At 62.2% G+C, this 57,671-nt stretch carries 42 protein-coding genes, 1 tRNA gene and 1 pseudogene (2 of these 44 only partly in view); 26 read left to right on the top strand and 18 right to left on the bottom strand.

The genetic code is table 11. The features are described from left to right. Together BBSC_RS12255 and BBSC_RS12250 are read left to right on the top strand one after the other, a co-directional pair. A protein-coding gene (locus BBSC_RS12255; protein WP_033519085.1) for a GH32 C-terminal domain-containing protein crosses the window boundary here: on the top strand, positions 1 to 348 show its 3' end. It extends 1,050 nt beyond the left edge of the window; only the last 348 of its 1,398 coding nucleotides appear in the window; its start codon lies off the left edge, out of view; the stop codon is at positions 346 to 348. 185 nt (positions 349 to 533) lie between these two features. After that, positions 534 to 1,847, top strand: a complete 1,314-nt coding sequence (locus BBSC_RS12250; RefSeq protein WP_033519086.1) for an ABC transporter substrate-binding protein — start codon at positions 534 to 536, stop codon at positions 1,845 to 1,847. Positions 1,848 to 2,023: 176 nt separating this feature from the next. On the opposite strand, the gene BBSC_RS12245 is transcribed toward BBSC_RS12250, so the two are convergent. The 8 genes from BBSC_RS12245 to BBSC_RS12210 form a co-directional block, all read right to left on the bottom strand. Then, positions 2,024 to 4,546, bottom strand: a complete 2,523-nt coding sequence (locus tag BBSC_RS12245; RefSeq protein ID WP_051923306.1) for a glycoside hydrolase family 31 protein — start codon at positions 4,544 to 4,546, stop codon at positions 2,024 to 2,026. 68 nt (positions 4,547 to 4,614) lie between these two features. Then, positions 4,615 to 5,628: a LacI family DNA-binding transcriptional regulator gene (locus tag BBSC_RS12240; RefSeq protein ID WP_033519088.1), complete on the bottom strand. Its 1,014-nt coding sequence runs from the start codon at positions 5,626 to 5,628 to the stop codon at positions 4,615 to 4,617. 216 nt (positions 5,629 to 5,844) lie between these two features. Beyond that, complete coding sequence (malQ, locus tag BBSC_RS12235; protein ID WP_033519089.1) at positions 5,845 to 8,082, bottom strand: 4-alpha-glucanotransferase; 2,238 nt, start codon at positions 8,080 to 8,082, stop codon at positions 5,845 to 5,847. A 264-nt stretch (positions 8,083 to 8,346) separates the two neighbouring features. Further along, entirely contained in the window at positions 8,347 to 9,090 is a 744-nt protein-coding gene (locus BBSC_RS12230) for a TraX family protein (RefSeq protein ID WP_033519090.1), read from the bottom strand. Between the two features lie 68 nt (positions 9,091 to 9,158). Beyond that, positions 9,159 to 11,189: a type I pullulanase gene (pulA, locus tag BBSC_RS12225; protein ID WP_033519091.1), complete on the bottom strand. Its 2,031-nt coding sequence runs from the start codon at positions 11,187 to 11,189 to the stop codon at positions 9,159 to 9,161. A gap of 119 nt (positions 11,190 to 11,308) precedes the next feature. Beyond that, positions 11,309 to 12,229 carry a sugar ABC transporter permease gene (locus BBSC_RS12220; RefSeq protein ID WP_033519092.1) on the bottom strand — a complete coding sequence of 307 codons (921 nt, stop codon included), beginning with the start codon at positions 12,227 to 12,229 and terminating at the stop codon, positions 11,309 to 11,311. Beyond that, complete coding sequence (locus tag BBSC_RS12215) at positions 12,226 to 13,626, bottom strand: carbohydrate ABC transporter permease (protein WP_033519093.1); 1,401 nt, start codon at positions 13,624 to 13,626, stop codon at positions 12,226 to 12,228. The genes BBSC_RS12220 and BBSC_RS12215 overlap by 4 nt, the downstream gene beginning before the upstream one ends. 27 nt (positions 13,627 to 13,653) lie before the next feature. Next, positions 13,654 to 14,913 carry an extracellular solute-binding protein gene (locus BBSC_RS12210; RefSeq protein WP_046726043.1) on the bottom strand — a complete coding sequence of 420 codons (1,260 nt, stop codon included), beginning with the start codon at positions 14,911 to 14,913 and terminating at the stop codon, positions 13,654 to 13,656. Positions 14,914 to 15,178: 265 nt separating this feature from the next. Here BBSC_RS12210 and BBSC_RS12205 point away from each other — a divergent pair, with 265 nt between their 5' ends. Beyond that, the gene (locus BBSC_RS12205; protein ID WP_033519094.1) at positions 15,179 to 16,909 is read left to right on the top strand and encodes an alpha-amylase family glycosyl hydrolase; all 1,731 of its coding nucleotides are present in this window, start codon (positions 15,179 to 15,181) and stop codon (positions 16,907 to 16,909) included. Between the two features lie 45 nt (positions 16,910 to 16,954). On the opposite strand, the gene BBSC_RS12200 is transcribed toward BBSC_RS12205, so the two are convergent. Beyond that, complete coding sequence (locus tag BBSC_RS12200) at positions 16,955 to 17,980, bottom strand: LacI family DNA-binding transcriptional regulator (protein WP_033519095.1); 1,026 nt, start codon at positions 17,978 to 17,980, stop codon at positions 16,955 to 16,957. A 415-nt stretch (positions 17,981 to 18,395) separates the two neighbouring features. Here BBSC_RS12200 and BBSC_RS12195 point away from each other — a divergent pair, with 415 nt between their 5' ends. Next, positions 18,396 to 19,763 carry an ABC transporter substrate-binding protein gene (locus BBSC_RS12195; protein ID WP_033519096.1) on the top strand — a complete coding sequence of 456 codons (1,368 nt, stop codon included), beginning with the start codon at positions 18,396 to 18,398 and terminating at the stop codon, positions 19,761 to 19,763. A 154-nt stretch (positions 19,764 to 19,917) separates the two neighbouring features. On the opposite strand, the gene BBSC_RS12190 is transcribed toward BBSC_RS12195, so the two are convergent. After that, a complete protein-coding gene (locus BBSC_RS12190) occupies positions 19,918 to 20,934 on the bottom strand; it encodes a LacI family DNA-binding transcriptional regulator (protein WP_033519097.1) in 1,017 nt (338 codons plus the stop codon). A gap of 292 nt (positions 20,935 to 21,226) precedes the next feature. Here BBSC_RS12190 and BBSC_RS12185 point away from each other — a divergent pair, with 292 nt between their 5' ends. Next, entirely contained in the window at positions 21,227 to 22,585 is a 1,359-nt protein-coding gene (locus BBSC_RS12185) for an ABC transporter substrate-binding protein (RefSeq protein WP_033519098.1), read from the top strand. Between the two features lie 109 nt (positions 22,586 to 22,694). Here the strand turns inward: BBSC_RS12185 and BBSC_RS14420 are convergent, their stop codons facing one another. Both BBSC_RS14420 and BBSC_RS12180 read right to left on the bottom strand, forming a co-directional pair. After that, a complete protein-coding gene (locus BBSC_RS14420) occupies positions 22,695 to 23,066 on the bottom strand; it encodes a substrate-binding domain-containing protein (protein WP_308201340.1) in 372 nt (123 codons plus the stop codon). Beyond that, complete coding sequence (locus tag BBSC_RS12180) at positions 23,003 to 23,719, bottom strand: LacI family DNA-binding transcriptional regulator (protein WP_306558617.1); 717 nt, start codon at positions 23,717 to 23,719, stop codon at positions 23,003 to 23,005. The genes BBSC_RS14420 and BBSC_RS12180 overlap by 64 nt, the downstream gene beginning before the upstream one ends. 511 nt (positions 23,720 to 24,230) lie before the next feature. On the opposite strand from BBSC_RS12180, the pseudogene BBSC_RS13810 reads away from it, so the two are divergent. Continuing rightward, positions 24,231 to 24,383: pseudogene (locus BBSC_RS13810) on the top strand (IS3 family transposase); the annotation flags it as partial. Positions 24,384 to 24,423: 40 nt separating this feature from the next. On the opposite strand, the gene BBSC_RS12170 reads toward BBSC_RS13810, so the two are convergent. Together BBSC_RS12170 and BBSC_RS12165 are read right to left on the bottom strand one after the other, a co-directional pair. Then, on the bottom strand, positions 24,424 to 25,797 hold the full coding sequence (locus BBSC_RS12170; RefSeq protein ID WP_046726042.1) for an ABC transporter substrate-binding protein: 1,374 nt from the start codon (positions 25,795 to 25,797) through the stop codon (positions 24,424 to 24,426). 506 nt (positions 25,798 to 26,303) lie between these two features. Then, complete coding sequence (locus BBSC_RS12165) at positions 26,304 to 27,314, bottom strand: LacI family DNA-binding transcriptional regulator (protein WP_033519099.1); 1,011 nt, start codon at positions 27,312 to 27,314, stop codon at positions 26,304 to 26,306. A 635-nt stretch (positions 27,315 to 27,949) separates the two neighbouring features. Here BBSC_RS12165 and phoA point away from each other — a divergent pair. The 10 genes from phoA (at position 27,950) to BBSC_RS13515 (ending at position 40,479) form a co-directional block, all read left to right on the top strand. Next, the gene (gene phoA, locus BBSC_RS12160) at positions 27,950 to 30,088 is read left to right on the top strand and encodes an alkaline phosphatase (protein WP_046726041.1); all 2,139 of its coding nucleotides are present in this window, start codon (positions 27,950 to 27,952) and stop codon (positions 30,086 to 30,088) included. A gap of 352 nt (positions 30,089 to 30,440) precedes the next feature. Next, positions 30,441 to 32,324, top strand: a complete 1,884-nt coding sequence (dnaK, locus tag BBSC_RS12155) for a molecular chaperone DnaK (protein WP_033519101.1) — start codon at positions 30,441 to 30,443, stop codon at positions 32,322 to 32,324. Positions 32,325 to 32,326: 2 nt separating this feature from the next. Then, positions 32,327 to 33,010: a nucleotide exchange factor GrpE gene (grpE, locus tag BBSC_RS12150; protein WP_033519102.1), complete on the top strand. Its 684-nt coding sequence runs from the start codon at positions 32,327 to 32,329 to the stop codon at positions 33,008 to 33,010. An 84-nt stretch (positions 33,011 to 33,094) separates the two neighbouring features. Continuing rightward, positions 33,095 to 34,126, top strand: a complete 1,032-nt coding sequence (locus BBSC_RS12145; protein WP_033519103.1) for a DnaJ C-terminal domain-containing protein — start codon at positions 33,095 to 33,097, stop codon at positions 34,124 to 34,126. 170 nt (positions 34,127 to 34,296) lie between these two features. After that, positions 34,297 to 34,851 (top strand): heat shock protein transcriptional repressor HspR, encoded by a 555-nt coding sequence (locus tag BBSC_RS12140; RefSeq protein WP_046726040.1) that lies wholly within the window; start codon positions 34,297 to 34,299, stop codon positions 34,849 to 34,851. 236 nt (positions 34,852 to 35,087) lie between these two features. Next, positions 35,088 to 35,771: an HAD family hydrolase gene (locus BBSC_RS12135; protein ID WP_046726039.1), complete on the top strand. Its 684-nt coding sequence runs from the start codon at positions 35,088 to 35,090 to the stop codon at positions 35,769 to 35,771. 329 nt (positions 35,772 to 36,100) lie between these two features. Continuing rightward, positions 36,101 to 37,057 carry a carbohydrate ABC transporter permease gene (locus tag BBSC_RS12130; protein WP_197074428.1) on the top strand — a complete coding sequence of 319 codons (957 nt, stop codon included), beginning with the start codon at positions 36,101 to 36,103 and terminating at the stop codon, positions 37,055 to 37,057. Continuing rightward, complete coding sequence (locus tag BBSC_RS12125) at positions 37,054 to 37,950, top strand: carbohydrate ABC transporter permease (protein ID WP_231648985.1); 897 nt, start codon at positions 37,054 to 37,056, stop codon at positions 37,948 to 37,950. The genes BBSC_RS12130 and BBSC_RS12125 overlap by 4 nt, the downstream gene beginning before the upstream one ends. A gap of 169 nt (positions 37,951 to 38,119) precedes the next feature. Next, positions 38,120 to 39,388 carry an ABC transporter substrate-binding protein gene (locus BBSC_RS12120; RefSeq protein ID WP_033519106.1) on the top strand — a complete coding sequence of 423 codons (1,269 nt, stop codon included), beginning with the start codon at positions 38,120 to 38,122 and terminating at the stop codon, positions 39,386 to 39,388. Next, positions 39,388 to 40,479, top strand: a complete 1,092-nt coding sequence (locus BBSC_RS13515; RefSeq protein WP_081893127.1) for a glycoside hydrolase family 76 protein — start codon at positions 39,388 to 39,390, stop codon at positions 40,477 to 40,479. The genes BBSC_RS12120 and BBSC_RS13515 overlap by 1 nt, the downstream gene beginning before the upstream one ends. 46 nt (positions 40,480 to 40,525) lie before the next feature. Here the strand turns inward: BBSC_RS13515 and BBSC_RS12115 are convergent, their stop codons facing one another. Beyond that, on the bottom strand, positions 40,526 to 41,614 hold the full coding sequence (locus tag BBSC_RS12115; RefSeq protein WP_033519107.1) for a GntR family transcriptional regulator: 1,089 nt from the start codon (positions 41,612 to 41,614) through the stop codon (positions 40,526 to 40,528). A gap of 244 nt (positions 41,615 to 41,858) precedes the next feature. On the opposite strand from BBSC_RS12115, the gene BBSC_RS12110 reads away from it, so the two are divergent. From BBSC_RS12110 to BBSC_RS12085, 6 genes are all read left to right on the top strand, one after another. Next, complete coding sequence (locus tag BBSC_RS12110; RefSeq protein WP_033519108.1) at positions 41,859 to 42,878, top strand: LacI family DNA-binding transcriptional regulator; 1,020 nt, start codon at positions 41,859 to 41,861, stop codon at positions 42,876 to 42,878. A gap of 198 nt (positions 42,879 to 43,076) precedes the next feature. Next, a complete protein-coding gene (locus BBSC_RS12105) occupies positions 43,077 to 44,381 on the top strand; it encodes an ABC transporter substrate-binding protein (RefSeq protein WP_033519109.1) in 1,305 nt (434 codons plus the stop codon). Positions 44,382 to 44,495: 114 nt separating this feature from the next. Next, on the top strand, positions 44,496 to 45,449 hold the full coding sequence (locus tag BBSC_RS12100; RefSeq protein WP_046726037.1) for a carbohydrate ABC transporter permease: 954 nt from the start codon (positions 44,496 to 44,498) through the stop codon (positions 45,447 to 45,449). A 6-nt stretch (positions 45,450 to 45,455) separates the two neighbouring features. Beyond that, complete coding sequence (locus BBSC_RS12095; RefSeq protein ID WP_046726036.1) at positions 45,456 to 46,328, top strand: carbohydrate ABC transporter permease; 873 nt, start codon at positions 45,456 to 45,458, stop codon at positions 46,326 to 46,328. 114 nt (positions 46,329 to 46,442) lie between these two features. Continuing rightward, complete coding sequence (yicI, locus tag BBSC_RS12090; protein WP_033519110.1) at positions 46,443 to 48,863, top strand: alpha-xylosidase; 2,421 nt, start codon at positions 46,443 to 46,445, stop codon at positions 48,861 to 48,863. A 176-nt stretch (positions 48,864 to 49,039) separates the two neighbouring features. Further along, positions 49,040 to 51,103 carry a glycoside hydrolase family 31 protein gene (locus BBSC_RS12085; protein WP_034535554.1) on the top strand — a complete coding sequence of 688 codons (2,064 nt, stop codon included), beginning with the start codon at positions 49,040 to 49,042 and terminating at the stop codon, positions 51,101 to 51,103. A gap of 152 nt (positions 51,104 to 51,255) precedes the next feature. Here BBSC_RS12085 and BBSC_RS12080 read toward each other — a convergent pair. The 3 genes from BBSC_RS12080 to BBSC_RS12070 form a co-directional block, all read right to left on the bottom strand. Next, positions 51,256 to 51,328: transfer RNA gene (locus tag BBSC_RS12080), tRNA-Ala, on the bottom strand. Between the two features lie 160 nt (positions 51,329 to 51,488). Further along, on the bottom strand, positions 51,489 to 52,472 hold the full coding sequence (locus BBSC_RS12075; protein ID WP_033518498.1) for an aldo/keto reductase: 984 nt from the start codon (positions 52,470 to 52,472) through the stop codon (positions 51,489 to 51,491). A gap of 97 nt (positions 52,473 to 52,569) precedes the next feature. Next, positions 52,570 to 53,580 (bottom strand): LacI family DNA-binding transcriptional regulator, encoded by a 1,011-nt coding sequence (locus tag BBSC_RS12070; RefSeq protein ID WP_033518497.1) that lies wholly within the window; start codon positions 53,578 to 53,580, stop codon positions 52,570 to 52,572. 424 nt (positions 53,581 to 54,004) lie between these two features. Here BBSC_RS12070 and BBSC_RS12065 point away from each other — a divergent pair, with 424 nt between their 5' ends. From BBSC_RS12065 to BBSC_RS12050, 4 genes are all read left to right on the top strand, one after another. After that, complete coding sequence (locus BBSC_RS12065) at positions 54,005 to 55,261, top strand: sugar ABC transporter substrate-binding protein (RefSeq protein ID WP_231648983.1); 1,257 nt, start codon at positions 54,005 to 54,007, stop codon at positions 55,259 to 55,261. Positions 55,262 to 55,398: 137 nt separating this feature from the next. Continuing rightward, positions 55,399 to 56,631, top strand: coding sequence for a carbohydrate ABC transporter permease (locus BBSC_RS12060; RefSeq protein ID WP_033518495.1), 1,233 nt, complete (start codon positions 55,399 to 55,401; stop codon positions 56,629 to 56,631). 1 nt (position 56,632) lies between these two features. Continuing rightward, positions 56,633 to 57,514 (top strand): carbohydrate ABC transporter permease, encoded by an 882-nt coding sequence (locus BBSC_RS12055; RefSeq protein ID WP_081893126.1) that lies wholly within the window; start codon positions 56,633 to 56,635, stop codon positions 57,512 to 57,514. 81 nt (positions 57,515 to 57,595) lie between these two features. Beyond that, on the top strand, positions 57,596 to 57,671 hold the 5' portion of the coding sequence (locus BBSC_RS12050; RefSeq protein ID WP_033518493.1) for a glycogen debranching N-terminal domain-containing protein. 1,982 nt of this gene lie beyond the right edge of the window; the window shows 76 of its 2,058 coding nt (coding positions 1-76); its start codon is at positions 57,596 to 57,598; the stop codon falls past the right edge of the window.

Here is a 57,671-nt window from a genome sequence, read left to right as displayed (position 1 = left end):
GGCACGCGGTCGTTCGGCCTGCGCGTGTACCGCGACGAGGATGCCGAGAGAAGCTACCAATTCATCTTCCCGGTCGCGGAGAACCGGTACGTATTCGAGGGCAGCCCGAACTTCCCGTGGTTCAACTGCATGAACATCGGCCTGGAACGCCCGATCGATCTCGTGCCCGGACGCCAATACCATATCCGGATGATCGTCGACGACACGATCGCCACGTTGTATGTGGATGGCGTGGCGCTCAATGCGCGCATGTACCAGCGTCCCGGTGACGCGCTGAGCATGTTCGTGACGGATGGCGAGCTCGCGATCCGCAACGCCACCATCGCCCGCGGCCTGCGTGAGGCGTGAGCCGTTCGGCACGGCGACGGCCGAGCCGAATCGAAGTCGATGAAAACCGCCGCCGGCGTGCGAGGCCGGCGGCATGTCCCCATCCTGCACCGGAACGGATGATGATTGTGCGGTGCCGTCCGATCCGCCCATATTGCATGACAACGCTACAACAATGAAGTTATGGCATTCCACAGGAGGAAACCATGAAGAAGATTATCAAAACAATGGCTGCGGCGACGGCGATGGCTCTGTCCTTGAGCGCTCTTGCGGCGTGCGGCTCATCCAGCGCCGATGCGGACAAGGGCCACGTGTATTTCCTGAGCATGAAGGTCGAGCAGGCCGACCAGATCAGGGAGCTGGCCGACGATTTCACCGCCGAGACCGGCATCCAGGTGGACGTCGCCACGGCGTCGTCCGACACCTATGAGCAGACGCTGAAGAGCGAGCTGGCCAAGTCCGAGGCGCCCACGGTGTTCGACGTCGACAACAACGACTTCCTCAACTGGACCGACTACTATGCGGACATGTCCGATACCGGCATCTACAAGGATCTGCAGAACCAGGACTACGCGATGAAGAACGGCGACGAGATCGGTGCCGTGCCCTATGTGATGGAGCGCTATGGCATCATCTACAACAAGGCGCTGCTCAACAAGTACTTCGACGCCGATTGGTCGAGCGTCAAGTCGGTGGACAAGATCGACAACTTCGATACGCTCAAGACGGTGGCCGATGAGATTCAGGCGCACAAGGACGATCTCGGCGTCAAGGGCGCGTTCACGTCGGCGGGCTTCGACACCAGCTCGATCAAGCGTTTCGGCGACCAGCTCGCCCACGTTCCGGTGTACTACGAGTACCGAGATCAGGGCGTGACCGAGCTGCCCGCCACCATCTCCGACACGTACATCCCGAACTTCAAGAAGATCTTCGACCTGTACATCACCGACTCCACAACGCCGGCAAGCCAGCTGTCCAGCGCCACCATGGACGACGCCAACTCCGAGTTCGCGCTTGGCGAGGCGGTGTTCCTGCAGAACGGCACCTGGGGTTATTCGCAGATCAAGGACCAGAACGTGCCGGATGAGGACATGGGCGTGCTGCCGATCTACATCGGCACCGAAGGCGAGGAGAAGGCCGGGCTGACCGTCAGCTTCCTGTACTTCGCGATGAACAAGAACGCCTCCGAGAAGGACCAGAAGGCCACGCGCGAATTCCTCGACTACATTCTCAACAACGATGACGCCCGCGAATTGGTCACCACCGAGATGGGCTTCGAGACGCCGTTCAAGTCCTATGCCGAGAACGGGTACAAGACCACCAACCCGATCCACCGCGCCAACGACGCCTACGCCGAAAAGGGCGACTACGACATCGTGATCTACCCGCTGCCGTCCTCGCAGTGGGTGATGACCCTCGGCAACGCGATGCTCGAGTACGCGCAGGGCACCGGCAGCTGGGACACGGTCAAATCCGCCTTCGTGGATGGCTGGGCCAGCGAGTACCAGACCACGCACTGACGCCTTGGCTCCACCGGCGTCCTCCCGACTTATACACGGTAGGACGCCGGTTTGCGTGTATAACTCGGGAATAGCGGGGGCGTACTCCCGGGTTATACACGGGAAAAGGGGCTATGGCGTGTAAAACCCGGGAGCGCACTGGTGGCGCTCCCGGGTTTTACACGCTTGTGGGGTCGTCAGGCGCGCAGCAGCGGTTCGGCGATGGCCTGAATCACGGATTCGGGCATGTGCGAGTCGTCGAAGTCGTGGCGCGGGTGATCGTTGCTCGTGCTTTCCAGCGTGTGGAGCGCGTTGAGCGCACCGGCGCCGTCGGCGCGGATCCGCGCGTTCGCCCGCTCCTTGGTCAGGTAACGGATCTGCGCGTTGTAGAGCACGGTGAACGCATCCTCGACCGCGGGATCCTCGGCGTAGGGCAGGCCGTGAGGAGCGGTGATGGTGATCTGATCGGAGACGGAGACATCCGCCACCGTGACCGACAGGCTCAGCGTGGACCGGTCATAGGCGATTTCGGCGTCGGCCTCGGACCCGTTGACGCCGACGGTGACCTCGGCTGGCGCGACGCCGCGGAACGTGACCGTCCACGTGCGTGCGGCGGGCAGCGCCGCGATATTGCCGGACGCCGGCGCGACGGTGAACGTCGCTGGAGTCCCGGTCCAATCCAGCGACAGCGCGGTGGCGACCAGCGCCGACTCGTCGGGGCGGGCCTGATTCGTGCCGTCGTCCTCCTTGAGCGTGAACGTGCCGGATGCGCCGGGGAAGACCACGACATTCAGGTGCTCCGGGTTGCCGGTGGCGTTGACCGGGCCGTTCTCCTTGCCAAGCGGCTGGAGCGGCACGATGCCGCCGGCCTTGGCGAAGACGGGGATACCGTCCAGGCCGCGCCACGCCTCGAGCTTGCGGCCGCCCTCGGCCGCGGACTCGTAGCGGCGGCCGGTGAAGAAGTCGAACCAGGTGCCCTGCGGCAGCCACACGTCGGCCTTGGCCAGCTGCACGTCGCGGTCGATCGGCGAGGTGATCGGCGCAACGACCAGCTCGGTGCCGAACCGGAACTCCTGCTCCATCTCGTAGGCGGTGGCGTTGTCCGGGCTCTGCCAGTACATCGGCTCGACCAGCGGGCGGCCTTCGGCGGCGGCCCGCCAGTTCATCGTGTACAGATAAGGCAGCATCTCGTGGCGCAGACGCAGCGCGGCGGTCATCGCGTCGCGGGTCTCCGTATGGAAGTTCCACGGTTCCTTGCCGTTGAACGGCGAGTCGGTGGAGTGCAGGCGGTTGATCGGGCTGAACGCGCCCAGCTGGTACCAGCGCGCCTCCAGCTCCTCATCGCGGTAGCCGAACATGTGGCCGCCGATGTCGTGGCTCCACCAGCCGTAGCCGATGTTCGAGGCGGTGGCGGTGAAGTACGGCTGGAACCTGAGGGACTCCCACGTCACCACCGTGTCGCCGGAGAAACCGACCGGGTAACGGTGTGAGCCGGGGCCGGCGTAACGGCTGAACGTGAGCGGCCAGCGGCCGCCGCGCCCGGAATCCAGATAGTGCATGTGATTGAGCATCCACAGCGGGTCCAGGCCCTTCTGCCGGGTCACACCGCCCTGTTGCCAGTCCAGCCACCAGAAGTCGACGCCCTCGTCCTCAAGCTGGTGGTGCAGGTCGAAATACGCCTCCATGAACTTCGGGCTGGTCAGGTCGAACTCGACCGGTTCGCCGCTGGCCGGATCGATGCCCATATGCTCGGCGGCCTTGGCGTAGCCGTCCTCGAACGCGCGGATGCCGTCGCGCGGGTGCACGTTGAGCGTGGTCTTGAGGCCATGGTCGCGCAGCGTGTGCAGGAAACGCTCGGGATCGGGGAAGAAGTCGCGGTTCCAGGTATAGCCGGTCCAGCCCGAGCCGTACTTGGGGTCCACGTCGTCGACCAGATGCCAGTCCATGTCGATGACGGCCGTGGTGAACGGCAGCCCCTCATGCTCGAAGCGATCGATCAGCTCCAGGTACTCGGCCTCGGTGTAGCGGTGGTAGCGGCTCCACCAGTTGCCCATCGTGAACCGGGGCAGCAGCGGGGTCGGGCCGGTGAGGCGGTAGAAGTCCTGTACGGCCTCGATGTAGCGGTGGCCGTAGCCGAACACATACAGATCCTGCCCCTGATTGGCGCGAGGCACCACCCAGGTGCCGAACGGATTGGCCTCGCCCTTGACGGTATCGGCCTCGACGATCACGTTCGACGCGGAATCATCGATCACGGCCCAGCCATCGTGCGAGATGACGCCGAGCCCCAGCTCGGTCTCGCCGTCCACCTCGTCGAGCGTGCGCGCGGTGCCGCGCAGGTTGCCCCTCTGCGATTCGCCGTAATGCCAGGTGTTCATCTGCGAGTTCGCGATGCCCTTGACGACGACGCTCAGCCCCTCCTTGCTGAACGGCTCCATGTCGTAGGTCAGGCGCAGCGCCGGGGTGTCGACGATGAGCAGGCCGTCGCGCACGGTCTGCGTGAACTGCGGCGCGGCATTCCAGTCGCGGTTCACGACCATCTGCGTGGCATGGTCCTCGAATACGCCGTCGTCCTGCCATTCGAGGCGGATGAGGGATTCGGTGATCACGCCGATGCGCCAGCGGTCGCCTTGGATGACGGGCCCCGGATTCATGCCGGGGTGCGTGTCCAGCTGGGGGAATTGGCTCATGGGAGCTCCTTTGCTTGGGGTTGCGGACATGGTTGGTTGCTGGACGGCGCGGATGGAGGGCCGTTCTCGCCGCCGGCGAATGGAGGGGCCGCTTGCGGCTAGGCCGCGATGGCGGTGGTGTCGCGCAGGATCAGTTGCGGGCGTATCGCCTCGAACTGCTGGTCCAGCGGCTTGTGGCTCATCAGATCGAGCGTCTTGCGCGCGGCGCTCGCGCCCAGATCGTACGGATTCTGCCGCAGCGTGGTCAGGCCGATCTTGGCGCAGAACGGGATGTCGTCGAAGCCGATCAGCGAGAGATCCTGCGGGATGCGGCGCCCGTATTGGGGGAGCCGGTACAGGACCGGCAGCGCGACCTCGTCGGTCTGGAAGCACACCGCGGTCGGCGCCGGCGACATCGTGGTCAGCTGGGCGATCACCATGTTGGTCGGGTCGTCGTGGCCAGTGAAGCGGATCTGCTCGGCCTGCACGTCGGGGTGGGCCGCACAGGCGTCGAGCAGCCCCCGCAGACGCTCGTCGGCGCTGAAGCGCAGCTGCGACGAGTCGTCCGGCGCCCCGTACACGAAGGCGATGCGGCGGTGGCCGAGTGATACCAAGTGCTCCACGGCCATGTGCATGGCCTGCTTGTTGTCGATGCTGACCGACGCGTCGAACCCGTCGGTCGAGGGGATGTTGATGCCGACGATCGGCACGTTGATGTTCTTGAGGCGGCCGACCTCATCCGGGTCGATGTCGAAGGAGCACACGATGACCGCGTCCACGTTGCGCCGCACCGGCATGTCGGTGAAGAACTCGTGCCGGGTCTGCGCATTGGGCATGCCGTACAGCGACAGGTCGTACCCGGCCGGATGGAATACGGAATTGAGGCCCTCGTAAACGTTGGCATTGAACCATGTGCTGATGCGGTCCGAGTGCAGCAGGGCGATGCGGAAGGACTGCCCGGACTTGAGCGCGGCCGCCGACCGGGAGACCTGGAAGTCGAGTTTCTGCGCTGCGGCCATCACCCTGGTACGGGTTTCGGGCAATACGAGATCCGGCTTGGCGAAGGTGCGCGACACCGTCGACACCGAAACCCCCGCCTCGGCGGCCACCGCCTGAATGCTTGCTTTGGTCATGGCGTCCTCGCTCACGTTGAAGGTACAACAACGATCTGATAAGACAACGTTATCATACGCATGACGCCAACGCTACCGCAGCGGGTCCGTGACGCTGCCCGTTTGGGGCGCCGCCCCCCGGCGTTGCCGCCTGTTGCGACGCCGGATGACGACACCGGGAGCGGGCGGCAACGCCGCTTGCGAACGGCAACGCAGTTCGCAAGCGGCGCGGGGCGTTCAGTCCCGGCGCTCGCCTCGCATGACCGCGGCGAGCGACAGCACGCGCGGGTTGGCGAAGACCTCGTCGGTGTGCACGATGGCTCCGGCCGCGTCGACCAGCGGAATGCGCCAGTTCGGATACTGGTCGGAGGTGCCCGGCTGGTTCACCGTGGCGTGCTGGCCGGTGCCGTCCACGATCGCGGCCTGGCGTAGCACGGACGGCGTGGCCGTCAGCATGGCGTGCATCGCCTCGACGATGCACTGCTCATGCGCGGGCACGTCCGCGGCCGCTTCGGCGTCCAGCCAGCCGCCCTCCACCAGCATGTCCAGCATGGCCTGCCGCTCGGCGGCGGCCGATTTTGCGAACTCCTCCACCGGTTCGGTGAGCAGGTGCAGCTTCTCGCGCAGCTGGACGTGCTCGAATTCCAGATAGCCCGCGGTCGGCGGCAGATCGTGCGTGGTCACCGAGGCCAGCGCCTGCCGGCGGTAGTCGCTCGGCGGCGCGTATGGGTCGCCGGCGTTCGGCGAATCGTCGACGCGGGCGAACCATGCGACGTCGGTGCCCAGCACGCCGTGCGCGGCCAGCACGCGGCGCACGTAATCGGGCACCGTGCCCAGATCCTCGCCGATCACCATGCCGTTCGCGCGGGTCGCCTCGATGGACAGCACGGCGATCATCGCCTCGTGGTTGTACGTCACGTAGGCGCCGCCCTTCGCGCCCTTGCCCCGCGGGATCCACCACAGGCGGAACAGGCCGAGCACATGGTCGATGCGCACCGCGCCGGCGTGCGCGAACATCGAATGCACCATCTCGCGGTACACCCGGTAGCCGGTCCGTTCCAGATAGCGCGGGTTGAACGGCGGCTGGCCCCAGTCCTGCCCCTGCTGGTTGTAGAAGTCCGGCGGGCAGCCGACCGTCACGCTGCCGACGGCGAAGCGCTCGGGGCTCCACCACACGTCGGCGCCCAGTGCGTGCACGCCGACGGCCATGTCCTGCATCAGGCCCAGCGCCATGCCGGCGTCCTTCGCGGCCCGCTGCGCCGAGGACACCTGCTCGTCGGCGATCCACTGCAGCCAGCGGTTGAACTCGAACAGATCATGATGGTCGCGCACCAGACCGGAGACCTCGGGCGACGTGCGATCGGTGCGGCCGAACCACGAGTCCGGCTCCCACGGCGCGCCCCACACCTCGAAGGCCAGGCACCATGTGGCGAACGAGTCGAGATCCGGGCCGGCCTGCTCCTTGAACCGCGCGAACGCGGCCTCGCGCTCGGCGGAACGCGGGTGGTCGAAGATGATGCGCAGCGCCTGGCGCTTGGCGGACCAGGCCTCATTGATGTCCAGCGGATTCGGATCGTCGTTGCAGGGGGCCACGGCGGCGTGCAGCGCGGCGATGCGGCTGCGGTCGCTGTCGCTCAGCTCGCCGTATTCGGCGATGTCCTGGGGGCGGATGTACGTGACGTTGAGGAACCGGCGGGACTCGGGCAGATAGGGGGAGGGCTCGAGCGGCGGGATCGGCGCGCCGGCGTGGATCGGGTTGATCAGCATGAAGTCGGCGCCGGATTCGGTGGCCGCATCGACCAGCAGCCGCCTGAGGTCGCCATAGTCGCCGACGCCCCACGAATCCTTGGACCGGATGGAATACATCTGCGCCATCCAGCCCCAGCGCGGATGCTCCTCGACGGCTTCGGGCAGCGGGATGCGCCCGGGGGCGACCATCAGCGTGGCGGTGGCTTCGCGCTCGCCGGCGGCGACGCTGAGCGTGTGGTAGCCGATCGGCAGATCGGTTGGCAGCGAAAGGACCTGTTCCGTGGGGTTATCCCCGGGGCGGATGTCGCCCGGCGCGCCATGAAGCACGGTGCCGTCCTCCAGGGTGATGGCCGCGGAGGGCTTCTCGTCCCCGCCGCAGTGCAGGGTTACCGTGGCGGGCGCCCCCGCCGCGGCGACGATGGTCTGCTGGGGCAGCAAACGTTTGCTGTTTTGCTCTTCGATATCGGCGATCGAGCGGTCGATCGCCTCGTCGCTCGACGCGTCGACCCCGAGCGCGCCGAGGACGTCGACCAGTACGTCGTCGTCGATCTCGACGTAGGTTCCGAGCTGGTCGATATACGACGTCGACACGCCGGCGGCTTTGGAGAGCCGGATCAGCGGGCGGGCGAGCCGCTCGGGGCTTTCGGTCCTTGCGGTATTGGCGTCATTGGGTTTGGTTGATGCTTCGGGGGTGTGCTCGGATACTGTGTTGGCAATCTCGCTCATCGATGCTCTCCTTGACTGGATGTGGTGCGTCAGCGCGCCGGTGCATCTGTGCCCGTCGTGCTGCAACTTCGCGGCGCCAGTGTTTCGACGGTATTGGCAAACATATGTATTCTGAAGATACCGCGTATTGACATCGTTTGCAATACGACGGTGTTTTGCTGTGCGGATTGGTGCATGATGGCTGTGCCGTGGCATCCCGATCCGCAAGACCGCGCCGTGCGGCCGATGCCTCATGGCATTCCGCCGGCGGCTGGAGCCGGGGCGTCACTGCAGCGTGGCGGCGATCAGGAGCATCGCGGGGTAGAGCGCGTAGAAGGCGACGCGCGCCCATGCCCGCGAATACCCCGGAACTCCGTTGCGGTAATGGAGTATGGCGGCGCCGAACGCGGGCGTGATGCAGCACAGCGCTCCGATTGCGGCGGCGCCCAGCATCATCGTGTTCTCCCGTTTGGAACCGAGATGGAAGATGATCGCCGAAAGCAGGATCAGGACGCCAAGATTCATGATCTGCTGGCGTACCCCGATGCGGCCGACGACCATCCAGACCACGCCGGCGGCGGTGACGATTACGACAACCAGCCGGCGCACGGCGGGCGGCCGGTCACGGAACTGGTCGATCAGCGCCAGCGCGGCCAGCGTGATCGCCAGCGCGAATACCGGGTTCTGCGAATGCCAGTCGACCGGCCGGCCCGAGGTCGACAGATCGTAGGGCGCTTCCGTGACGGCGGCGAGAGCGAGCAGCCGCAGGGCATAATGCCATGTGCTGCGTGTGCGGGCGTATCCCCATGTCAGCAGCCAGGCATAGATCGGCGCGGCTATCCATGAGACGGCCTCGCAGAGCACGGCGAGCGTCAGGGCGGGCATGCTCAGGCTTGCGGGGTCGATGGCGCCTCTGCCGGCTCCGGCCGGCAGCATCATCGCGCCGACCGGTTCGCATGCCAGCAGCGCCGCGCCGATCACCTTGAGACGGAAAACGGACAGTCCCCGGGTCTGCGTGTGCGCGTTCATGCGGCTCTCCTTGCCATAGGTTAGCTATAAGTGATATGGGCGGTGCGCGCCGGGTGGCGTGCACCGGATCATGCCTCGCGCCGTGCCCTCGTGCGGCGCCATATGGTGAAACTGAACGGGGGCAGTTCCAGCCGTCGGTCAGCGGTCTCGCCGGGGGTGAGGTCCTCGGAGCAGTAGACGCATGACCACGCATGCGGCGCGGTTCCCGCCACCTCGCCGTATGGAGCGGGTGTTGCCAGATCGGCGGTGCTCTGGTACTGCACGTTGCCGGTCGGATTGATCGCTATGCAGTCGCCTCCAACGCGGAACACGACGATCTCGTCGGTTCGCGGCACCACCATGCGCGCCCCGCCGAAGTAAGCCGGATCGGCGCGGCGCAGTTGGATCAGTGCCCGATAGTGATCGACCAGTGACGCGAACCGCCGTGTGCGCCGCCAATCCAATTGGTTCAGCGGCGCCGGGCTGTTGAACGAATCGGATACGCCATATTTGGTGCGGGCGAATTCCTCGCCGCCCAGCATGAACGGCGTGCCGGCCGAGGCGAACACGATGCCGGCGGCCAGGCGGTTCGCGCGCAGCAGATCGGCGGAGCCGGCGCCTTCTCCCGCGTAGTCGGCGTCGGCCGGCATGCGCCGCATCGCCGCGCACAGCTTGTCCCACAAGGTCAGGTCGTCGTGCGCGGATGCGTATTGCATCACCTGCGCCACGCCGGCCGTTTCATGGGGCGTGCCGCGCCAGGCGTCGGCTGCATGGCGGATATCGGGCGCATAATCGGCCGCCGCGCCGGTCAGATAGCCGGGCTCCCGTCGATGGAAGACATGGCCGCGCACCGCATCGCGCGTGGCATCGCAGAATGCGCCGATGCGGGGGTCCAGATACGGCATCCCGCGCTTGTCCGCCGCCATCGTGCCCGGCTCGAGTTCGGTCTTGCGCGCCGCCCATGGCTCGCCGTACATGAGTATCGATGCGCCGCCGGGCAACGAGTCGAGCGCCGCCCGGATTGCATTCATCGTATCCACGTCGATCAGCCCCATCAGGTCGAACCGAAAGCCGTCGATATGGTATTCGGCCGCCCAATAGACCACCGAATCCACGATGTACTTGCTCATCATCGGGTGCTCGGTGGCCACGTCGTTGGCGCAGGCCGATCCGTCGGAGAGCGTGCCGTCCGCGCGCCGGCGCAGCGCGTAGCCGGGGATCATGCGCTCGAACCAGTTGTCGTTGTCGAACATGTGGTTGTAGACCACGTCCATGATCACCTTGATGCCGGCGCGATGCAGCGATTGGACCATCCGCTTGCATTCCCGGATGCGCGTGGAGCCGTTGAACGGATCGGTGCTGTACGATCCTTCGGGCACGTTGTAGTTGAGCGGGTCGTACCCCCAGTTGTAGGTGCGGCCCGGATCGCCGGGAGGGACGGATTCGTCCACCGAGCCGTAATCATAGAACGGCATGATCTGCACGGCGGTGACGCCGAGACGCTTGAGATACGCGAGGCAGGTCGGGTATTCCCCGGTTCCGTCCACGCTGGTGGAGTCGTCGGTGAAGGCCAGGTAGGTGCCGCGGTGCGTCGCCGGGACGCCGCTGTGCGGATCGTTGCTGAAATCGCCGATATGTGTCTCCCAGATCACCAGTTCGCTGGCGGGAACGGCGGGGCGGCGGTCGGCCGGCCATCCGTCGGGATCGGTCAGTCGCAGGTCGACGACCATGCTGCGCCGGCCGTTCACGCCGGCCGCGCGGGCCCATGGATCGGCGGTTCGGGTGGCGGTGCCGTCCGGGAACCGCACCACATAGTCGTAGTAGGTGCCGTGGCCGACGCCGTCGCATCGTGCCAGCCATGTGCCGTTCGGGCCCGGCGCGAGCTCATGGACGCCGGTCGGGGCGTCGGCTCCGCCGGACGCCTCGCCGGGGGAGCCGACGGCGAACAGTCGCAGCACGCCTCCGCTGGCGGTGGGCGCCCACACGCGGAAGGTCGTACCGTTGCCGTCGGGGAAGGCGCCGAGATCGTCGCCGGCGTATATCGGATAGGCGGGGCACGGCATGGCCTGGCCTGCCGGCGTCCAGCCGGATGATGCCGATGCGGGGGTTGGCTGCTCCATGGCGGTGTTCCTTCCGGGGTGTGGTGTCGGGTGTCCGGGATGTTCGAGTCGTGTGCAATGTGTTGGTCGTGCGCCCCGGCCATATTGGGCAATGGCCCGGGGCGCCCTGGTTGGCGGACTCAGCCCTTGATGGCGCCGTTCATCGACTCCTGATAGAAGCGCTGCATCACGATGAACAGGATCGCGATCGGCACCGAGATGATTACGGCGGCAGCCGCGAAACGGGCGAACCATTCGTTGAGGTATTCGCGGCTGAGCATCTGGTACAGGCCCAGCGCCACCGTGTAGTTGTCCTGCGTGCGGGCGATCGCCTTGGCCATCACGAAGTCGAGCCACGGACCCAGAAACGACGTGAGCGCCTGGTAGACCAGCATCGGCTTGCATACGGGGATGATGACCTTGGTGAACACCTGCCAGCGGGTGCAGCCGTCGAGATAGGCCGCCTCGTCGAGCGACATGGGGATGGTGTCCATATACCCCTTCATCACGTAGAACCCTGCGCCGGAGCCCGCGGAATAGACGAGGATCAGCGCGACGGTGACGCCGGCGCCCTGCGTGAGCCCCAAGGACTTGAGGATGAAGTAGATCACCACCACCGACATGATGCCGGGGAACATGCCGAGCACAAGCACGATGTTCATGAACGACTTGCGGAAGCGGAAGCGCATGCGGCTCAGGCAGAACGCGACGCACAGCACGAAGAACACGCTGATCGCGCATACGACGATCGAGATGACCAGCGTGTGCATGAACATGCGCGGGAAGTTGAGCACATGGTTGTCGGTGAACAGCTTGACGTAGTTGTCGAGCGTGTACTCGGCCGGGAAGAACGTCTCGTTGTACGGACCGGGATTCTTGTTGAAGCTCTCCAGCAGCACCCAGGCGATCGGGATCACCCAGATGACGGATAGTGCGGCGAGAAGCAGGTGGCTGAGGATGTCGCCGGCGATGCGGCGCTTGCGCTGGTCATGCCACAATGGGTTGCCGCTTGGCGCGGTGCTTGCGGGTGCGGCGTCGTTCCTGACTGTGGTGCTGTTCATCGGAACCCTCCCTCGTTCTTGTAAGAAGCGCTGCTGCGGTAGGTGATCAGCGAGACTGCGGCCAGCGTGATGAAAGTGAAGATGCCGATGACGGCACCGAGATTGTAGTCGCCGCGATCCACGGTGAGCTTGTACAGCCAGGTGATGAGCAGGTCGGTCTTGCCGGCCGTGTCGCCGACCGGCGTCGGGCTGCCTCCGGACAGCAGGTAGATCACGTTGAAGTTGTTCACGTTCCCGGTGAATGTGGTGATCAGGTACGGGGTGAGCACGAACACCAGATACGGCATGGTGATGCGGGTGAACACCTGCCACCAGTTCGCGCCGTCGAGCCGGGCGGCCTCGTACTGGTCGGCCGGGATATTCTGCAGGATGCCGGTGATCTGCATGATGGTGAACGGTATGCCGATCCACAGGTTCACGACGATCACGGTCACGCGCGCCCACGTCGTGTCGGTGAAGAACGGCAACGGCGCGTCGATCCAGCCCCACGAGGCCAGCAGGCGGTTGATGGCGCCCTCCGGCTGGAGCATTTGGTTGATGACCAGCAGCGAAACGAACTGCGGGACCGCGATCGACAGCGAGAAGATGGCGCGCCAGAATCCCTTGAGCCGGGTGGTGCGGCGGTTGATGACCATCGCGAGGAACAGGCCGAGGAAGAAATTCAGGAACGTGGCGAAGAACGCCCACACGAGCGTCCACGTGAGCACTCCGGCGAACTGGGCGGCGTTGATCTCGCCGGTGTCGCTGAACAGCTGGGTGAAGTTCCTGAGCCCCACCCAGTCGAACAGCAGCACATGGTCGGAGTCGTAATCGGTGAATGCGATGCACATCATGATCAGCGTCGGCAACACGGTGAACGCGAGGATGCCGAGCACCGGCAGCGACATGAACGAGATCTGGGCGTTGCGGTCGGTGATGCCGCGAAGATCGTCGCCGAAGCCGGGCGCCCCGCCGGTCTCGGCGGCGAGCAGCTGCGCCTTGTAGGCGCTGCGTACGGCATATGACCAGAAGATGGCGAACAGCACGGTGATGAACACCGTGGCCACGCCGTACACCATGAGCAGCACGGAATTGTCGCCGGGGTCGTAGTGCCAGTATCCGTCGATCTTTTGCCGGGTCTGCGTGCGCGAGCCCAGCGTGGCGAGCGTCGTGAGCGAGGGAACGCCGGAGACGGCCATATAGGCGAGGTACGCGATTTCCACGGCGAGGAACAGCAGTCCTTTGGCGATCTGCCTGCGGGCCAGATTGCCGGCGCCGAGCACGAGGAACGACAATCGGGTGAATGCGTCGCCGCTGGATGCCGCGGCGCGCAGCGTGTAGCGCGAGGGCGTGATGCGGCCCGCCGGCCGGCGGCCCTTGCCGCGGCGCGTGGCGCGCGGCGAAACGGTGGTTTCCATGAAATGATCCTTCTTTCGGTGCCGGCTCTACAGGAGGTTTCTGTAGGAGGCCATCCATTGTTCGGTGAGCTTCGCCGCGTTGTCATGGGTGACTTCGTTGTTGTAGATGGAGTTGCCGAAGTTCTCGCACGGCGCCCAGAAGTTGCTCATCTCGGCGATGGACGGCTGCACGACGGAGGTGTCGGCGATCGTGTCCATCTGGGCCTGCGCCACGGCATCCTTCTCGATGTCGGGGTCGGACGCGAGCCCGGAATCGGAGGGGATCACCGATCGCATCTCGTAGTGCCTGCGCTGCGAGACGGTGTCGGACAGGAATGCGGCGAGCTGGTCGGCCGCCACCGGATGCCTGGTGTACGGGTTCCACCCGTACACGGTCGATCCGGCGAATGCCCGCATCTGCACCCGCCTGCCGTTCAGCGTGAATGAAGGCAGCTTGGCCACGCCCCAGTCGTCGCCGAGATTCGCGCGTACGGTGGCCGCATCCCAGTTGCCGGTGAAGACCACGTCGACGGCTCCGCTCTTGAGCCCGGCCAGGCCGGAGCCGTTCTTGTCGTTGACGAAGTTCGGATTGTTGCGCAGGTCGACCAGATAGTCGGTGACCTCGGCGCCGGTCTGGCCGCCGAACCGCACGCCCGAGGCCGCGTCGGTGCCGTCCTCGCCGAACAGCGTGCCGCCTGCGCCGATGTAGAAGGCGGGCAGATACCATGAGTTGGTCAGGGGGAACGACACCTTGCCCTTGGCGAGCATCGCGTCCAGCGAGGTGAGGTCCTGCGCGGTGAATCTGCTCTTGCGGTAGTACATGAACCAGGTGTTGCCGGCCAGGGGGACGCCGTACGCGTTGCCGTCCTTGCCGGTCACGGTCTGCAGCATCGTGGTGTTGCCTTCGGTCTGCCGCTTGAGCTGCGCCATGCTCGGATCGCTCACCTGCCCGATGGCGCCGGCGTCGAGCAGCGTGCCCAGCTGGTCGCTGGCGAACGTGTACACGTCGGCGGCGACGGTCGGGTCCTGCTTGGCGATGGCGGCCGCGTCGGCCGAGGCGACGACCTGATTCTTCCATGTGATCCGGTACTCGGGGTGATCCTGTTCGAACTGCCGTTCCATGGTCTGCAGCCACGAATTCTCGTTGAGCTGGTCCTCCTGGGAGGCCCAGACCACGAGCGTCATGCGCTCCTGATCTGAGTTCGGACCCGCGCTACTTGCGCCGCCCGCACCGCAGGCCGTGAGCAGGCCGGCGGACACGGCGCATGCCAATGCCGCGGCGATCCTCCGGTTCCATCGTGCAATCATCGTTGATTCCTTCCTTCCGGGGCCCGGTGGTGAGGGCCCCATGCGACTGCGCCGTCCGGGTTCGGCTTCGAAGAGCGGGCGTCGCGGTGACGGCATTCAGTGTACGCAGTTTTGCAAACGTACGCAAATTTTCTGCAAATAAGAATGTGGCGTCGGCGTTTTGTTTTCTAAAAGTATTTATTTTTGAATCTTGCACGTTGTTGACAGCGTTCGCACTCAGGTTGCCAACGTATGATGATGATATCCGTTCGAAAGAAGGTCGACGATGACTGGTGCCATCCGGCGCCCAGCATGGCTGGAACGCGCACGTTTCTATGAGATCTATCCGCAGAGCTTCGCCGACGCGAACGGCGACGGCATCGGCGACCTGCCCGGCATCATCCGGCATCTCGACTACATCGAGGACTTGGGATGCAACGCGCTGTGGATCAACCCCTGCTACGACTCGCCGTTCAAGGACGCGGGCTACGACGTGCGCGACTATACGCGCGTCGCCGAGCGGTACGGCACCAACGACGATCTGGTCGCCCTGTTCGATGCGGCGCACCGACGCGGCATGCATGTGCTGCTCGATCTCGTCCCCGGCCATACCAGCGAGGAACACGCCTGGTTCCGCGCCGGCGCGCGGGCCGATCCGGCCGACCGGCACCTTTCCGGCGCGGGGGAGGACCTTTCCGAGCGCTATATCTGGACCGACTGCTGGATTTCGGGAGGCGACGGCCTGCCGTTCGTCGGCGGCGAGGAGGAGCGGGACGGCACGTATATCCTCAACTTCTTCAAGTGCCAGCCGGCGCTCAACTACGGGTTTGCGCATCCGAAGCACGCCTGGCAGAAGCGTGCGCTCGGGCCCGAGGCGCTGGCGACCTGCGATGCGATGCTCGATGTGATGCGGTTCTGGCTCTCCCGAGGGGCGGACGGTTTCCGCGTGGACATGGCGGACAGCCTGGTCAAGCATGACGACGGCGGCAAACCGTACACCATCCGCACCTGGCAGTATATGTTCTCGAAAATCCGCCCGGAATTCCCCGAAGCGGCCTTCGTCTCCGAATGGGGGCGGCCGGGCGAATCGATGCAGGCCGGGTTCGACATGGACTTCTATCTCGACTGGCGATGGGACGGATGGCCGAACGGCTACAACATACTGCTGCGCAACACCGATACCCCGTTGGTTCGGGAAGGCGACGCCAGCTATTTCAACGCCGATTCGGAGACGTCGATCAAGGGCTTTCTCGATCAGTACCTGATGCAGCTGCGGGACGCCGAACGCTTCGGCGGCTACTTCGACCTGATCACCGGCAACCACGATACGCTGCGCGTGGGCCAGCGCCTGACCGCGCGCGAACTCAAGGTGGCGTACGGCATGCTGCTGACCATGCCCGGCTGTCCGTTCCTCTACTACGGCGACGAGATCTGCATGCCCTACCGGCCGTTGCCCACCAAGGAGGGAGGATATGTGCGCACGGGCAGCCGTACGCCGATGCAGTGGGACGATACGCCGAACCGCGGGTTCTCCGCGGCGCCGGCCGGGCGCCTGTACCTGCCGGTGGGCGAGGATGGCGGAAGCCCCGACGTTGCCGGGGAGAAGAGGGATGCCGATTCGCTGTACCACTGGGTGCGTGCGGTGCTCGCCGTGCGTGCCGGGCGCCGGGCGCTCGATGCTGGCGGGCGCTTCGACGTGATCGCGGCGCCGGAGCACGGGCGGCTATTCGCCTATGAACGTGGGGCCAAGGGGCGTTCTGACGGTGCCGCCGCATACGGCGACTCGGGCGTCGAAGTCGGTGACGCTGGTGCCGGGGCCGGCGGGCCTGCCGATGCAGGGGATAGGGTCATCGTCGCGATGAACCCCGGTCGGGGCGAGGAGTCGTTCGCTCTGCCGCAATGGGCGAGGCGTTCCGCTGCGGGTGCGGGGCCGGGCGTGCTGCTGAGCGTGGGCGACGTGTGTATCCGCGGTGATGCCGTGGCGCTCGGCCCGCAGAGTTTCGCCGTCATCGGCTGATCCGGGCGGCCGTGCCTGACCGCGCCTGGCCGTGCGCCGGGGCGGTCACCGGGGCTGGTGCACCGCGTCGGTGCCGCGCAATATGAGCTGTCCGGTGACGGTTTCGTGCGCAAGATCCAGCGGGCGGCCCGCGATGAGGTCCAGCGCCTTGCGCGCGGCGGCCTGCCCCATGGCCTCCGGGTCCTGCCGTATGGTGGTCAGGTTCACGTCATTGGCATAGGTGCTGTCGTCGAACCCGATGATCGAATAGTCCTTCGGCGTGTAGTGGCCGTAGCGCTGCAGCCGCATGATCAGGGGGATGGCGAGCATGTCCATCTGGCAGCATATCGCGTCCGGGAACCGGTCGAGGGCGATGAGCGCCGCCAGCGCCGCATCGATGAATCCGGGACCGCGCTGCACGGTGAGCACCTGCCAGTCGAGATCGCGCTGGGGGGCGGACGCCTTGCAGGCGCGCACGAAGCCGCGGCCGCGCGCGTCGATGCTGGCGTTCATCGAGGTCTCCGAGGCGGAGCAGACATAGACGATATGCCGGTGGCCGAGGCTGATCAGGTGCTGCGTGGCCCGGAACATGCCTTCCTCGTCGTCGATGCTGATCGAGGCGTCAAATCCCTCGAAGGAGGGCGTGTTGATGCCGATGATCGGCACGTTGGCCCGGCCCAGCTGCTCCACCTCGTATGGATCGATCGCGAAGGACGCGACGAATACGGCGTCGACGTTGCGGCGGATCGGCAGTTCGGTGAAGAACGCACGCCGCGTTTCCGCCGTGTCGATGTGCTGGAACAGGGAGATGTCGTAGCCGGCCGGGTGCATCACCGATTCGATGCCGGCCAGGGTCGCCGCATTGAACCAGCTGGTGATCCCCTCGTTCATGAGCAGCGCCACGCGGTACGTTTGCCCCATCTTGAGCGCGCCTGCGGAGCGGGAGATGTTGTAGTCGAGCTGATCCGCGGCTTGCAGCACCTTGCGCCGGGTCTTGTCGGAGACGAGCTCGGGGCGCGTGAAGGCGCGGGATACCGTGGAAATGGACACGCCGGCCGCCTTGGCCACGTCGTGGATGTCGGATTGCGCCATGCGATCTCCTTGATGTGTTGCCGCACCTTGCCGCACCGGTGCCGTCTGCGCGCGTTGCGTGGTGCGCGGGTTCGCTAGGGGGTGACCCGTTGCCTCCATCATACTGCAAACGTTCTCAGGTTGTTGCACGGTGTCTCCGGCGCCGGATGCGGCGGCTGTTCGCCATGCGCGTGTCGCGGTGGATCAAGGTGCGTGTCGCGGTGTTTTCGGCGGGAAACCGGACTATTTCTCGAACCGCTTTAATCGTTGAAAAATGAGTATGTATAAGTTTGCAAAAAGTATGTTATGCTATAGGTGTGCACATTCCGGAGTCGGAGCTGGAAGTGCCGGGTGTCCGAGGCTTCTCGCGCGGATGCCGGAGAAAAGGAAAGTTCATGCGACATGGGTGTCGCGCTGGAGAAAACAAGGAGTGAAGATGACGTCAGTGAGGAAAATCATCGCTTCCGCTTCGGTGCTTGCGCTGGGGCTTGGTGCGTTGGCCGGCTGCGGCAGCGACAACGCCGGCACCTCGGACAGCGAGGGCAAGGTCTACATGCTCAACAGCAAGCCGGAGGTGGTCGATCAGCTGCAGGAGCTGGCCGACGCCTACACCGACGAGACCGGCGTGCAGGTGGACGTGCAGACCGCTTCGTCGGGCACCTACGACACCACGCTGCTGTCCGAGCTGGCCAAGGACAACGCCCCGACCATGTTCAGCACGGCTGGGTACGCCACGTTCGCCCGCTACAAGAAGTACCTTGAGCCGATCCAGGACAGCGAGGTCTACGGTCTGCTCAACGACGACGCCAAGGCCAACTCGCAGAAGATCGGCGACGACTCCTACACGATCCCGTATGCGGTGGAGTACTACGGCATCATCTACAACAAGAAGATCGTCAACGAGTACGCGAAGAAGAGCTACGCGGTCATCAAGTCGGCCGACGGCATCACCGGCTACGACGTGCTCAAGAAGGTCGTCGAGGACATGAACAAGCACAAGGACGATCTGGGCATCCAGGCGGCGTTCGCCACGCCGGGGCTCGAGTCGTCGGACACCTACCGGTTCGCGGCGCATATGACCCGCCCGCCGATCTTCTTCGAATACCGTGACAACAACACCACCTTCATGAAGGAGATCAAGGGCACGTATCTGGACAACTACAAGGACCTGTTCGATCTGGAGATGAACAACAGCCCGACCGAGCGCACCATGCTCGGGTCGAAGAACTACGAGGACTGCACGTCGGAGTTCGCGCTGGGCGATGTGGCGTTCTATCCGAACGGTGTGTGGGCGTACAGCCAGATCAAGGACAACGAGGTGGCCGACGAGGATCTGGGCATGCTGCCCTACTGGATGGGCGTCGACGGCGAGGAGGACTACGGCCCCTCCACCGTGTACGAGGCGACCTGGGGCATCAACAAGAACGCCAGCAAGGCCGATCAGCAGGCCTCGCTCGACTTCATCAAGTGGATGGTGACCTCCGACAAGGGCAAGGAGATCATGTCCAAGGACATGGGCTTCGCGGTGCCGTTCACCACCTTCGGCGACGACGACCAGCCCGACAACCCGCTGGTGAAGGCGGCCAAGAGCTGGGAGGACAAGGGCAAGAAGTACATGCGCAGCGTGGACGTGCCCGACCAGAACTGGCAGAACGGCATCGCCAACGCGCTGCTCGAGTACGCGCAGGGCACCGGCGAATGGGACGGCGTCAAGAGCGCCATCGTCGACGGCTGGAAGTCCGAGTGGGCCGCCAGCGAGAAGTCGCAGGGCATGCTGCCCGGGCAGACCGACTTCACCTGGTGACATGGCGGCGTTCGTTCCCCGTGATCGGGGATCGGGCGGCGATGATCTGAGGGGTGGCCGCGCGGCCGGAATGGCGCCGCGTGGCCGCCCCTTGTTTTTTGGGGAGGGGGCTTCTTGGCGCGCCGCCGCTGGTGGGGTCACTGGCCGCGCGGGCTCACCGGGCGAGCGGCCCCGTCGTCAGGCGCGGGATCAGCTGCAGGTCGGCCAGCCCGTGCGGCTCGTCCGGCGCGTCCCCATCGATCAGGTCCAGCGCCTTCCGGGCGGCGATCTCGCCGAGCGCGCGCGGATCCTGCCGCATGGTCGTCAATCCGTACTGCTCGGCGTACGTCGCGTCGTCGAACCCGGTCAGCGATACCCGCTCCGGGACGGCGATGCCGTGGCGGGTCAGCGCGAAGGCGAGCGGCAGAGCGCACATATCGGCGTAGCAGCACAGTGCCGTGGGCATGTCCGGCCCGAGGGAGACCAGCTGGCCGGCCATCCGCTCCATCGGGTGATCGGACCGCTCGTCGAAGAACAGCTCGCGCGCCCGCACCGGCGTGCCGGCGCCGTCGCAGGCGTCGTGGAACCCCAATGCCCGGGCCTCGGCGCTGTGCGAGAGCTTGGTGGTGATGATCGGGCTGACGTAGGCGATGTCGGTGTGGCCCAGCGCCAGCAGGTATTCGGTCATCTCGCGCATGCCGGCGCGGTCGTCGATGCCGATCGAGGCGTCGCAGGCTTCCGCGGAGGGCGGGTTGATGCCGATGATCGGCACATGGATGCTGCGCAGGCGCTGCGTTTCGTTCGGTTCGATGGCGAACGACGAGACGATCACCGCGTCGGCGTTGCGCCGCACGGGCAGCGTGGAGAAAAAGCTTCGGCGCTCCTGCGGGGTCTCGATCTGGTAGATGACGATGTCGTATCCGGCGGCGCCGAGCGTGGCGTTCAGTCCGGAGAACAGATTGGCGTTGAACCACGTCGAGATGTCCTCGCTGATCAGCAGGGCGATGCGGAACGATCGGCCGGTCTTCATCGCGGTGGCCGACCGCGAAATCGAATAGTTGAGCGCCTCCGCGGCGGCGTACACGCGCTTGCGGGTCTTCTCGGAGACCAGATCCGGCTTGGCGAACGCGCGCGACACGGTGGCGATGGAGACGCCGGCCTTGACGGCGACCTGCGCGATTCTCGCTTCCATGGCGTGCTCCTCATGCTTGCGTGGCGGCTGCGGCCGTTCCGTCCCCAAGTGATCCCGGCCTGTCTCGGTTCATTCTACCTTGTATCTTGTGCGAAAATATAGAGTAGAACCGGTTCGACACGTCGAATGTATAAGTTTGCAAAATCTATGGTATGATTATCGGCAATGCAAACAATTCCAATATGTATGAGTTTGCATCACGGTACGACGAAGTGCTGAAAGGCAGTCGTCGCAACAGGAATTAGGAAGATGCGGTTTCACACAACCGCGCAGAGGAGCCAAGGAGCGAACGATGAAGTCAGCTCAGAAGATCATCGCCACAGGAGCCGTACTCGCTATGAGCATCACTGCGCTGTCCGCATGCGGCAGCAGCACTGCGGATGCCAGCAAGGGGAAGGTCTACTTCCTGAACACCAAGCCCGAAATCGTCGATCAGCTGCAGGAGCTGGCCGATGCCTACACCGACGAAACCGGCGTCTCGGTCGACATCCAGACCGCGGCCTCCGGCACCAGCAACCAGACGCTGACCTCCGAGCTGTCCAAGAAGGACGGCCCCTCCATGTTCAATCTGGCTGGTTTCGATCAGTACGCGAAGTTCAAGGACTACCTCGAGCCGGTCCAGGATTCCGAAGCCTACAAGCTGCTGACCGACGAGGGCAAGAGCTACTCGTTCAAGGACGGCGACACCGCGTACACGATCCCGTACGCGGCCGAGTGGTACGGCATCATCTACAACAAGAAGATCGTCAACGAGTACGCGAAGAAGAGCTACTCGGTCATCAAGTCGGCCGATGACATCACCAGCTGGGATGTGCTCAAGAAGGTCGCCGACAGCATGCAGGAGCACAAGGACGACCTCGGCCTCGACGGCGCGTTCTCCACTCCGGGCCTCGACGCCTCCGACAACTACCGCTTCGCCGCGCACATGGACCGCATCCCGCTGTTCTACGAGCTCAAGGATCTGGGCAAGACGTTCTCGCTCGACATCACCGGCAAGTACATGGACCACTACAAGGACCTGTGGGACACGATGGTCAAGGACAGCCCGACCGAGGCGTCCCTGATCGGCTCCGGCACCTATGAGGACTCCACCGCCGAGTTCTCCACCGGCACCGTCGCGTTCTACCCGAACGGCGTGTGGGCGTACAGCCAGATCAAGGACAACGACGTGGCCGACGATGACCTCGGCATGCTGCCGTACTACATGGGCAACCCGGGCGAGGAGGATTACGGTCCCGCCGCGGTGTACGACGCCAACTGGGCCATCAACAAGAACGCCTCCGACGAGGACAAGCAGGCCTCGCTCGACTTCATCAAGTGGATGGTGACCTCCGACACCGGCAAGAACGCGATCGCCAAGGAAATGGGCTTCGCCGCTCCGTTCACCTCGTTCGGAGACGACGACCAGCCGGCCAACCCGCTGGTCGCGGCCGCCAAGGAGTGGACCGACAAGGGCAAGAAGGCCGTGTACTCCGCCAACATCCCCGGCCAGCAGTGGATCGACAACGTGTCCAACGCGCTCGTCGAGTACACGCAGGGCACTGACAAGTGGGACGCGGTGGTCCAGGCCCTCGCCGGCACGTGGAAGACCCTGTGGGAGGCGTACGAGCAGTCCTCCGGCATGCTTCCCCCGGAAGACCCGCTGTCCTGAACGTGACATCGCCGCAGGCCGGCGCCGTGTAACGGGCCCTGCGCTTGCGGCGTGACGATGAAGCGGCCATGGCAAACGCCATGGCCGCTTTTGCGTGCCGTGCCGCCCGTCAGTCCAGAGCCGGCTCTTCGATCGACGACGTGCTGTTTCTGATGATCAGACGGGTGGCCAGCAGCTCGTGGGGGCGCTCGAGCGTCTCCCCCTCGATCAGGGCCAGCGTTTTCGCGGCGACGCAGCGGCCCAGTTCGGCGGGATCCTGCCGCATGGTCGTCAGGCCGCTCTCCTTGGCGTAGGTCGAGTCGTCGAAGCCGGTCAGCGAGATGTCGCGCGGCACATGCATGCCGTATCGGATCATGGTGAAGTACAGGGGGATCGCCATGAGATCCATGACGCAGCATACGGCGGTCGGGCGTTCCCTCAGGGCGAGGATCTGCGACAGCAGATCGTCGGAGGGCTCGTCCACCTCCTCGTCGTAGTAGATGGTCGTGGGGATAACCGGGTGGGACGCCCCACGGCAGGCGTCCTGAACCCTTGGATGCGCAGGTCGGCGCTGTGCGGGATCGAGGGGGACAGGCGGTGCCTCACGAATGCGATGCGTTCGTGGCCGAGTGCGATCAGATGCTCGGCCACCATGCGCATGCCGTTGCGGTCGTCGATGCTGACGGTGGCGTCATAGCCGTCCGAAGACGGCGTGTTCACGCCGACGATGGGGATGTGCACGCTTTGCAGGCGGGACACCTCGTCGGGGTTGACGTTGAACGACGAGACGATCACCGCGTCGGCGTTGCGGCGCACGGGCAGCTCGGTGAAGAACCGGCTGCGCTCTTCGGGGGTGACGACCGGGTAGATCGAGATGTCGTAGCCGTCGTCGTGCAGCACGTCGTTCAGACCGGAGAACAGCTGGGAGTTGAACCAGGTGGAGATGTCCTCGCTGACCAGCAGCGCGATGCGGTAGGCGCGACCCGTCTTCATGGAGGTCGCCGACCGTGAGATCGAGTAGTTCAGCTGATCGGCCGCGGTGAAGACCTTGGTCCGGGTCTTTTCCGACACCATGTCGGGACGCGCGAATGCGCGGGACACCGTGGCGATGGAGACGCCGGCTGCCGCGGCGACCTGCGCGATGCTCGCTTCCATGGGAATATCCCCCCGATATGTATAGGTTTACATGTTGGTTTTTCAAGTGTATCGCGTCTTGCCGGTTGCTGTGGTGCAAACGCGTTATTGGTTGCTGTGGGAGCCGCAACGGCGTGGCTCCGGTAGCGGGGCGTTTCGGACAGATCGTGATTTAGGCGGGGTGTCTTGCGGCGTCTCTGTGGAGAGGGCGGGCGGCGCGTATTTATCGGTGATGCCGGTAATGGCGATGGTGGCGGGTTTGACGTCGATACGCGAGTTGTCGGTGCGTGGGGTAGTAGCGGGGCCGGTTGCAGACCGGTTTGCGTCAATGATGGTGAGGTTCGCGGTCCTGCCGGCTGATCCGTGCATCGATAACTCGGGTTGGAGATGCAGTGAGGCTGTGATGATGGTGAGGAGACGCCAAGTGACGCCAAGTGACGCGCGAACAACCAAGCTCCTCCGTTGGTGTCTCATGGCCATTGCTCGCATAAGCTGTTTTAGAGCGAGAAGATCTCTGCGATACGATACGTACTATTACGGGCGCGACTGGAAGGACGTGGACTACGACGAGTTCCGCGGACGACTGACCGCATACCTGACCCACTACAATGAGGCAAGGATCAAGAAGTCACGGGGATGGATGAGCCCCGTGCAATACCGCAAACACTTTGGAATGGCCGCCTAGCCGTCCAAAAAACATCCGCACCCCCTGGGGAGAGTGCGGCTCATCCCTTGAACGGCTGGGATTCGGGCAAGGATCCGTTCGTTTCCTTGTTGTTCTGCCATTCCGAGGACCAGTTGTCGACGTATGCCTTCTTGACCGTGCTCCAGTCGGAGGCGCCCTGCGTGTAGTCGAGCAGCGCGTTGGCCAATTCGTCGCCCCAATGGCCGGAAGGCAGGGCGAAGGACCGGATGAACGGAATGTTCTTCTCCTGATATTCGAGCGCGGCGGTAATCAGCGGGTTGTTTGGCTGATCGTCCTTGCCGAACGTGGTGTACGGCGCGGAGAAGCCCATATCCTGGCTCAGGGCCTTCTTGCCCTCATCGCTGTTGACCAGCCACTTGAGGAAGTCGAGCGTGGCCTGCTTGTCCTTGTCGCTGGAATCCTTGTTCACGCCCCACGAGGCGTCGTAGATCGAAGCCGGTCCGTATGCCGACTCGCCGGGAGCTCCGATGTACAGCGGCAGCATGCCGAGATTCTCGTCCGCCACGTCGTTGTCCTTGATCTGCGTGTAGGACCAGACGCCGTTCTGGTAGAACGCGGTCTGACCGGTGGCGAATTCGGCGGTGGAGTCCTCGTAGGTTTTGCTGGATAGCTCGGTCGGTTGCACGGTGGAGTCTTTGAGATACAGATCCCAGATGTTCTTCATGTCATCCAGATACGTGCCTTTGATGTTCTGTTCGAAGGTGGTGCCCGCGTCCTTGTATTCGTAAAACAGCGGGATGCGGGACAGGTGGCTCGCGAAGCGGTAGGTGTCCGAGGCGTCGAGTCCGGCGTTGGAGATGGCGCCTTCGAGGCCGAGATCGTCCTTGTGTTCCTGCATCGAATCGCATACCTTCTTGAAGGTTTTGAAGTCCTTGATGTCGTCGACGCTGTTGATGACGGCATAGTCCTTTGCGATGTAGTCCTTCAGGATCTTCTTGTTGTAGATCATGCCGTAGTATTCGGCGGCGAACGGAATCGTGTACACGGCCTTGCCATCGCCGTTCGCGTAGACCTTGCCCTCGTCGGTGAGCAGCTGGTACGCGTCGCTTCCGGAGATGTCGGCGAGGTGGGACTTGTAGCGGGCGTAGGAGTCGAAGCCATTGATGGTGAGCAGGGTCGGAGCCTCGGATTTCGCGAGCTCGCTCTTCAGCGTCTGATCTAGGGTGCCGGCCGCTGCCGTCTCGACGATGACCTCCACGCCGGTTTCCTTGGTGTACTGGTCGGCGACGTCCTGCCAGATGTCGGCGACCTCCGGCTTGGAGTTGATGTAGTAGACCTTGCCCTTGGCCGGATCGGCATTGCTGCTGCCGCAGGCGGCCAAGCCGCCGATGCCAAGGGCCATCACCGCGGTGATGGCGCTGATTCTGCGCAGGATTCCTTGTGCCTTATTCATTTCTCGCTCCTTCGCGGTTTTGTTGCGGCGGGCCGGTTGCTTCGTCGCATAGAGGTCTCGTATCTGCTGCATGGGGTGGATGCTGGCATGGGTGCCTGCTTGGGTGCGAGGGCGGGGCTTGTCCTGTTGCGTGATAGTCTGCTTCGCATCCTTTGTGAAACCCTATGCAGAATATTTATTTTTAAGTTGCAAAAGCAATATAACACAATATGAAAGCGTATGCAAAAAGAAGTGATAGGCGAGGGTGTTGAGCGACTGTTGTTGGGCAGATGAGGGTCCAGGGTGAATCGTTCTTGTGCATAACACTCGAGTTGTCGGTGCGGGAAGGTCGATAGATGTTCCCGTAAAGCTGCTTTTTGGTCAAAAAAGCCGGCAAACAACCGGTTCCACTACTGCGTCGCGCACCGACAACTCGTGAATTGGGAACATACGTGCCGCGAATAGCCCTGACGGCTCGAAAGGGATTGAGTGAGCTTCGTCCTCTGTCCGCGCGGGCGCGCCGGTCCCTACGCGCGCGGGGCGGCGGTGGAAGATCTCATTACCAGATGCGCCGGAACGATATCGTGCTCCGGGGCCGGGGTGTTGCCGGCAAGCAGCGACAGCGTCTTGCGCGCGGCGGCGGAGCCCATCGCGGTGGGATCCTGATGGATCGTGGTCAGTCCGGCATCGGCGGCATATGTGCTGTCGTCGAATCCGGTCAGTGAGATGTCCTTGGGAACATCGAGTCCGTAGCGGCGCAGGCGGAACAGCAGCCGCATGGCGATGTTGTCCTCCTGGCAGGCGATGGCGGTTGGCTGCGCCTTTCCGTCGAGGATCTCCGTGAGGGCCAGGTCAATGCAATCGGAGCCGTCGCTCAGCGTCACGATGCGCAGATTGATTGGGTCGGCGCTGGAATCGCAGGCGTCTGAGAATCCTTCCTCGCGTTGCAATGCGCTGTAGTGCAGCGACGAGACCGGATTGGTCCGCACGTAGGTGATGCGCCGATGCCCCAGCGAGATAAGGTGGTCGGCGGCCAAGGTGGCGGCGCGGCGGTCGTCGACGCCGATCGAAGCGTCCAGCCCCTCGTATGAAGTCGGATTGATGCCGACGATGGGTACGCCGATCGAGGCCAATCGTTCGCTCTCCTTGGCGTCAAGCCCGAACGAGGCCGTGATGACGGCGTCGACATTTTTCTTGACCGGCAGCGTGCTGAAGAATTCCCTGCGCTCCTCGATGTTGGTGACGCGGTAGATCGAAAAATCATAGCCTGCGGGATGCAGCACCACATCGATGCCATCGATCAGCGACGAGTTGAACCATGTCGAGGCGGCGTCGCTCAGCAGCAGGGCGATGCGGAACGATTGGCCGGTCTTCATGGTGGTGGCGGCGCGTGTGATCGAATAGTCGAGATCGTTGGCGGCGGCGAGCACCTTGTCGAGGGTCTTGCTGCTCACGAGTTCCGGGCGCGTAAAGGCGCGCGACACCGTGGAGATGGACACCCCGGCCTTGGATGCCACGTCGTAGATCGAAGCTGCCATGAAACACTCCCCGCGCATTGTTCGGTAGCACCATTGTCTCGCATCGGCGCGCGTGGGTGTGTCTCGGGCGGTGCGACACAGGGCGGCATGGTGGGGCATGCTCTCGATTGATCCGACTCTGGTGCTGCTGGCATGCTATTGCCGCCGCTAGGTGGTGGATACGTCTTGTTCCGGGGGATCTTGGCGTGCTGCCGCTGCCGGATGGTGGTGGGAATCTCTCGCTGAGACCGTTCAGCGAGAGATTCCCGCCACAGGCCGGCTATTTGAGCTTATTGACGGGTTCTTATCGGGAGATTGTTGCCATCGGATGGACTGCCTGGCTTGCTGGAGGTGCGTGGAGAGGGGCCGGTGCCGCAAGCTGGATGGTTCGGCTCGCTGAGGTAGCTCTGAGTGAGAGACGCGCGCCAGGAAGCGGCGGATGCATCTCGCTTGGGAATCCACGGCGTAGCAGGGATGCCTTTCCCGGCGATGTTTCTCGTCCTCGCTCCTCCTCGGCCCCCAGAACCCGATTCGTCCGCTGTTCATCTGAAATTACGCTGCATGACCGCTGAACTACCACTGCAGGACTCCTTGCGGCCATACCGTAAAGGCGATCGGGATCCCCGCAGTCGCGCGGAGGATCCGGGCCGGGCCTGATGGTCCCGACGATTGTTCCAGGAGTGGAAGGAAACACAGTGAAACATCAGTTGAAGGCCGCTTCCGCAGCGGTTGCAGCGCTCGCCGTGATGGCGGCGTTCCCCGGTATGGCTCTTGCCCAGGACGGCAAGGGCGTCGCCGAACTGGCCCAGCACGGCGGTGCGCAGCGCATCGCGGGCGTGTATGGCAACGCCACGGCGAAGAACGTCATTCTTTTCATCGGAGACGGCATGGGCGACTCCGAGATCACGGTCGCCCGCGACTATCTGCATGGCGTCAACGGATCGTTCGACGGTCTTGACAAGATCGGCCAGCCGAACCTGAACACCGTGGAGACCGGCACCGGCCAGTACACCACGTTCTCGCTGGGCGCCAACAGCGGCGACAGCCTGATGGCGAAGAACGCCTACGGCAGCCTCGCCGGCGGCAAGACCGCCGGCGCCATCACCCCGGTGACCGACTCCTCGGCATCCGGTTCGGGCTGGGCCACCGGCACCAAGACCTACAACAACGCCGTCGATGTGGACGTCAACGGCAACCCGCAGCTCAACCTGATCGAACTGGCCAAGGCCAAAGGCCTCGCCACCGGCAACGTGACCACCGCGGAAATTCAGGACGCCACGCCGGCCGTGCTCGAATCGCACTCCACCGAGCGCTCCTGCTACGGCCCGCAGGGCAAGACCGACGGCACCAGCAGCAATGCGGCCAAGAACTGCCTCGCCAGCCAGCTCAAGGAGAACGGCGGCATCGGCTCCATCTCCGAGCAGCTGCTCGACACCCGCGCCGACGTGACCATCGGCGGCGGTTCCAAGTACTTCCGCCAGACCGCCCAGGGCGGCGACTACGCCGGCAAGACCCTGTGGGATCAGGCCAAGGAGCGTGGCTACCAGACCGTGGAGAACGACGTCGACGCGTTCTCGGGCCTGCAGTACAAGGACGGACAGCCGGTGCTGGCCCTGCTGAGCGACGGCAACATGCCCACGCAGTACAACCCGTCCGTCGCCACCAAGCAGGACCCGGCCAAGGATGAGAACCCGGTCGAGTGCAGCGTCAACGAGAAGTGGCTGGGCAACAAGAACGCCTCCGGCAACTCCGCCTCGCTGGCCGACATGACCTCGAAGGCGCTGGACCTGCTGCAAGCCAATCCGAAGAGCCAGAACGGCTTCTTCCTGCAAGTCGAAGGCGCGTCGATCGACAAGCAGGACCACAACGGCAACGCCTGCGGCCAGATCGGCGAGACCGACGACCTTGACAAGGCCATCTCCGCCGCGCTGGAGAAGATCGACCTGAGCGACACGCTGGTCATCGTGACCGCCGACCACGCGCACACCAGCCAGATCGTCGAGTCCCAGCCGGCCTACGCGCTGAGCACCGTGCTCAGGACCAAGGACGGCGGCAACATGGTCGTCTCCTACGGCACGTCCGAGGACAACCTGTACTCCGACGGCAACGACACCGAGGGCACCGCGGACGCGAGCAAGGCCCAGGGCAACATGAGCCACACCGGCACGCAGCTGCGCATCGCCGCCTCCGGTCCGGGCGCGTCCCGCGTCGACGGACTGACCGACCAGACCGACAACTTCTACACGATCGCGTATGCGCTGGGGCTTGCGGCCGACACCGATGCGCAGAAGGCGCTGTCCAACGACGGCACGGTCGCGGTCAAGAAGGCCGATGACGGTACGTATTCCGCCGAGCTCAACGGCTTCAACGGCGACGCGGTGATCTCCTACGAGCTCAAGGACAAGGCGTCCGGCAAGGTCGTCGCCGCGTCCAACTCCGACACCCCGGTCTCCGGCGTAAGGGTCGCTACCGGCGAGACCACCGGCATCTCGTTCGGCGACTTCCAGCCCGCTGAAGGGGCCTCCTACACGCTGACCGTCACCGGCCGCCAGTCCGGCAAGACCGCGTCGGTCGATTTCCCGGCAGCCTCGGGCACCGTCGACAAGAAGCCCGGCGCCGGTCAGAACGGCGAGCAGGGCAAGGATTCCGCTTCGGGCACCGTGGCCGAAGGCCAGGTGCAGAAGCCGGCGGCTCCGCTGGGCAGGACCGGCGCCGCGGTGATCGCCGTCGCTCTACTGGCGGTGGCCCTCGGCTGCGCCGCGCTGGGCATCAAGTTCGCCAAGGCTCGCCGCTGAATGACCCGCGTGCGCTCCGGCAGGAGCGTGCGCCGATAACCGTGACCGCGTTGCGCTGAGAGTGCCACTGGGCGCATCACGGTACGAGTAAGGATCAGGGCCGCAGTTCCCTCCCGTTTATCGGGAGAGGGCTGCGGCCCTGTTCGTCGTGAAGAGGGGTGTCCGGCTTGCCCAAAAAAATTTCAAAGAAGCGGGAATAAAAGTTTGCATTCGAAAGTTGAGTAGTGTAGGCTCAAGTTTTGGAAGACAAAACGAGGGCAACCTCGAGACGAGGAATCCGGGCGGCATGTCCGGGTGTTCCGAGACTTGAGCGAGCAACGTAAACGAATACTTCAGGTAAGGAGCACACATTATGGCACGTGCAGTTGGTATTGATCTGGGAACCACCAATTCCTGCATCGCAACGCTGGAAGGCGGCGAGCCCACCGTCATCGTCAACGCCGAAGGCATGCGCACCACCCCGTCGGTGGTGGCGTTCAGCAAGTCCGGCGAGATCCTGGTCGGCGAGGTCGCGAAGCGTCAGGCCGTGACGAACGTCGATCGCACGATCAGCTCCGTCAAGCGCCACATGGGCACTGACTGGACCGTCGAGATCGACGGCAAGAAGTGGACCCCGCAGGAGATCTCCGCGCAGGTCCTCATGAAGCTGAAGAGGGACGCCGAGGCGTACCTCGGCGAGCCGGTGACCGACGCGGTCATCACCTGCCCGGCGTACTTCAACGACGCCCAGCGTCAGGCGACCAAGGACGCCGGCAAGATCGCCGGTCTGAACGTCCTGCGCATCATCAACGAGCCGACCGCCGCCGCTCTGGCGTACGGCCTCGAGAAGGGCAAGGAAGACGAGCGCATCCTGGTCTTCGATCTGGGTGGCGGCACCTTCGATGTGTCGCTGCTGGAGATCGGCAAGGACGATGACGGCTTCTCCACCATCCAGGTGCAGGCCACCAACGGCGACAACCACCTCGGTGGCGACGACTGGGATCAGAAGGTCATCGACTGGCTCGTCGGCGAAGTCAAGAACAAGTACGGCGTCGACCTGTCCAAGGACAAGATCGCGTTGCAGCGTCTGAAGGAAGCCGCCGAGCAGGCGAAGAAGGAACTGTCCTCGTCCACCTCGACCTCCATCAACATGCAGTACCTGGCCATGACCCCCGACGGCACCCCGGTGCACCTCGACGAGACCCTGACCCGTGCGCACTTCGAGGAGATGACCTCGGACCTGCTGGGCCGCTGCCGCACGCCGTTCAACAACGTGCTGCGCGATGCCGGCATCTCCGTGAGCGACATCGACCACGTCGTGCTCGTCGGTGGCTCGACCCGTATGCCCGCCGTCAAGGAGCTCGTCAAGGAGCTGACCGGCGGTAAGGAAGCCAACCAGTCCGTGAACCCGGACGAGGTCGTGGCCGTCGGCGCCGCCGTGCAGTCCGGCGTCATCAAGGGCGACCGCAAGGACGTCCTGCTGATCGACGTGACCCCGCTGTCTCTGGGCATCGAGACCAAGGGCGGCATCATGACCAAGCTCATCGACCGCAACACCGCGATTCCGACCAAGCGTTCCGAGGTCTTCTCGACCGCCGAGGACAACCAGCCGTCCGTGCTGATCCAGGTCTATCAGGGCGAGCGCGAGTTCGCCCGCGACAACAAGCCGCTGGGCACCTTCGAGCTGACCGGCATCGCGCCGGCTCCGCGTGGCGTCCCGCAGATCGAGGTCACCTTCGACATCGACGCCAACGGCATCGTGCACGTGTCCGCCAAGGACAAGGGCACCGGCAAGGAGCAGTCGATGACGATCACCGGCGGCTCGGGCCTGCCGAAGGACGAGATCGACCGCATGGTCAAGGAGGCCGAAGCCCACGAGGCCGAGGACAAGAAGCGCAAGGAGGACGCGGAGACCCGCAACCAGGCCGAGGCGTTCGCCTACCAGACCGAGAAGCTGGTCAACGACAACAAGGACAAGGTCTCCGACGAGGTCGCCAAGGAGGTCACCGACAAGGTGAACGTTCTGAAGGAGGCCCTGAAGGGCGAGGATATCGAGGCGATCAAGACCGCGCAGAGCGAGCTGATGACCTCCGCGCAGAAGATCGGCGAGGCGCTGTACGCCCAGCAGGGCGCGGCTGAAGCGGCCGGTGCCGCGGGTGCCGCTGGCGCCGGTGCGTCGGGGACCGCCTCCAACGGTGGCGACGACGACGTGGTGGACGCCGAGGTCGTGGACGATGACGACAAGGACAACAAGTAATCATGTCCGACTTCAACAAGGATGATTACCTGAACGACCTGCCCAACGCGGACGATCTGTCCGCTGGGCAGGCCGGCCCTGCCGGCGGGTCCGACCCCGCCGCGGGTTCCGCCGATCAGGGGACTGCCGGGAACGGCGGGTCCGGAGCCGGGCAGACGGCCGACGCGGCTGCGCCCGCTGCGGATTCGGCGGACGCCAAGTCCTCTGACTCCGATGCCCCCGCATCCTCCGATTCCTCCGACGATACCCTGACCCCTCTGGGCAAGGCGAAGAAGGAAGCTGCCGAGTATCTCGACGCCCTGCAGCGCGAGCGCGCGGAGTTCATCAACTACCGCAACCGCGCGCAGAAGGAGCAGGAGCGTTTCCGCCAGCACGGCATCATCGACGTGCTGACCGCGCTGCTGCCGGCGCTCGACGATATCGACCGCATCCGCGAGCACAGCGAGATGGACGACTCCTTCAAGGCCGTGTCCACGAAGATCGACAAGGCGTTCGAGAAGTTCGGCGTCGAGAAGTTCGGCGAGAAGGGCGAGGAGTTCGACCCCACCAAGCATGAGGCGATCCTGCACAAGCCGGACGATGCGGCCGAGAAGGACACCGTCGATACGGTGGTCGAGGCCGGATACCGCATCGGCGACCGGGTGATCCGCGCCGCCCGCGTGGTCGTCGCCTCCCCGAAGAACTGATGGCATTCCGGCTCCCCCTCACACAAGGGGGAGCCGGAATCTCGAACAAGGCTTTATGCACTTTATGACTGAAAGGAGATACTCATGGCTGAAAATGAATGGCTGAGCAAAGACTTCTACAAAGTCCTCGGTGTCTCCAAAGACGCCTCGGACTCCGAAATCACCAAGGCGTACCGCAAGCTGGCCCGCAAGTACCATCCCGATCTGAACCAGACCAAGGAGGCCGAGGAGAAGTTCAAGGACATCTCCGAGGCGTACGACGTGCTCAACAACAAGGAAACGCGCCAGAAGTACGACGCGATCCGCCAGTTCGGCATGGGCGGCGCCCGCTTCGCCGGCGGGTCCGGTACAGGCGGGTTCGACGCGTCCGGTTTCTCCGACGTTTTCGGCTCGATGTTCGGCGGCGGCAGCGGCGCTGGCGGGTCCCGTATCCGGTTCAGCACCTCGGGCGGCGGCCAGCCGAATCTCAACGATCTGTTCTCGATGTTCGGCGGCGGCGCCGGCACGCAGGGCGGCGGATATGGCGGATACGCCGGGGGTGATCCGTATTCCGAATACCAGGCCGCGCCGAAGCCCGAAGACGGCGAGGACCGCAACTCGAAGATCAATCTGACGTTCCGTCAGGCGGTCAAGGGCGCCACCGTGTCCCTGAGCATGGGCGGCAAGAAGTTCAAGACCCACATCCCCGCCGGAGTCAAGGAAGGGCAGAAGATCCGCTTGGGCGGCAAGGGCAAGCCCGGCCGCAACGGTGGCAAGGCCGGCGACCTGTATCTGACGGTGAACGTGGCCGAGGACCCGAAGTTTGCCATGCGCGGGCACGATCTGGTCATGGACCTGCCGGTGACCGTGGATGAAGCCGTGTCCGGCGCGAAGGTCGAGGTGAAGGACATTGACGGCGAGACCGTCACCTTCAAGGTTCCTGCCGGCTCGTCCAGCGGCGCCGAGGTCCATGTGTCCGGCAAGGGCGTGCATGTGGGCAACTCGACGGGCGACCTGGTCGGCCGCGTGCAGATCCGCATCCCGGCCAAGCCGGGGCTGGCGCTCAAGCACGCCGCCAAGGAGTTCGACAAGGCCTCCGGTGATTTCGCCGACGCGATCGCCGGCGAACGCGGCTGAGACGCCACGGCTGGCTGACGCTACGGCTACGGGGCGATGCCCCGCATGGTTCCCGGGGCAATCCGGGAACCATGGAATATGGGCGGATGGGGTCGCATACGGGATATGCGATCCCATCCGCCCTCATTAATCATTAATGACATGCATGCTTATGAAAGGGGATGAGCGCTATGGCGAGGATTGCACAGGAGATCAGACGGGCATACACGGCATGTGCCGCCGCGCTTGTCTCCGGTCAGGCCGATCTCGATGCCGTCGATGCGCTGGGTCTCAATGTGGAGATGTCGGTGTTCACGGTCGGCCAGGCGGCGCAGTTGGCGGGAATCCACCCGCAGACGCTCCGCCAGTACGACCGTCTTGGGCTGGTCGTGCCGAGGCGCACCGAAGGAGGGGCACGTCGATACACGCTGCGCGATATCGATCGGCTGACGCAGGCGCAGCGGCTGAGCCAGGATGAGGGCATCAATCTGGCCGGCGTCACGCGCATTCTCTCCCTGCAGGAGGAGAACCGGCAGCTGCGGCGGCAGAACAGGCACCTGCGCCGGCGCCTCGAAGGCAACAGCGTGTTCGAGGCCGGCATCGACGGCGAAGTGGTCGAGGTGCGTCAGGCACGTTCGCGGTTCTACCGCGTGTGGCGCCGGGGCAGCAACAAGCCGTTGCAGATCACCGCGTCTCGCGACGATCTCGGCGATATGGACACGGATCTCGTGGTGGTCGACGAGTGACCGAAGACTGAGCGGCCGGGTGTGCGGGCGGTTGAGGCGGATCGCGGGGTTGCGGCGCTTGCCTGTGCCCGGATGGCTCGTCCGTGGGGCTTGCTCGCACCGTCCGCCTGTGCCGTTCGTCCGTGAGGTTTGATGAGATAGAGCCAGCGCAATTCCGGTAAGCAGTGCGAATCATTGCGACCATTGCGAACCATTGCGAACCATTGCGAATGAGCGCGAATGAGAAAGGTGCCCGCATGATGCTCAAAGTCGTGTTCTGGGATATGGACGGTACGCTGATCGACTCGGAGCCCTACTGGCATGCCGGCGAGATGGAGATCGCCGCCGCTCACGGCGGATACTGGGATCAGGATCTCGCATGGGCCGGCTCCGGCACCCCCGTGCCGCAGGTGGCCCAGCGCATGGTGGATCACGGTTGCCAGCTGTCGGTCGATGAGATCGGCAAGGGCATGATCGACTACGTGGCGCGCGCCGAAGCCGCGCATATGCCGTGGATCGCCGGCGTGACCGACGTGCTGCGCTCACTGGTGGAGGCGGGCGTTCCCTCGGTGCTGGTCACCACGTCGCCGCGCCATCTGGCGCAGGGATTGGTGGATCAGGCTCCGGAGGGCGCTTTCGCCGGATTCGTCTGCGGTGACGACGATGTGGAGAAGAAGCCCTCGCCGGCTCCGTATCTGGCTGCGGCGAAGCTGATCGGCGTCGCTCCCGAAGACATGGCCTATTGCGTGGCGCTTGAGGATTCGATGAGCGGCCTGACCTCCGCTGCCGCGTCCGGCGCCACCACGATCGCGCAGACCGGCTACATCCAGACCGACACCTCGAACGGCCCGCAGTTCGCGTCGATCGATTCCTATGACGGCGTGACCGCCGCGACGCTTGACGCGTTCGTGCGCCGGCGCGTGGGCGGCGTTGCCGAATAAGCGAGCGGCTGAGGCGCTGTATAGAGATTGAATCCAAAGGGTTGCTGCATGTAATGTGGCGGCCCTTTGTTTTTTTATGTCAGAGCAGTCTTTTTGCCGATGGCTGGGCTGAGATTATACATCGATGGGCCCGCATTTTGTCCGCGTGCTTGGGTTTATGTATTGTCGAGTTGTTTGTGGGCATCTTGATGACGATGTGTTTTAGATAAAAAATGTGTCATGAAGATGCCGTGCGACACGCCGTAATTAAGTATACATATTATATATATTTGATATATAATCATTTTAATAATATAATTAAATTCACAATGAGGTGACAAGGAGGCATCGTGGGAGTCGTCGAAGATGGTATGCCGGATAGACAGCGGCGGAACCAGAATCATCGAAAACTATTGGTGGTCGCTAAAGATCGTGATGGCGCGTTGTCGAGACATCAAAGGCGGGCTGCTTGGCTGTTTCTTTTTATTCCTGGTGTGTTGTTCGTGTTGTTCACAGTAGTGCCGTTTATGGTTGCTGCGGTCGTGAGTTTGACTGACTACTCGATTGTCCAATCTCCACGATGGATTGGATTATCCAATTATGCTGAAATCGTGCGGGACCCTTTTTTTTGGACTGCCATCAGGAATACGGTATTTTATACGCTGTTGTTCGTGCCGCTTGGCCTGATCGTGGCTTTGGGCGCTGCTCTTCTGCTTAATCGGAATGTGCGTATTGCTAAATTGTTTCGTACGCTCTTTTATGTGCCGGTCGTCTCCTCTACGGTGGCGACTGCAACGATCTGGTATTGGGTGCTTAATCCTCAGAAAGGTTTGCTCAATGCTGCGCTCGGTTGGTTCGGTATTCAGGGGCCGGCTTGGCTATATGACTCGCACTGGGCGATGATTGCAATCGTGATCATGAATGTGTGGGCTGGCTTTGGCACTAACATGATCATTTTTCTTGGCGGATTACAAGGTGTGCCTAATAACTTGCGCGAAGCAGCTCGCTTGGACGGCGCAAACGCATTCCAAGTGTTTTGGCACGTTGTCTTGCCCAGTATTCGCCCTACTTTGTTTCTTGTTACCACGCAACTGATCATCAGTGCGTTCCAAGTGTTTGATCAGGCCTACATTCTCACTAAAGGTGGCCCGGGTAATTCCACTGTTACTGTCGTCTACTACATCTACGACCGTGGCTTCGGAGCATTGCGGATGGGATATGCGTCGGCTCTGTCTTTTGTATTGTTCGCAATAATTTTTGTGTTTTCGCTTATCAATATGCGTATCACCAACAAGGAGGAATCGTGACCAGACATTGTCACTCCATGAGTACGATGGTAACTCGTCGCATGATCGGTTCGTTTGTGTGGTGGATTGCAGTGTGTGTTATCAGCGTTGTGACTGTTGCTCCGTTGTTGTGGACTCTGGCCACATCGTTCAAACCTGCTGGAGAGATTCTGCGTGATGCGCTGTCGTTTATTCCACGGTCGCCAACTCTTGATAACTATATCCAGGTATTTACCACGGTGCCGTTCGCTCGCTATTTCGTGAATACATTGATCGTTGCGGTTGGTGGTGTGGTATGCAACCTGTTTCTTGGATCAATGGCGGGGTATGCGCTTGCTAAACTTGAATTCCGCGGTCGTCGTGCCGTGTTTCTAGTGTATCTTGCATCGATGATGATTCCGAGTATCGTCACTATGATCCCTACTTTCTTGGTATTGCGCCAAATACCGTTGATTGGTGGCAACGACATCAGCGGACATGGGGGCATGGGCCTTATCAATACGTACTGGGCTGTAATACTGCCCGGTGCGGCTGGCGCATTCGCGGTCTTTTTTATGAAGCAATTTTTTGAGTCGATACCTGATGAGCTAGGTGAAGCGGCGCGTGTCGATGGGGCGGGAGAGCTTCAAATATTTCTCAGAATCTACTTACCATTGGCTAAATCGGGTTTAGCTGTCCTTGGATTACTTACGTTCCAGTCGGGTTGGAACAACTTTCTATGGCCGCTGATTGTGCTTAACGATCCGAAGATGATGACTGTTCAAGTTGGGCTAGCGGGTTTTACCAATAATTACAGCACTGATTATGGCCCTCTGATGGCTGGCACAGTGGTGACCATGCTCCCGGTTTTGCTGTTGTTCCTTTTTTCGCAGCGGTGGATCGTCGAGGGGATTGCGCATACGGGAGGCAAATAGATCCGTGACTCGTGCATGGCATGAGGGCGGTAACGAAAAAATAACTGCTGACATCGGGTTTATCGGTGTCAGATATTTGTAGTTTATCAATTGGGGCTAATAAACAAATTTTTGACACCGTTCGTCACAAAGACGTGCCGGGTCATCACAATAGAAAGGAATACACATTATGACAGGAAGACAGTCGCGTTTCATTCAAGTTGCGTCATTGGCTTTGGCGGGGTCTCTCCTTTTTGCGGGCTGTGGGTCATCTCCGGCGAATCAGAGTACGGGATCTGGCGGTAAGCAGATCGTAACTATGTGGGGATCATGGTCTGGCGATCAGGTTGACCAGATCAATCAAATGACGGCAGCCTTCAATAAATCGCAGTCGAAATATGAGGTTTCCTACGTTGCACAGGAACAGGTGGAGCAAAAGCTGCTTACTGCTATTGCGAGTGGGCAGGTGCCTGATCTGGTGATGTGGGATCGATATCAAACTGCGCTATATGCGCCCAAAGGGGCGGTGCAGGCGATCGATGAGTTTGTTAAAAAGGACGCTATTGATCTGGATGCGTTCTATCCTCAGGCGATCGCCGAGATGGAGTCGGGCGGCAAGTTGTATGGTCTTCCTCTGCTTGTAGATGTGCGTTCGTTGGCTTACAACGCGGATTTGTTTAATCAGGCAGGCGCCACTCCTCCAACTACTTGGGATGAGCTGCTTGAAGTTGCTAAGAAGCTGACAATAAAAGATGATTCGGGCAAGCTTTCGCGGGCTGGATTTCTGCTTAATGATCCGGGTCTATTCAATATGTGGCTGTGGCAGGCTGGAGGCGAGCTGCTGAGCGCGGATGGTAAGAAAACTGCATACAATAGCAGTTCTGGTCTTGAGGTTTTGAATTTTTGGAAAAGTATGCTTGACGCAGGGGTATACGTCAACGGATTTGCCGATACCAATGATGTATTCGCAGCAGGTGATGCCGCAATGAAACTGACGGGGCCATGGGATATCCCGACGCTTGATAAAGCCGAGGGGCTGAACTACGCTATTGCCGAACCTCCGGCCGGCCCTGGTGGAGATAAAAGCTCGATTATGGGAGGATTCGGCTTGGTTATTCCGACTGGTGCAAAGCAGTCTGAAGGTGCATGGGAATTCATGAAATGGTGGTCTACTAGCGTAGAAAACGGTGTGAAATTTGCGAAGATCTCCGGCTGGTTCCCAGCGAATCGCGAAGCTTCTAATAATGAGTATTTCACCAAGAATGACAAGTATGCGGCGTTTGTAAAAACGCTTGACTATGCGCGTACCAGACCGCTTGTTTCTGGTTATTCAGATGTTGAGGGCAAGGCTCTCACACCAGCTTTACAGAAGTTCATGTCTAATGAGCTGACTGCTGGGGAGGCGTTTAAGGAGGCTCAGACGCAGGGTGATCAGCTGTTGGCAAAGGCGGGCGCCTGATGAATGAGACAAGTGTCGCTGGAATCTGGCCGATGCATGCCGATCTGCTGCAGAACAGCGTTGGCTTGCTCTACGGTGCACCGTGGCCGCAATATCTGCATAATGTCTATCCATTCAAATGTGCGGATGATGATAAGACTTTCAATTACTGGTGGCTGGCTCATCTTATCGATTGCCGAGTGGATGCTTACGGCCGTTGCGGAGACGCGATGAGACTGAATCAGGCGAAAGAGACATGGCGCAATATTCTTGATCGCAATGGCGATTCGCTGTTCAACGACTATTTTGATGACATGTTGTGGTTCGCCTTGGCTACGCTACGTATGTGGGAGGCCTGTGGAGAACAGAAATACCTAAGTTCGTCAATTGATATCTGGAACCATGTCATTGAGCATGGTTGGAATGATGACATGGGTGAAAGCCTAGCATGGCGTAAGCAGCAGCTGTATTACAAGAACACGCCTGCCAATGGGCCCCTCGCCATTCTTGGGGCCCGTTTGTACCGCATTACTGGTGAATCGAGTTATCTTGAGCGTGCCTGGACTGCATTCCGCTGGATCGAGCGTACATTACGCACAGATGACGGATTCATCGAAGATGGGATTAATCGGCTGGGCGATGGGAAGGTTGATTCGCAGTGGAGGTTTACCTATAATCAAGGCCTCTATATTGGAGCTGCTGTTGAATTATATACTGCAACCAACGGTGATGAGCTTTCATTGCTTAATGAGGCAATGCGCACTGCGTTAGTTGCGATTGCATCTTTGTCGAACGGAACCGTCTTCCGTGATGAAGGCGAGGGAGGTGATGAAGGGCTATTTAAGGGTGTGTATTATCGCTACGTTGGCCTGCTGATTGAATCGGTTGATACACTTGTTCAGCCTGCGCCGTCGTTGATTGACGGACGTGCTCGAATTGTTGATTTCATTCAGCGTAGTACCGATGAAATGTGGCGAAATGCATCCACTATGCCATCCGGCGCTGTGTTGGTTGGCAATAACTGGTCAGCGCCGGCGAGTGGACGCGTTCATTATTCCACTATGTTGAGCGCAGTTATGGCGGCGGAGTTGCGAGCTGGTCTCGGTGTCTGACCGGTGAACCTATCAAAAGACTGCTCGGACGCAATGAAAGTCTTCTCTAATTCGTTCGGGCAGTCGATTGTCCCAGCACCAGTGTTGTCGGAACTACGGTTTTTTCGGCATGGCTGTCGTTATTGATCTGATGAAGAACTGAGATGACGGCGCTTTGTCCAAGTGTTTGTTGGTCTTGGGCGACGTTGGTAAAGCGGAACAGGCTAGTATCGAATGTGGCGTCAGGGTGATCGAAGCAAATGATTGATGCGTCGGCGGGGACACGTTTTCCGATACGCTCCAGTGCCGTGCGCAGCATCAACGCTATGTTATATTCACAAGCTAGGTATGCGCTGACTTCTGGATGCGTTTGCGCAAAATTCATGATGCGTTCGATATCGCGTTCCTGTGGCTCAGTGGCATCGGGCAGCGTCGATCGGACATCGTGGAACACAAGTGAATCGTCTAACGCGATATTGGCATGGGCGTGGGCGGATTGCCAGCCTCGCTGACGTTCATCATTGGAAGTAACATGGCAGTCCGAACGTATCAGAGCAATATGCCGGTGTCCGAGGGAAAACAGGTATTCGGTTGCGTTCATCGCGCCTCCGCTGTTGTCGCTAGTGACTGTAGCTACTGGAATTCCTTCGAACTTCCTGTCCAGAATCGTGATGGGAAAATGTTTCGACATAAGGTCGAGAATCGGTTGAGGAATGAAGTCGGAGTTGCTGGGCAATAGTATTAAGCCTTTGGCTCCGGCTTTCACCGTCGCATCAATGAGGCTTTTTTCCAACTCGATGCTTCCGTGAGTCTGCTGCAATGCGAGAAGTGCGCGGTCAACGGTGGTATTGAGCGCGCCTTTGATGATGCGCGTGCCAAATGTGTCGTCAAAGTTGGTCACAATCATGCCGATTAGCGGTAGTCGTTCAACATAATTCGATTGTGCTGGTGTGCGTCGTAGGACTGTGGTGCCGATGCGGGGTTGCCGTGCGACGTATCCTTCCTCCTTGAGCATGTTCATGGCGCGGCGAATAGTTATGGCACTGACATCATATAATTGACATAGTTCGTCCACGGAGGGCAGACGGGCCCCCTCTGGGTATGTGCCGTCTTGAATTAGGGCAAGGAGCTTGTCATAAACGGCTTGGTATAGCATGGTGCGCCAATCTTCATACTAAAATTTATAGGTATATTCATAATATACCTATAAAAACTATGGTCGGTTGACAGTTTCTGGCATGGTGCCGTTGCCAAGTGGTGACAATCACAAAGACAAGGAGTTGTTTCGAGGGGGTTGTGTCAACCCCCTCTCTATCGGCAATTGCATGTTTTGCAGCCTGTGCATGGTTTTTCCGTTGATCCCCTACAATTAAGAGAAACGTTTCGATAAGGAGGTTGTGATGGCGGGTATCAAGGATGTGGCGGCGCGCGCCGGGGTGTCGATCAGCACGGTGTCCTATGTGATGAGCGGCAAGCGGTCCATTGGGGAGGAGACGAAGCGCAGGGTCCTTAAGGCCGCGCAGGAAGTCGGGTATACGCCGAATGCGCAGGCTCGTACGCTGCGGGGGAAACCGACAAAGGTACTTGCGCTCAGTTCGCCTCTTCACAACTATACGGATTATTCGAATTATGCGGTATTTTTCTTTGCGTTGGCGATGCGTGCGAAACGGTATGGCTACGACATTCTGCTGTTGATGCATGAATATGGCGATCAAGAATTGAGGCGCGTTGCCTCGGGTGGCATGGTTGATGGGATTTTATTGCTGGATGTGCTGATGATGGATGCGCGCGCGGAAGTGGCTAAAACGCTTGATGTTCCTGTGGTCGCAGTCGGATATCCGAGTAATTCGGATGGGGTGTACTCGGTGGATCTGGATTTTGAGCGCATGGGGCGCGAGGCTGTTGATAAGGCGCATGCCCTGGGGCATCGGCATGTGCTGATCATCGGAAATATCTCTTTTGCGTACGAGGATGGCTCCAACTACCTTATTCGTTTCCGGGATGCGGCCATGAAGCGTGGTGGGGATTGCGGGATGGTGATGCATTTCAAGCCGTCTACAGGGTTCTCCGCGGCGGATGTCAATCTGCTGCTTGACGAGGCGTTTCATGAGGATCCCGACATCACGGCTATTTTTTGTCAGACGAATGCTCCGCATATAGCGAATTTGATCGATGCGTTGAAACAGCGTGGATTCGAGGTTCCTTCGGACATATCGGTGATGGCCGCGTGCACGTACGGGTTGTTGCAGGCCCAATGCCGTGTCGATGAGTTGCCGATGGATCCACCCTCGGTGTGCGTTCGTGCGGTGGATGTCATGATGGAAGTGCTGAGCGGTCAGCGCAATGACGTCGGGAATGTGGAGATGATGCCTTCCAGTTATAAGGCGTATGGAACGATGTCGCGGCGGCGTGAGCGGTAGCGGTAATAGTGCGCGCCGAGTCTTCAGCGGATTGGGTGTGAGGCTCCTGTGTAGGCGTCGAATTGTCGAAAGAAACTGTCGAAAAAACAATCGAAATAATTTGTGAATAGACGACTTCTCTTTTATCTTCATAGATACGATCTTCTAATCGTTTCGAAGATTGTCGAAATCAGTAATGGTGCTGACAAGGAGGGAAAGATGAAGTCAACGCGTAGGGTTATTTCTGTCGGCCTTGCCGCGGCGGCTATGATCGGCATGGCCGGGTGTGGCGGCGGCACTGCTCAGGAGGAGCATCCCACCTCCATCAAGATATGGCATTATGAGGAAGCGACCACTGCTCAGGCAAAGGCGTGGGACAAAGCCATTTCGATTTTTGAAAAGGAGACCGGCGTCAAAGTCGATTTCGAGAAGAAGGCTTTTGAACAGATCCGGCAGAATGCCTCGCAGATTCTCAACTCGGACGACGCTCCTGATGTCATGGAGTATAACAAGGGCAACGCCACTGCCGGGTTGCTCGCCAGCCAGGGGCTGTTGACCAATCTCAATGATTACGTGTCCAAGTACGGTTGGGACAAGATCGTGACCGGCTCGCTCGCGGACACTGGAAAATACGATGAGCGGGGAGTGATGGGGTCCGGCGACTGGTACGGCATCACCAACTACGGAGAGGATTGCCTGCTGTATTTCAATGAAGATATGTTCAAGAAATACGGCATTGCCATTCCAACCACTTTCGATGAGCTTGAGAATGCAATGGCCAAGTTCAAGGAAAATGGTGTTACGGCATTTTCCGCGGGTTCCGCCGAATATCCGACTCAGCATCTGTGGTGGCAGCTTGTGCTGTCCAAAGCGGATGACAAGTTCATCAAGGCTTATGAGATGTATGACGGCAAGGTCGATTGGAACTCCGAGCCAGTGACCTATGCCACCGAGAAAATCAAGGAATGGGTCGACAAGGGTTATATCTCCAAGGATTCCACCAATCTTAAGGCTGAAGATGCTGGTCAGAACTTCATGACCGGGGTCAATCCGATCTTCTTCTCCGGAACATGGTGGCACGCTCGGTTCAAGGGAGAGGCCGCCGGCTTGCACGTCGCCTATGCCAAGTTCCCCGATACCAAGAAAATTGTCGGTTCGTCGGGAAACATTTGGGTGATCCCGGAAAAATCCGCCAAAAAGGATCTCGCTGCCAAGTTCATCAATATCACGTTGAGTGATGAGGTGCAGAGCTACATGGCGGAGCAAGGCGGGCTGGCGATTCATGCCGATACGAATTCCATCAAGGATGAAGAGACGAAGCAGTTCGTTGCCCAATTCGACGAGGCGGTGAAGGAGAACCAACTCGGCTTCTATCCGGACTGGCCTACCTCTACCTTCTACGATGAGATCAATGCCTCGCTTCAGGAGCTCATCAATGGTACTGCGGACGTGAAGAAAGTCCTTGGCCAAATGAAAGAGAACTACGACAAGGGTCTTGAAGCCTCCGGCATCACGGCGAAGTGATCGTCTGCCGTTCCTTTCTGCACGGTGAACGTCGGCGTGCGAAGATCCGTTCCCGGGCTTCGCATGCCCCTCGTTCCCGTCCTTGCAAATTGTTTTAGTGTCTGGAAGTGTCTGATGAACATAAAGGCAAGAAAAGCTAAGCGTGTCGCCGAAAGGGCGGTATCGCGAATTCCAGGTAGTCCTTCGAGCCGCTTTTGGTTGTATTTGATTCCTGGCGTGGCTATGCTCGTCTGGATCATCATTGTGCCGGGGATTTGGAACATCTATCTCAGTTTCACCAACTATCGGGGGATCAGGCCGCCGGTTTGGGCAGGGTTGAAAAACTGGATTCGACTGTTTCAGGACAATACGTTCTGGGTCTCATTCCGAAACTCAATTTGGATGATCGTCGCCATGGTGGTGATCCCGATTCTGTTGGGATTGATTCTTTCCTCCCTGATCTTTGACGTAGTGCAAAAGCGATTCGGAGCCAAGGCCGCCGCTACAATGCGAGCCATCTATTATTTCCCTCAGCTCCTGCCGATCGCCATTGCATCGTTGGTCATGGGTTGGATTTTCCGCGCGGAAAACGGTGCGCTGAATTCGTTATTGAATGTCATTGGCTTGGGAGGCCTGCAGCATGATTGGCTGGGCAAACCGGATACGGCCCTGATATTCCTGATGCTGATCATGATATGGATTCAGGTCGGCTATCCCTTGGTCATTTTCATGTCGGGTCTGCAGCGGGTCGATCCCGAGCTGTATGAGGCGGCCGGTCTTGACGGAGCCAATTGGTGGCAGCGTTTTATGGCCATCACGCTTCCTTCGATCAAGCCGGAGATCTTCGTGGTGGCGCTTACTTGCACCATTGCTGCATTGAAGGTGTTCGCTCCGGTTTACATGCTTACCAAGGGCGGGCCGGGAAGCAGCACCATTGTGCCTTCCTATTATTCGTACACTCAGTTCTTCCAAGTGCAGCAGGTCGGTTACGGCGCCACGATCGCCACTGCCTTGACCGTCGTCATCATCGTTGTCGCCGTCGTGTTCACCGACCTTCAGCAGAAGGTCGAAGCCGAGGATGGAGAGTGATCGCACATGAGCACCATGAGTGCGGCTGAACTGAAGAGGATCGCCAAGGTAAAGAAGAACCGTACCGCCGGGGACTGGGTGGCCATTGCGTTGCTTGTCGCTGGTGGCCTGGTGATGATATTCCCCTTCATCGTCCTGTGCCTGAATGCGTTCAAGACCGCGGCTGACTACAATGCTAATGGTCCACTGAGTTTGCCGACTATGTTGGCGCTCGATGGCTTTGCCAAGTTCTGGACTCGCGTCAATTTCCCTGAAAAGGTGTGGAACTCGGTATGGACTTCCGGTTTGGTCGCGGTCCTTGCCGTAGCGTTGTCCGTGTTCAATTCCTTTGCTCTGGGCATAGGCCGTGTCCGCGGACGTCGTTGGATCATCCTGCTGATCATGCTGGCGAACATGCTCCCGCAAGAAGCATTGCTGTACCCGCTGTACATCATGTTCAAGGGCATCGGCATGTACAACAATCCGTGGGCCATCGTCATCATATTCACCGTCATTCAAAGCGCCTTCGGCACCTACCTTCTATCGTCCGTGTATGGTACGTTCCCCAAAGCGATTCTTGAGGCGGCGACTATTGACGGAGCCAGCCGGTGGAAGATCCTTAAAGATATCGTGTTCCCGATTTCCAAGCCTACATTGGCGGTCATGTTGGTGTTCTTCTTCATATGGACGTGGAATGACTACATGATCCCTATGGCCTTCCTGATCGATAATTCCTCGCAAACGGTTCCCATCGCGATTGCTTCGTTGTCCGGAGACCGACTGATGGATGTGACTACCACGGCCTCGGCTTCGCTAATCAGCATTGTGCCGACCCTGATCTTCTTCCTTCTCTTCCAGCGGACCTTGTCGAATGGCATTACCACCGGTGCGGTGAAGTAAGAAGGCGCAGCCGCGCTGCAATGGTCAGCCGGCAAAGCATACGCGCTATGAGTCTGGTTCCGGCCGCCTGCCTTCTGGTTGCCGGAACCTTTTTTCCTAAAGGAGCAATACACCATGAAGTTCACCAACGGTTACTGGATGATCCGCGACGGCGTCGACGCGCTGTACGCCCGCGAAGCCTACGAACTGACCGCGAACGAAACCGACGAAAGCCTGAACGTCCTCGCGACCACCTCCGTGGTGCGTGGGCGGTACGATACGCTGAACCTGCCCACGTTCAACGTGGACGTCACGTCCCCGGCCGAAGGTGTGATCCGCGTGGTCGCCCGGCACTGGCAGGGCGCCGCGGAACAGCCGGGATTCCCCCTCAACGCCGATCGGCCCGGCGGGCGCGACTATGTGACCGTCGCGGCGCACGGCAACGGCGACGGCGAAGTCGGCGAGAACGGCGCCGACGTCATGCTGACCACCGGTGGCCTGACCGCCAAGGTGGTCAAGGGCTCGCCGTGGAGCCTGTCGTTCCTCGACGCGGCCGGTCGGACGCTTACCGCGTCCTCGGGCAAGTCGCTGGCTCGCTTCAAGCTCAGCGCGCTGTCCAACGTGACCGCGCAGCCGGTCGGCGAGTTCGGCGTGACGATGGACGGCTCCGCCCGCGACGAATCCGACGTGTTCAGCGCCATCCAACTGCAACTTGGCGTCGGCGAGGAGGTGTACGGCTTCGGCGAGCGCTTCGGCGCATACGTGAAGAACGGCCAGAGCATCGACATCTGGAACGAGGATGGCGGCACCGCCTCCGAGCAGGGGTACAAGGACATCCCGTTCTACATGACCTCCAACGGCTACGGCGTGCTCGTCAATAACCGCGGCCACGTCTCGTTCGAAGTCGGATCCGAGAACACCGAGGCGGTGCAGTTCTCCGTGCCCGGCGAGACCATCGACTTCTGCGTGATCTACGGCCCGACGCCCAAGCAAATCCTCGACCGCTACACCGCGCTCGTCGGACGACCGGCCAACGTGCCGGCGTGGAGCTACGGCCTGTGGCTGACCACCTCGTTCACCACCAAGTACGATGAGGCCACGATCAATTCGTTCATCGACGGCATGGCCGAGCGCGACATTCCTCTGAGCGCCTTCCACTACGACTGCTATTGGATGCGCGAGTTCCACTGGTGCGATTTCGAATGGGACAAGCGCTTCTTCGGCGACATCGAATCCACGCTCGAGCGGCTGCGCAAGGACAAGGGCCTGCACATCTGCGCATGGATCAACCCGTACATCGGCCAGCGCGGCGAGATGTTCGCGGAAGGCCGCGACAAGGGGTACTTGGTGCGCAAGCCCAACGGCGAGGTCTGGCAGACCGATTTCTGGCAGGCCGGCATGGGATTGGTGGACTTCACCAATCCGGACGCCCGCGAGTGGTTCAAGGGCAAGGTCAAGACGCTGCTGAACCAGGGCGTCGACGCCATCAAGACCGATTTCGGCGAGCGTATCCCGCGCGACGTGGTCTGGCACGACGGATCCCCGAAGCTTTCGATGCACAACTGGTACACTCAGCTGTACAACCAGACCGTGTTCGAGGCCGTGGAGGAGACGTACGGCAAGGGCAATGCCTGCCTGTATGCGCGTTCCGCGACCGTCGGCGGCCAGCAGCAGCCCGTGCACTGGGGCGGCGACTGCGAATCCACCTTCAACGGCATGGCGCAGACGCTGCGCGCCGGCCTGTCGCTGACCTCCTCCGGTTTCGGCTTCTGGAGCCATGACATCGGCGGCTTCGAGGGCGCCTGCCCGGATCCGGCCGTATACAAGCGTTGGGTGGCGTTCGGCCTGCTCGGGTCCCACTCGCGCCTGCACGGGTCCACCGTGTACCGCGTGCCGTGGCTGTTCGACGAGGAGGACGAGCGGAACGGCGTCGCATTGGTCCCCGGCCAGACCGCCGTGGACGTGGCACGCAAGTTCACCCGGCTCAAGCTCGAACTCATGCCGTACCTGTTCGAGACGGGCCTGCAGCCGCACCGCAACGGCACGCCGGTGATGCGCTCGATGTTCGTCGAATTCCCCGACGACCTCGCCTGTCATACGCTCGACCGGCAGTATATGCTCGGCCCGTCGCTGTTGGTCGCCCCCGTGTTCACCTATTCCGGCGAGGTGTCGTACTATCTGCCGGACGGCGTGTGGACGAACTGGCTGACCGGCGAGGTGGCGCAGGGAGGCTCGTGGCGCACCGAGACGCATGCTTTCGACTCCATCCCGCTGTGGGTGCGCGACGGCAGCATCGTCGTCACCAATCCGGGCGCGTCCAAGCCGGATCGCGTGTACGGCGAGGACGCGGTGGCTTCGGTATTCCTCAACGATGCCTCGATCGAAACGGCGTCCGCCACGGTCAGCGAGACGGATGGATCGTCCGTCGTCTTCACCGCCCGCCGTACCGGGGCCGGCATCGAAGTGTCCAGCTCCGACGGGCGCGCGTTCCGAGCCCGACTCGGCTCGACCGGCGACATCGTCGCTGCCGGGGACGGGACCGTGCTGCTGGGCTGAGGGAGCGCCGGGGCGAACGCGTTTCCGGCCGCCGGCATCGTCGACGCCGGCGGCCGGAGCCTTGCGGACCCGAGGCCGGGCAGAGCGCTTGGCGGCGTGGCTCGACGGTATAACGCGCGCGGATACGCCCATATACATCAACACATACGTCAATACATGGGAAACGGATCACTATCATGACCATAGAATTCACCATCGAACGTGATGCGCTGGTCTGGACCGGCGACGGCGAGACGCTGCGCATCGAGGCGTGGGGCGCGAACAGCGTGCGCGTGCGCGCCACCCGCAACCGCGCCTTCCAGCCGGTCGATTGGGCGCTGCTGCCGTGCGGGGCTCCGGCGGACGGCGAGGTTTCCGTCACGGTCAGCGAGGACGGGCGTACCGCCACGCTGGCCAACGGCGAGATCGTCGTCAAGGCGGAATCGACCCATTCCCCGTTGCTGAGCGCCGGGTATGAGACCTTCCGCTGTGATCTGAGCTTCTGGAACGCCAAGGGCGAACTGCTGTTCCGCGAGCATTCGCAGGGCGGGTCGCTGCTGCTCAAAGCGCGGGACTACGCCCCGGTCTCCGGCGAGAGCTTCGCCGTCACCGCGAGTTTCAGTGCCGATCCCAAGGAACGGCTGTACGGCATGGGCGAGTACCAGCAGGATGTGCTGGACCTCAAGGGCTGCACCTTCGAGCTGGCCCACCGCAACTCGCAGGCATCCGTGCCTTTTGTCGTCTCCTCCAAGGGCTACGGGTTCCTGTGGCACAATCCGGCGATCGGGCGCGCCACGTTCGGCTGCAACCGTACCGAGTGGGCGGCGCAGTCCACCGATCAGATCGACTATTGGGTCACCGCGGGCGGCACCTATGCGCAGATCGAGGCCCAGTACGCCGACGCGACCGGGCATGCGCCGGCGATGCCCGAGTGGGGCATGGGCTTCTGGCAGTGCAAGCTGCGCTACTGGAACCAGGAGCAGCTGCTCGATGTGGCGCGCGAGTTCAAGCGCCGCGAGATCCCGCTCGATCTCATCGTCATCGATTTCTTCCACTGGCCCCACCTTGGCGACTACAAGTTCGAGGACGAATTCTGGCCGGATCCAGAGGCGATGGTCGCCGAACTCGACGCGGTGGGCGTCAAGCTCATGGTGTCGGTCTGGCCGCAGGTGTCCACCGCGTCCGAGAATTTCGTGGGAATGAAGCGTAACAACTATCTGGTCAGCACGGAAGCCGGGCTCAACCTCGACATGATGTTCGAAGAGCCCTGCGTCAACTACGACCCGACCAACCCGGGCGCCCGCGCGTTCGTGTGGGATCGTTGCCGCGAGAACTACTGGGACAAGGGCGTGCGCGCATTCTGGCTCGACGAGGCCGAACCCGAATACGGCGTCTATGATTTCCGCAACTACCGGTACCACCTCGGCAGCGACCTCAACGTCGGCAACGTGTATCCGCAGGCCTACAACCGCGGGTTCTACGAAGGGCAGCTGGAGGCCGGGGCCGAAGGGGAGATCGTCAACCTCACCCGATGCGCGTGGGCCGGGTCCCAGCGCTACGGGTCGCTCGTCTGGTCGGGCGACGTCGGGTCGACCTTCGCGGATCTGCGCTCGCAGATCACCTGCGCGATCCATATGGGCATGGCCGGCATCCCGTGGTTCACCACCGATATGGGAGGGTTCCACGACGGCGTGATCGATTCGGATTCCTTCAAGGAACTGCTCGCCCGCTGGTGCGCGTTCTCCTGCTTCCTGCCGGTGATGCGCAACCACGGCGATCGCAGCCTGCACGAGCCGTCCGGCAAGGAAACCGTGACGACCGCGGCTGGCGAACACCGCTCGCCGTCCGGCGCCGACAACGAGCCGTGGAGCTACGGGCCGCAGATCGAGGCGGTGTTCCGCAAGTACATTCGCGTGCGCGAGGCGATGCGCCCGTACACGCGCGAACTGTTCGCGGCGGCGCACGAAAACGGCCAGCCCTTGGTGCGCGGCCTGTTTTACGAGTTCGCTCAGGATGAGCGGGTCGCCGATATCGCCGACGAGTATCTGTACGGTCCGGATATCCTGGTCGCGCCGGTCGTGGAGGCCGGGGCGCGCTCGCGTGCCGTCTACCTGCCCGGGGACGCGTCGACGACGTGGACCGATTTGCGGGACGGCAGCGTGTACGCCGGCGGACAGACCGTCGTCGCGGCTGCCGGCCTGGATACCGTGCCGGCATTCGCGCGCGATGGCCGTGACCATGGCCTGATCGGGTTGCTGTAAGGCTTGGCTGCGCCGGCTGCTCCTGAGATTCTTAGCACGCAATATCACGGATTCGCGTGCTAAGAATCTCAGGAGCAGCCGCGGAATCGCGGCCGAGCATGGATTAAAAAAAGAAATGGCTTCCCGCGGTGGAATGAATGCAGGAAGCCAAGTGGAGCTGATGGTAATCGAAACCACGACCTCTTCGATGCGAACGAAGCGCTCTACCAACTGAGCTACAGCCCCGTGGATGTTGTCTTGCTCCGCAGGACAACTCACGTCACTTTAATACGACCCGTGGTCAAATGCAAATTCACCGCGCAAAATTTTTCCGCGTGTCTTGTGTCGGGTTTCGGGTCGGGTGCGTCCAGTCCGGGCGTGCCCGACCCGAGAAGGGGAGGGCTGCCTAGGCCGGCTCGTCCGCTTCCAGATCCAGCCAGGCGGATTCCTGCGCCGTGAGCGTGATATCCGTCGCGGCGACGTTGCCGTCGATGATGGCGTTGCTCGAGCTGGACACCAGCGCGAAAAGATTCAGCCCCTGATTCAGCGCCCAGGCGATGGCGATCTGCGGCACGCTGGCGCCGAGCCGCGCGGCGAGGATCTCCGCTCGGCGCAGTCGTTCGAAGTTGCCGGGGGAGAGGAATCCGGTCTGCGCGGCCCCGTCCAGCACGGCCTTCGCCTCATCGGGGTCGTCGGCGTGGACCAGGCCGGACATGAACCCGCGGCCCAGCACGGAGAACGCGAACACCGGCATCTGGTTGGCCCGGTACCACGCGCGGTCCTCGGCATGATCGGGCCCGCCGAGCGTGGTGCTCACCCCGACCCATGGATTGCGTTCCTGCACGGCGAGGCTGTAGTTCGGCGACGACACCGCGAAGGGCACCAGACCGTGCTCATGCGCGTAGTCGTTCGCCTCCTGGATACGCTGCGGGCTCCAGTTGGACCCGCCGAACGCGCGGATCTTGCCGGCGCGGTGGTGCTCGTTCAGCCATTCGACGATCTCGCCGGCCGGCACGGCCGGGTCGTCGCGGTGCAGCAGGTACACGTCGATGTACGGCGTGCGCAGCTGGTCCAGCGATTCCGCCAGGTCGTCGTCCAGATCGCGCTTGGTCACACGGCTGCGGTCCCAACCCTCGCCCCACGCCGGATGGCAGCCCTTGGTCTCGATCACCAGCCGGTCGCGGTCTCCGTGCCGTTCCAGCCAGCGGCCAAGCTGCTCCTGCGCGTGGCCGTACTCCTTCGCGCAGTCGAAGGTGTTGATGCCGGCCTCGACCGCGTGGTCGAGCAGCTCGGACGGGTCGCCTTCGCCGCTGAGCATCGGGCCGAACGCCGTGCCGAATACGATGCGTGATGCCGGGGTGTCGACCCCGGCGATGGTGCCGTACTTCATGATGTGCGCTCCTTGTGTTGGATGTGTCGGGTAGTCGGAATGATGCCGGGCACGGCGCCGGGTGCCGGCCTGTGCCGGGCGGCGGTGGCGTGCGGGCTCATCGGATGATGATCTTCGGCGGCAGCAGCACGTGGCAGTCGTCGACCCCGTTCTGCAGGTCCGGACCGGCGTCGAGCCGCTCCTGGATGATGCGCATGAGCTCGCGGGCGCTTTCGGTGAGCGGCTGGGCGATGCTGTTCAGCCCCATCGACTCCGCGGTCGCCGTGTCGTCGAATCCGCTGACCGCGATCCCGTCGTCGCCGCTGCCCGCGGCCAGGGCCAGCCGTGCTCCGGTGGCGATCGTGTCGCTGACGCAGATGATCGCGTCGATGTCCGGCCGCCGCTCCAGCAGCCGGGTGCAGGCGATCTGCGCGGAGAAGATCTCGTCCTCGGCGGTGTCGCTGAGCGTGTCCAGCTCGTCCTCGGTGGCCATCCTCGCGCCGAGCATGACGTCCTGCCAGCCCATGCGCCGGTCGTTGCCGGTGCCCGACAGCCCGGGCCACCCGATGAACCCGATGTGCTTGCGGCCGTGCAGGATCAGATACTGGGCCATGTCCGCGATGCCGTGCCGGCCGTCCACGTCGACCCACGGCACGCTCGGGTCGTACATGTCGTCCAGGCCCCACGGGCGACCGAACAGCACGAAGGTCTGCCGGTGCTCGTTGAGCCAGTTGATGCGCGGGTCGCCGTGCGCGGTATCGGTGAGGATGAAGGCGTCGACGTCGCCCTGGGCGCTCAGCGCCGCGAACTGGCGGATCTCGTCCTGATGCGAGTCCGTTTTGTACAGCGTGACCCGGATGTTGCGCGCGTCGGCCTCGGTGACCAGCGCGTGCAGCAGGCGGTCGTAGACCTGCGAGCGGCTGGTCGGCGCGATGCCGATGGCGATGGTGTTGCTGCGCTGCATGCGCAACCGCCGTGCGGAGGCGTTGGGGGTGTATTTGAGCCGCTTGATCGATGCGGCGACCAGTTCGCGCGTGGCCGGCTTGACGATGTCGGGGTTGTTGATGCAGTTGGATACGGTCTGCGGCGAAACGCCGGCGTCTCGGGCAACGTCCTTGATACTGACCATGGGCCCTCCTTGGAGTGTGTTCGTCGTGCCGGAACGGGGCGTCGCGGCGGTGGCCGATCCGGCCGCGCCCATCGCGCCCGCCGTTGCGGTGCGACACGCCCGGCGCGTGACGGTGCCGGCATGCCGCTGCGAGCGGTGTGCGAACGCCATTGTTACGTTCCAGTCCCACGCCTGATTTGACAGCCGCGAACTCTGCTGTTTATTATATAACTACTTTTTTAGAACGTAAAAATTAGATCGGCGGTCCTCGATGTTGAACTGCCGATCGATCGACATTGAGAACGCCGGTATTACAGTCTCCACTAGTGGTTTGGGTTGCTCGATGGCGAAAATTTTAACGATCTAAAAAATACAGGCAACATCAGGTGCGCCATCGCGTGGAACCATGCGCGGAGCCCTGCGAACACGCTGTGAAAGGAACTCGATGATGAGAAGGAAGCTTACTGTAGTGACCGCGGCCTCCCTGGCCGTGCTGACCATGCTGGCCGGCTGCGGCGGCGGCAGCGGATTCGACGACAGCTCCTCGGACGCCAAGTCCGGCGGCCTGACCGACGACAGCTCCAAGGGCCTGACCGTGCTGATCGGCTCCTCGGGCGACATCGAGACCGAGGCGGTCAAGAAGGCCGTGGCGGACTGGGCCTCGAAGAACAACCAGAAGGCCACCGTGCAGGTCGCCAACGACATGGCGCAGCAGCTGTCCCAGGGCTTCGCCGGCGGCGATCCGGCCGACGTGTTCTACCTGGCGCCCGAGCAGCTCGCCGGCTACGCATCCAACGGCTCGCTGCTCGCGTACGGCGAGGACCTGAAGAACAAGAGCGATTTCTACGACAACCTGCTGCAGACCTTCACCTACGACGGCAAGCTCTACGCCGCCCCGAAGGACGTCTCCACCCTGCAGCTGGTCATCAACACCGACATGTGGTCCGCGGCCGGCCTGACCGACGCCGACTACCCGACCACGTGGGACGAGCTGGCCACTGTGGCCAAGAAGCTCACCTCCGGCGACCACGTCGGCCTCGCCTTCAACGGCGAGTACGCCCGCATCGGCGTCTTCCTCAAGCAGGCGGGCGGCGGCCTGGTCAGCGACGACGGCACCAAGGCCATCGCCAACGACGACAAGAGCGTCGCCGGCCTGCAGGAGGTCAAGGACCTGCTCGACACCGGCACCGTCAAGTACGCGTCCGACCTCGGCACCGGCTGGGGCGGCGAGGCCTTCGGCTCGAAGAAGGCCGCGATGACCATCGAGGGCAACTGGATCACCGGCGGCCTGTCCAAGGACTACCCGGACGTCAAGTACAAGGTCGTGCCGCTGCCCGAAGGCCCTGCCGGCAAGGGCACCATGCACTTCACCAACGGCTGGGGCATCGCCGCCGACAGCAAGAACCAGAAGGGCGCCGTCAGCCTGGTCGAGTACCTCACCAGCGACGACGTGGTGATGGACTTCGCGAAGGCCTTCGGCATCATGCCCGCCACCAAGACGCTCGCCGACAAGTGGAAGAGCGAGTTCCCCGACCTCGGCGCCTTCATGGACGGTCTGGACTACTCCGTGACCGTGCCGACCGCCAAGGGCGCCGCCGACGTGATCACCGATCTCAACGCGCAGCTCGAGGGGCTCAAGGGCGGCGACGCCAAGTCGATCCTCGACAAGACGCAGACCAACCTCGAGGCCATCCTCAAGTAAACCGGCGCATCCGCAGCCGTTCCGCGGCTGAACGCGCGTCCCGTGCGCCAGCCCGGAACGCGCTCCCCATCGCGGCGGCCGGCGCTCCCGGCCGCCGCACCATGGAATAGCCTGCATCACAACGAAGGAGTCGTAGCATGTCCTCATCGCAGAAGGCGCCGGAACCGCGCCGGACCGGTGCGAGGAAAACCGAGCGCCAGCGCATCGACCGCAAGGGTCAGGAGGTCTCCGGCTGGCTGTTCTGCCTGCCGATGATCCTCATCCTCGGCGTGTTCATGTTCATCCCGATCGTCATGGCGCTGTGGGTGAGCGTGTCGAACTGGAGCGGGCGCGGCACTCCGTTCGGTGCGAACGTCGACTTCGTGGGGCTCAAGAACTACACCGACGTGCTCACCACGCCGGGTCTTGCCCAGAGCGACTTCGGCACGGCGCTGCGCAACAACGCGTGGTACACGCTGCTGGTGGTGCCGCTGCAGACGCTGCTGTCCCTCGTGCTCGCCGTGATGCTCAACCGCAAGATCCTCAAGGCGCGCGGCTTCTTCCGCACGGCGTTCTACTTCCCGTCGGTCACCAGCTCGGTGGCGATCACCGTGCTGTGGCTGTTCCTGTTCAACGCGGCCGGCCCCATCAACGCGATGCTCAAGTGGTTCGGCGTCAACGGCCCGAACTGGTTCAACGACCCGCGCGGCATCGTCCACATCCTGCTTTCGGCGTTGGGCGTCAAGAACGGCCCCGCGGCGCTCACCGAGCACAGCTTCCTCGGCGTGAGCGCGTGGGACTGGCTGTCCGGCCCGTCGGTGGCGATGTTCGCCATCATCCTCATGGTCGTCTTCACCACCTCCGGCACGTTCATGCTCATGTTCGTCGCCGCGCTGCAGAGCATCGGCGAAGCCACCGAGGAGGCGGCGATCATGGACGGCGCCTCCCCGTGGCAGCGCATGTGGAAGGTCACCGTGCCGCAGCTCAAGCCGACGATCTTCACCGTCGTCACGCTGGGCATCATCGGCACCTGGCAGGTGTTCGACCAGATCTACACCGGTACGCAGGGCGGCCCGGCGAAGACCACGCTGACCACCGCCTACCTGTCGTACAGCGCGGCGTTCAACAGCCAGGAATGGGGGCGCGGCGCGGCCATCTCCTTCATCCTGTTCGTCATCATCATCGTGATGACGTGGATCCAGCGCTGGGTGATGAGGGACAAGAAGATGTCCCGCCGTCGCCGCGCCGACTACGAGGCCATGAAGGCCGAGGCCCGCTCCCTGCACCGCGACGAGCTCGCGGCGCTCAGGGTCGGGCGCCCGGCGCAGGCCCGGGCCGAGGCCGCCTCGGCAGGCGGTACAGCAGACGACGCAGCAGAAAGGGGAATCTGACATGAGCAACGCGATATCCGGCACGCCGCATTCCAACCGCAACGAATCGGGGATCAAGCGTATCCTCCACAGCGGCATCATCCTGTACGTCATCCTGATCGCGCTGGCGCTGGTCTACATCATGCCGTTCGTCATCCAGATCGCCACCTCGTTCAAGACCGACGCCGACGCCACCGCCAACCCGGTGTCGCTGATGCCGGAGATCTGGACGACCGCCGCCTACAAGAAGCTGTTCCTGAACTCGGACTTCCCGGTATGGTTCAAGAACTCGTTCATCGTGACGATCGTGGTGACCGTCGGGCGCGTGTTCTTCGACTCGCTGGCCGGCTATGCGCTCGCGCGCATCGACTTCCGAGGCCGCAACGTCATCTTCAGCATGCTGCTGGCGGTGATGAGCGTGCCGATGGTGGTGCTGCTCATCCCCAAGTTCCTCATCATCAAGAGCCTGGGCATCTACGACAGCTACGCTGGCATGATCCTGCCGCTGCTCATCGACGCGGCCGGCGTGTTCATCATGAAGAACTTCTTCGAGTCGATCCCGCGCTCCGTGGAGGAGCAGGCGATGATCGACCGCGCCGGCACCTTCCGCATCTTCTGGTCGATCGTGCTGCCGATGGCGCGCCCCGCGATCGTGACGATCTCCATCCTCTCGTTCCAGGGGTCGTGGAACGAGCTGTCGCACTTCATCGTCTCGACCCAGTCGTCGGCGCTCACCACCCTGACCAAGGGCGTCGCCTCGCTTGCCAGCGGCCAGCTGTCCGCCGGCAACCAGTACCCGGTCAAGCTCGCCGCCGCGGTGGTCATGACCATCCCCGTCGCCGTGCTGTTCTTCATCTTCCAGAAGCAGATCATGAACAGCTCGGAGGGCTCGGTCAAGGAGTAGCGGACCGGCGCAGGCGATCAGCATCGACCGATCGGCACCAGTCGATCGGTACCATTCATCAACTCATCACTGGAGACATTTATGACCAACACCACTGAGCAGGTACGACAGCCTTGGATGCACGACATGAAGCCGCTTGTCGTGGCCCCGGCCCAGC

Source organism: Bifidobacterium scardovii JCM 12489 = DSM 13734 (assembly GCF_001042635.1).
In the GTDB taxonomy this organism is placed as follows: Bacteria; Actinomycetota; Actinomycetes; order Actinomycetales; family Bifidobacteriaceae; genus Bifidobacterium; species Bifidobacterium scardovii.
This window is presented reverse-complemented; position numbering and strand designations above follow the sequence as displayed.

Coding starts and splice junctions, on each gene's coding strand:
- BBSC_RS12205 (WP_033519094.1), top strand. CDS start 15,179: ATGACTGGTGCCATCCGGCGCCCAGCATGGCTGGAACGCGCACGTTTC.
- BBSC_RS12105 (WP_033519109.1), top strand. CDS start 43,077: ATGAAGTCAACGCGTAGGGTTATTTCTGTCGGCCTTGCCGCGGCGGCT.
- BBSC_RS12210 (WP_046726043.1), bottom strand. CDS start 14,913: ATGATTGCACGATGGAACCGGAGGATCGCCGCGGCATTGGCATGCGCC.
- BBSC_RS12240 (WP_033519088.1), bottom strand. CDS start 5,628: ATGACCAAAGCAAGCATTCAGGCGGTGGCCGCCGAGGCGGGGGTTTCG.
- BBSC_RS12245 (WP_051923306.1), bottom strand. CDS start 4,546: ATGTCCGCAACCCCAAGCAAAGGAGCTCCCATGAGCCAATTCCCCCAG.
- BBSC_RS12065 (WP_231648983.1), top strand. CDS start 54,005: ATGATGAGAAGGAAGCTTACTGTAGTGACCGCGGCCTCCCTGGCCGTG.
- BBSC_RS12145 (WP_033519103.1), top strand. CDS start 33,095: ATGGCTGAAAATGAATGGCTGAGCAAAGACTTCTACAAAGTCCTCGGT.
- BBSC_RS12190 (WP_033519097.1), bottom strand. CDS start 20,934: ATGGAAGCGAGAATCGCGCAGGTCGCCGTCAAGGCCGGCGTCTCCATC.
- BBSC_RS12195 (WP_033519096.1), top strand. CDS start 18,396: ATGACGTCAGTGAGGAAAATCATCGCTTCCGCTTCGGTGCTTGCGCTG.
- BBSC_RS12100 (WP_046726037.1), top strand. CDS start 44,496: ATGAACATAAAGGCAAGAAAAGCTAAGCGTGTCGCCGAAAGGGCGGTA.
- BBSC_RS12135 (WP_046726039.1), top strand. CDS start 35,088: ATGATGCTCAAAGTCGTGTTCTGGGATATGGACGGTACGCTGATCGAC.
- pulA (WP_033519091.1), bottom strand. CDS start 11,189: ATGGAGCAGCCAACCCCCGCATCGGCATCATCCGGCTGGACGCCGGCA.
- BBSC_RS12185 (WP_033519098.1), top strand. CDS start 21,227: ATGAAGTCAGCTCAGAAGATCATCGCCACAGGAGCCGTACTCGCTATG.
- BBSC_RS12180 (WP_306558617.1), bottom strand. CDS start 23,719: ATGGAAGCGAGCATCGCGCAGGTCGCCGCGGCAGCCGGCGTCTCCATC.
- BBSC_RS12120 (WP_033519106.1), top strand. CDS start 38,120: ATGACAGGAAGACAGTCGCGTTTCATTCAAGTTGCGTCATTGGCTTTG.
- malQ (WP_033519089.1), bottom strand. CDS start 8,082: ATGAGCGAGATTGCCAACACAGTATCCGAGCACACCCCCGAAGCATCA.
- BBSC_RS13515 (WP_081893127.1), top strand. CDS start 39,388: ATGAATGAGACAAGTGTCGCTGGAATCTGGCCGATGCATGCCGATCTG.
- BBSC_RS12110 (WP_033519108.1), top strand. CDS start 41,859: ATGGCGGGTATCAAGGATGTGGCGGCGCGCGCCGGGGTGTCGATCAGC.
- grpE (WP_033519102.1), top strand. CDS start 32,327: ATGTCCGACTTCAACAAGGATGATTACCTGAACGACCTGCCCAACGCG.
- BBSC_RS12070 (WP_033518497.1), bottom strand. CDS start 53,580: ATGGTCAGTATCAAGGACGTTGCCCGAGACGCCGGCGTTTCGCCGCAG.
- BBSC_RS12060 (WP_033518495.1), top strand. CDS start 55,399: ATGTCCTCATCGCAGAAGGCGCCGGAACCGCGCCGGACCGGTGCGAGG.
- BBSC_RS12055 (WP_081893126.1), top strand. CDS start 56,633: ATGAGCAACGCGATATCCGGCACGCCGCATTCCAACCGCAACGAATCG.
- BBSC_RS12140 (WP_046726040.1), top strand. CDS start 34,297: ATGGCGAGGATTGCACAGGAGATCAGACGGGCATACACGGCATGTGCC.
- BBSC_RS12115 (WP_033519107.1), bottom strand. CDS start 41,614: ATGCTATACCAAGCCGTTTATGACAAGCTCCTTGCCCTAATTCAAGAC.
- BBSC_RS12165 (WP_033519099.1), bottom strand. CDS start 27,314: ATGGCAGCTTCGATCTACGACGTGGCATCCAAGGCCGGGGTGTCCATC.
- BBSC_RS12200 (WP_033519095.1), bottom strand. CDS start 17,980: ATGGCGCAATCCGACATCCACGACGTGGCCAAGGCGGCCGGCGTGTCC.
- phoA (WP_046726041.1), top strand. CDS start 27,950: ATGGTCCCGACGATTGTTCCAGGAGTGGAAGGAAACACAGTGAAACAT.
- BBSC_RS12215 (WP_033519093.1), bottom strand. CDS start 13,626: ATGGAAACCACCGTTTCGCCGCGCGCCACGCGCCGCGGCAAGGGCCGC.
- dnaK (WP_033519101.1), top strand. CDS start 30,441: ATGGCACGTGCAGTTGGTATTGATCTGGGAACCACCAATTCCTGCATC.
- BBSC_RS12230 (WP_033519090.1), bottom strand. CDS start 9,090: ATGAACGCGCACACGCAGACCCGGGGACTGTCCGTTTTCCGTCTCAAG.
- BBSC_RS12095 (WP_046726036.1), top strand. CDS start 45,456: ATGAGCACCATGAGTGCGGCTGAACTGAAGAGGATCGCCAAGGTAAAG.
- BBSC_RS12075 (WP_033518498.1), bottom strand. CDS start 52,472: ATGAAGTACGGCACCATCGCCGGGGTCGACACCCCGGCATCACGCATC.
- BBSC_RS12170 (WP_046726042.1), bottom strand. CDS start 25,797: ATGAATAAGGCACAAGGAATCCTGCGCAGAATCAGCGCCATCACCGCG.
- BBSC_RS12250 (WP_033519086.1), top strand. CDS start 534: ATGAAGAAGATTATCAAAACAATGGCTGCGGCGACGGCGATGGCTCTG.
- yicI (WP_033519110.1), top strand. CDS start 46,443: ATGAAGTTCACCAACGGTTACTGGATGATCCGCGACGGCGTCGACGCG.
- BBSC_RS12220 (WP_033519092.1), bottom strand. CDS start 12,229: ATGAACAGCACCACAGTCAGGAACGACGCCGCACCCGCAAGCACCGCG.
- BBSC_RS12085 (WP_034535554.1), top strand. CDS start 49,040: ATGACCATAGAATTCACCATCGAACGTGATGCGCTGGTCTGGACCGGC.